Raw genomic sequence first — 54,571 nt, forward strand, 5'->3', positions numbered from 1 at the left:
GTGGAGCACGGAATGCGCGGCGGCCGGCTCACCTGGCTCGCCGACGGGACGGAATTGGACCGTGTGATGCCATGAGCTGCGGTCAGTAATCTCTCATCAGGCGATGACAACGGTCACGCCTACCAAGCCGTGCATAGAGCGTTGATCTTCAGGCTGAATCGTGCGGGGTTCTGTCATGTCAAAGTTGGGCCGAGCTTCATCGCGGTCGGGCGGGAGTGGAAGGGTAAGAAGGGTGCGTTGTCGATTTGGACGCTACTCCCATTAAGTAGGGAAGGTCATTGTCGCTTCTGACAGTAGAGGCGCTGGCTGATGTCGTGCGAGCGCAGTGCGAACGTCTGCCTGAGAAGTGACTCCTTCCAACAACGGGCAGTGCTAAGAAATCGCATCAATCCGGAGTGTCCAACATGATACATAATTGGTTGCCGGGGACATGGCGTCGCCCCGTTGGAGAGCCGATGTACCCCGTTAGTATCCGTGCCGCTATCCTGGCGGTGGCCCTGTCGCTTGGCGCGATGCCAGCCGTCGGCGAGCAGCGCATTGCCGTACGTGAGGTGTTGCCCGCCAACCCGGCCTCCGAACTGGTTGCCAAACAGATTCAGCATCTGGTCGGCTCCGAACTCGTTATGCTGGTCGAGAAAGCGCAGGCCGAAGGAAGCTGCGAGGCCGTCATCGTCGATATCGGCAGCACGATAACCGAGGCTCGCGCCACCGAAAAGAAGCTCATGGATGAAGGTTATGCCCCAAAGAACCTCGTGATCGAGGAGCTGCGCGTCGGTACGTTCATCGACGGGGTGGTCGGCATCGGTGACGGCGACGTGACCTGGATCATGCAGGTCACCGATGACGACGGGAAATTGATTGCCGACGACAAGGGATTTCTCGGCGAGGACAAGGTGGCGGAGGCGGCCGAGGCAATCGCCAGGAGTCTGTTCGACAAGCTCTGCAAGAAGAAGGCCTATCGAGCGAAGGGCGGATACAATGATCTGACCATCGATCACACAGTGTGCGACCTGACCAAACCATTCGAATTGCCAGGCACCGGGGCATCGGCGGGGATCCTCTTTTCGCTAGCTCCCCAAGGCGACGGCGGCAGTTTCACGGTTGGCGGCATGGCCGCCGGCGTGCCCTGGTCGGGTGCCGGCAACTACACGGTCTCGCTCGATAGTGGCGGAGGCGCGATGGCGCTCACCGGGGCGTGGAAGATCACCACGCCGGTTGGCGCGTTCGGCGATAGCGGCACGATCAAGCTGACGCTGACGAAGGCCGAGGGTTGCGGCACTGAAGAGAAGAAGGCAGCGCCGGCTGCCAAGACACCGCCAGAACAAAAGAAAAGGAAGGGGTGAAGTACCCCCCGGCCAGTGGACGACCTCGCGACCTTCCCACCAGGGCCGCAATATGAAACGGCCGCAGCCACGAGGTCACCGGGCCCCTCTTGGCTAAGCTCCACTGCGAGGCGCTCGCACGGGCAGGCGTCGACCACAAGGAGTTGGACGAGGTGATCATGGCCAGGTGCTGACGGCGGGGAAGGGGCAGCGTCGATGGGCCAGATCCGCTTAGGGCCCATATGTCGTCGTCGGGCGACTCTAATGCGTGAACGGCAACTATGCTCCACCTCATTCCCGAAAGCCGCCCGCCAGCTGACGGCCCCGTCCGTCTGCTAGCAGCCGCAAGGCCGTCCTCGGAAAGGCGCCCCATTCCGCCAGCAGAGGCCAACATTCCCTTCATCCAAGAGCGGATGTTGGAGCATCCATCTTCCTGGCTCGTCGATCGGCCGCGAAATAGCGGCACCAGCCGCACCAGCCTACCCAGACGTGACCGGCCACGAGGTGGTCGCCGGCGCCTTGACGAAGATTGCAAATAGTTCGCGCTGAGAGGATATGCGCATCTTGGCATAGATATTCTTGCGGTGGATGCGGACCGTCCCGGCTGAGATGCCCAGCAGGTTGGCGATCGACTCGGAGGAGTGACCTTCAAGAACGAGGCCGACGACCTGCAGTTCTCGTGGGGTCAGCGGCGGCATGCCGCGTGCCTCCAATGCATCCTGCACGGTGCGCCGCATCACTGCCTTGTCGTCTTCGACCGGCGTCGCGGTCTTGAGCCTTTCGTCGGTGCGCCAGTGCATCTCAACGATGCGCCGGACCAAGGGCTCGACGATACGCAGCGTGCGCAGGTCGTGCGCGGTGAAATTCTGGCGGCTGGGCGCGCGCATCAGCGACGTCGCTACGATCCACCCGTCCTTGCCGGGGGAGAAAAAGGCGATCTCGTCGACCGGTCCGGTCTGCACATAATAGGACTTGTAGTATTCGCTCTTGTAGAACTGGTCGGGCGCAAGGTCGGACAGCCGGTAAACTCCCGACCGCGTGCCGTTCGCCGTCGCCTTATAGAACGGATCGAGTAGGTAAGGCCCGATCTCGTATTCCCGAACGTGGATGTCGAACTGCTTCGGGGCGAAGGTGTGGTGCACGCACAGCGGCTTGCCCGGGCCGCTATAGGCGAAACTCACCGTGTAGTCGAATGGTGCGAGACGATGGATGGTTTTGGCGAATGCGTCGGGGAACTGGTGCGATCCCACCTGCGCGAGCAGTTCGCCAAGGGCGTCAAACCATTCGGGATGCGACAGCAGGCGCCTGCCTGACGCTGCTGCAGAGGCTTCGTCCCTCACCGTCGCTCCTATCCCCAAATGCATATGCGTTTTGGATTACACTGTAAGGGAAATATCCCATGATCGGCATGCTCTTATAGGCTTTGACAAGTTTGTGGAATATGCCTTCTTCGTACCAAGAGCTACGCAGGCAGGCGTCGATAGCATATACTGACACCCTGAGGCCTTGCGGACCTGAGGCCTCGCGGACAAGTCGGGCGATTCCGCGCGCAGTGGTGGAGGACTTGAATGGCGGATCGCCGCCAACACGCCATAGATCTCACGGGCGGCCCGGGCACGGCCCGATCCCCCGGCGGACCAGCATTCAAGCCCAGCCAAGTTGGACAGCACCGCAACGACAATTAACCAAAGGGGAATCTCGATGTTTGGAGACAGTTCACGCCTACGCATGCTGATAACGGCACCGGCGCTCGCGGCATTCGCGACGCTCGGCATTGCCGGACAGGCCGGTGCCTGGACGCTGGAGGAAGCGGCGGCGCCGTACAAGGGAACCACGATCCGCACTATTGGCGAGGCGCTGCCGCCGCTCGAGGCGATGAAAAAGCTGGCGCCCGAGTTCGAGAAGCGCACCGGCATCACGGTCGAGATCGAGATGTATGAGGCGTCCGAGACCGCCAGCAAGGTGATGCTCGACCTCAACTCAAAGCGCGGCCGCTACGACTTCATCCTCCAGCAGCACCGCAATGTCGGCAAGTTTGTCACCAACGGCCATGTCGAGCCGATCGAGCAGTTTATGACCTCGGCGACCCTGCGCGACCCCGAGTTCAAGCCGGAGGAACAGCTGTACCAGGGTCTCTGGAAGGAAATCTCTTGGTACGGGGGCAAGGCCTATGGCTTCCCGTTCACCGCGCTCACAATGTACGCTTGGTATCGGTCCGATCTCCTGACCGACACCAAGGAGATGGACGGCTTTAAGGCCAAGTACGGCTACGACCTCGGCCCGGCGCAGGACTGGAAGCAGTATCGCGACATCGCCGAATGGTTCAACCGCCCTGACCAGGGTCTCTACGGCACCGCACTGCAGGGCAAGCGCCACGAAGCGCTGTGGTACGAGTGGCTGAACTTCCTCTACTCCTTCGGCGGCGACATGCTGGAGGTGAAGTCGGGCTCCGAATGCGGCCCGGTCATCGTCAACAGCCCCCAGGCCATTGCCGCGACCGAATACTACAAGAGCCTGATGGCCTTCTCGCCACCGGACACGCTCAACTACTTCTGGGACGACGTCATGGCGTTGATGCAGCAGGGCAAGGTCGCCGAGCTCATCATGTGGAACGACGCGACCTACGCCGTCGCCGTCGATGAGAATGTGTCGACGGTCGTCGGCAAGATGGGTTTCGACATCGTGCCGCAGGGTGAAGGCGGCAAGGTCGCTCAGGTGGAGGGCTGGTCATACCTCATTCCAACGGCGTCCAAGAACAAGGAGGCCGCATACCTGTTCATCCAGTGGATGCTGGAGTACGAACAACAGCTCAACCAGCATCTGAATGGCGGCGCTTCCGCAAGGCCAGATGTTTATGCATCCGCCGAGGTGCAGAAGCTGCCGTATGCCAAGGCATCGATGGCGTCCAATGAGGTGGCCAAGCCGAAGCCTACGATCCCGCAGGCGAGCGAGATGACCGACATCCTAGTGCGCGAATTGTCCTCCTATCTCGCCGGCGAGAAGGAAGCAAAGGCGGCGCTCGATGAGTCGGCCAAGGAGATCTCGGCGCTGCTCGGGGCCTGCGCACCGATGAAATATCCGGTGCAGTGAGGGCTGCTATCCTAATCCCGTGGGGACAACCCCCGGGAGAACGCCGGGCATATCATGACCAAAGGCACTCGACCTTCGCGCGGACAGTTCCTGCTCGACCGCGGCGCATCTATGCCCCTGATCCTGCCGGCGGCGCTGCTCGTCCTCGTCTTCCTCGTGGGGCCTTTTTATTACATGGTCTACACGGCGATGACCGACTTGAGTTTCGCCAATCCGGACCAGAAGGGCGTATTCATCGGCTTCGACAATTTTCGCAGGCTGGTGCGTGAGGATGCAATCTTCTGGGGGTCCTTCTGGCGTACTATCCGCTTCGTCCTGGTCGCGGTGTCGATCGAGTTCCTGCTCGGCTTCGCGCTGGCATGGCTGATCTGGCGCTACATCGAGCGGCAGCGCCTGCTGACGACGCTGCTGCTGGTGCCGATGATGCTAGCTCCTGTCGCTGTAGGGCTGATCTGGCGCCTGCTGCTGCAGGGCGACTTCGGCATGGCGACGCACTATCTGCGGGCCGTTGGCCTGCTGTCGCAATCCAGCGCCGTCTTCTCGTCGCCCAGCCTCGTCATGCCCACCATCATCGCCATCGACGTCTGGCAGTGGACGCCTTTCGTGACGCTGATCATCCTGGCCGGGCTGATGAGCTTGCCGCGCTCGCCCTTCGAGGCAGCGACAATGGACGGTGCCGGGCCGTGGCGGCAGTTCACCGACATCCTGTTGCCGCTGATGCGCCCGATCATCGCGCTGGTGCTTCTGCTGCGCGGCATCGACGCCTTCAAAGAGTTCGACAAGGTCTTCATCATGACCGGCGGCGGCCCCGGTACCGTCTCGGAACTGCTCTCGATCTACGCCTACCGCGTCAACTTCAAGACCTGGAATCTCGGCTACGGCGCCGCGGTCTCGTTCATGGTCTACCTCGTCGTGCTGATCATGTGCTCGGTCTTTTACAAGGCCGTGTACTGGAAGTCGGCGGACCAAGGGGCTAAGCCATGAGCAAATCCTGGAAGATCCTCGCGATCGGAATCCTCGCCTGCGTCCTGGTGCTTGCGCTCACGCCGTACGTCTGGATCTTGCTGACGTCCTTCAAGGGCCGCCTCGATATCCTCTCGACGCAGCCGACCTGGTTCTTCATGCCGACCTTCGCCAATTATCCGGCGGTTTTCATCGATAAGGAATATCTCCCCCTCGTCTTCAATTCGCTGGTCATCTCGCTGGGATCGACTGCGCTGTCGATCCTGATCGGCGCGCCTGCCGCCTATGTGTTCGCGCGCACGGATTTCGCCGGCAAGGAAGACCTGTTTTTCTTCTTCCTGACGACGCGCATGGCGCCGCCGATCGCGATCGCGGTGCCGCTCTTCCTGTTCTTCACGACAATCGGCCTGACCGACACGATCTACGCCGTGGTGATTGCCCATACGAGCTTCAATCTGTCGCTGGTCGTCTGGATGATGCGCGGCTTCTTCGCCGAGATACCGAAGGAGATCGACGAGGCGGCGATGATGGACGGGCGCTCGAAGCTCGGAGCATTCGTGCGCGTCATCGTGCCGCTGGCCGCGCCCGGACTCGCGGCAACGGCGGTGCTCTGCTTCATCATGTCGTGGAACGAGTTCCTCTACGCCTTCATCCTCGTGGCGTTCGAGGGGCGGCCGCTGACGGTCGGCATTCCCGGCCTGATCACGCCACACGGCACCCTGTGGGGGCAAGTCGCCGCGGTGGCAGTGGTCGCCACCCTGCCGATCATCGTCTTCACATTTCTCGTCCAGAGGCACCTCGTGCGCGGCCTGACCTTCGGCGCGGTGAAGGGCTAAGGACCAGCGGAGCATCCAATGGCAGTCTCGTTCAAGGAAGTGACGAAGCGGTTTGCGGACGGCACCGTCGCGCTCGATCGGCTCGATCTCGACTTCGATCTCGGCGCATTCATCGTGCTGCTTGGGCCCTCGGGCTCTGGCAAAACAACTGCGTGCCGCCTGCTCGCCGGGCTGGAGCAGCCGTCGAGCGGCCGCATCGAGATCGAAGGTAGGGACGTGACCAACGTGCCGCCGCGCTTCCGCGGCATCGGCATGGTGTTCCAGAACTACGCACTCTACAGCCACAAGACCGTCTTCGAGAACATCGCCTATCCCCTGCGTATCCGCAAAGTGGCCGCCGCGGAAATCGAGCGTTCGGTGAAGGACATGGCCGAGCTTCTGCGCATCGCCCACTATCTGCAGCGCAAGCCGGCGCAGCTCTCCGGCGGCCAGGCGCAACGTGTCGCCGTAGCGCGCGCGCTGGTCTGGCAACCGGCGATCTGCCTCATGGACGAACCGCTTTCCAACTTGGACGCGCTGCTGCGCCTGCATATGCGCACCGAGCTCAACCGCCTGCATCGCAAGCTCGACAAAACCTTCGTCTTCGTCACGCACGACCAGGAGGAGGCGATGACACTGGCGACGCGCATCGCCGTGCTGAAGGAGGGCCGGCTGGTGCAGTTCGACGAGCCGAAGACGATCTACCGCCGGCCCGCCAACCGCTTCGTCGCCGAGTTCATGGGCCGCCCGGCGATGAACACGATCGACGGAGTGGTCAAAGGCGGCATATTCAAGGCTGGCGCGGTGGCTTGCTCGGTCGATCGCCCCGACGGGCCGGTCACGCTCGGCATCCGGCCGGAGCAGATCGAATTCATGGCGTCGAATGCACCGGCAGCCATGACGCTCACCGTGGACGTGAAAGAAGCGATCGAACCCGACACGCTGCTGATCTTCCAAAACGCGGGCGGGCAGGCAATCACGCTGCGGACGCAGACGAATTGCGATGCGATCGAGCCGGGACAGCCGGTGAGCGTCTCCTTCCCGAAGCAGGCGCTGCACTATTTCGACGCTGCCACGGGAAAGAGGGTCGAGTGACCGCCGCCAGCTTTGTCCCGCTCATCCTGGCAGCGATCGTCTGGCTCGGCTTCTGGCGCGTCAACCGCATGAAGCGCTGGTTCACGATCGGCGAGGTGATCTTTTGGGACGTGATCGTGCTAATCCTCATCCAGCTTGTGTGGCTGCGATGGTTCTGAGCGCTCGACATATGGGAGGGACTCAATGACTTCGCCCCCGCGCTGGCGCCGCTTCGACGAATGGGACACGCGGCCGCTGCGGCACGACCGCTTTGCCGCGGAGGATCCGGAAGCGGGCTTTGCCACCTTTCACAGCCCGTGGGACCCCGCGCCGTCGGCGCGAGTCGAGAACGGACGCGTGGTCGAGATCGACGGTAAGCCGGAAGCCGACTTCGACATCCTCGATTCCTTCATCGCCGCACATCATCTCGATCTCGACGTGATCGACGAGGCGATGGCGATGGATTCGGGCGAAGTCGCCCGCATGCTGGTCGACATCAACGTGCCGCGCGAAAGGCTCGAGCGGCTGGCTCGCGGCATGACGCCGGCGAAGCTGGCTTCCGTCGTGTCGCACTTGTCGTCACTGGAGATCACCTTCGCCTATTCCAAAATGCGGCAGCGCCGCACGCCGGGAAACCAGGCGCACGTCACCAACGCTAAGGATGATCCTCTGCAGCTTGCAGCAGACGCCGCCGTTGCCGTGGCGCTCGGCTTCGACGAGATCGAGACGACGATGCGCGTTGCGTCGAACTCCTGGGCCAACGCCGTCGCCTGCGCCGTCGGCGCGTCGGTTGGGCGTGGCGGCGTGCTGTTCCAGTGCTCGATCGAGGAAGCGGAAGAGCTGCGCATCGGCATGGCTGGCTTCACGTCCTATGCCGAGACAGTATCGGTTTATGGCACGGAAGCTGCGTTCGTCGATGGCGACGACACACCCTGGTCCAAGGCTTTCCTCACCGCCGCCTACGCCTCGCGCGGCATCAAGGCACGCTGCACGTCTGGCGCATCCTCCGAGCTGCTGATGGGTTTTCACGAACATCAGTCCGTTCTCTACCTGGAAGCCCGTTGCCTCTGCCTGCAGCGCGCCATGGGCGTACAGGGAACGCAGAACGGCGGCATCGACGGCGCGCCGTTGACCGTCTCGATGGCGGGGGGCATGCGCGAGCTCATGGCCGAAAACCTCATCGCCGTCTGGCTCGGCCTTGAATGCGCCTCCGGCAACGACACCCGCGTCAGCGAGTCCGAGATCCGGGTTGGCGCCAAGATCACGCCCTTCCTCATGGCAGGCTCCGACCTGTTGTGTTCCGGCATGGGATCGATCCGCAAATACGACAATTCGTTCAACCCATCCCTGTTCAACGGCGAGGACGTCGAGGACTTCCTCGCTCTGCAGCGTGACCTCGAGGCGGATGGTGGGCTGACGCCCATAGAGGAGAGCAATATCCGCGAGCTCCGCATGCAAGCGATCAAGGCGCTGGCCGCCGTCTTCCAGGAGCTTGGCCTCGCCGAAGTGCCGGAAGCCTGGATGCTCTCCGTCGCCGCCGCCTCGGGCTCGCTCGATACCGAAACCTTCTCGACAGGCGAGGTCACGCGCATCAGCGAAGCCATTCGCGATCGCGGACTAACGGCGGTGGATGTGGTGCGGGCGTTGCACAAACGGGGCTTCGGGCGCGAGGCCGAGAACCTATTGCTGATGCTTCGCCAGCGCATCTCCGGCGACTATCTGCAGACGTCGGCCATCCTGCGCGACGGCAAGGTCATCAGCGCGCTCAACGATCCCAACGACTACCGGGGGCCGGGCAGCGGATATCGGATGTCCGAAGCTAGATGGGAAGCGGTCCGAGGCGTGCGCGATGTTCAGACACGCGAGAAGGTGCTGGAGAGCGAGCGTCGCGTCGACCCGACCTCGGAGCCATGGCTGATTCCAGGCGGCGAGGCCGGCAAAGGCACGGATCCGCGCGAGGTGGTGATTGGCCTCAGCCCCGCATTCGGCAACGAGCTCACGCAAACGACAGCCGGCCACGACTTGATCGACGTGGTGCTGGCCCTGACCGATGGTGTGAGCGAGGGCGGCGGCGTGCCGCGCCTCGTCCGCATCCGACATACCGCCGACACGTCCTTCCTCGGCCTCACCGCGGCGCGCCTCTCCGGCTCGGGTTATGCCATCGGCATCCAGGCCAAGGGCACCGCAGTCATCCACCGCGCCGACCGGCTGCCGCACATGAACATCGAACTGTTCTCGAATGCACCGATCACGACGCTCGACCACTACCGCGCAATGGGCCGCAACGCCGCGCTCCACGCGCTGGGGCTCGCGCCGGAACCCGTCATCGTGCCGACCGAAGGTCAGGCCCTTGGCGCCCGCTACCATGTGCGCGTCGCCATGCTCTACGCGATAGAGACCGGGCTGGTAGTGCCGGATGGCCGGCCGCTCGATGTCGCGTTTGCAATCGGACAAGGAGGGCTTCGTCCGTGACATCCCCTCTCGACCTCTATCCCATCTCCGAGAACGCGCCCGATCAGGCGGTGTCGGCGTCGGGCATGCCGCTTGCCGATTTGACGCTCGACGCAGTGATTTCGGAACGGATCGGTGCCGAAGACATCCGGATTTCGGCCGACGTGCTCAGACTTCAGGCATCGATCGCCCGCGATGCGGGCCGCGACCGGCTTGCGCTCAATCTCGAACGCGCCGCCGACCTCGTCTCCGTCCCGCAAGACCTCATTCTGGACACCTATGAAATGTTGCGGCCGGGCCGGATTCCCGAAGCCCATCTGCTCAAAGAGCGCGCCGAGCTGCTGCGTCGCGAATACGGCGCGCACACCATCGCGGCGCTGATCGACGAAGCGGTCGCCGTTTACGAGCGCCGCAATCTGTTTCGCCGCCGGTACTAGGGGAAAATCGAATGATACTTCAGGGGCGGATCGCCATCGTCACCGGTGCCGGCTCCGGCATCGGTCAGGCCGGATCGGAAGCCATGGCGCGCGAGGGCGCGACGGTCATCGTCACTGACCGCGATCTCGATGCCGCGCGTGGCACGGTCGACTCCATCGCCGCCGCCGGCGGGCGCGGCGAGGCCATCCGAGTCGACGTCACCGACGATGCAGCCGTCGTCGGCGTCATCCAGGACGTGGCCGATCGACATGGGCGCATCGACATCTTGCACAATCATGCCGGTGTGCAGGTCGCGGGCAGCGTCGAGGAGATCGACGGCGCCGGTTTCGATCACTCTTGGGCGGTTAACGTGCATGCCCAGTTCGTCGCCTGCCAAGCAGTCCTACCGGTCATGAAGAGACAGCGCGGCGGCGTCATCCTCAATACGTCGTCGAACTCCGGCGTCTTCCTCGACAGAGCGATGACCGCCTACATCACCAGCAAGGCCGCATCGATCACCATGACCCGCCAGATCGCACTGGATGTCGCGCGTTACGGCATCCGCATCAATTCGCTCTGCCCCGGCTGGGTCGATACGCCGTTCAACGATCCCTACACGGACCAACTCGGCGGCCGCAAAGCGCTGGAGCACGCGATCGCCAACATCGTCCCGATGGGCCGCTTCGCAACGACCGACGAGATCGCCGAGGTCATTCTGTTCATGGTGTCCGATAAGTCGTCCTACATGACCGGCCATGCACTGGTCGCTGACGGAGGCGAGTCTCTCGCGGGTGGGACGAACCAATCTATCACCCGTTGAGCCTATGCAGCGGGCCTGGCGCGATCGCGGGACGGGTTTCGGTCAAGCCGGCAAGGATCGCAGTCCGGTCGGAGGGCTGGTCTCAGGCACCGGCGCCGGGGCAAGCTGCCTGGCCATGTCGATGAGCGGCAGCCTGATGACCGCGCGAAGGCCGTTGCTCCGGTTTTCCAGCACGATGTCGCCGCCGTGGTGGCGGGCGATGGCGCGGGCAATTGACAGGCCGAGCCCGACGCCGCCGGTCTCCCGGTTGCGTGACTGCTCCAGGCGAAAGAATGGCGCGAACACCTGCTCCATGTCGGCTTGCGGAATGCCGGGCCCGGCGTCCTCGACTACGATGTCCAGGCTGTCGGCACGCCTGACCAGGCTCACCTTGGCCTGCTCGCCGTAGCGGACGGCATTTTCGACGAGGTTGCGGATCGCCCGGCGCAGCGAGTCCGGCCGGCAGCGGTACAGCACCTTTGGCCCGTCACTGACGGTGACGTTTTGGCCCAGCTCCTCGAGGTCGTCGCAGAGGCTGCCGACCAGCGCCGAAAGATCGACGGTTCGCGTCTCCTCCACCGCGGCGTCCTCGCGCGCGAAGGCGAGCGCCGCTTCCGTCATCGTCTGGATTTCCTCGATGGTCTTCAGCATCTTTTCCTGAAGATCGTGATCCTGGACGAACTCGGCGCGCAGCCGGAGCGAGGTCAGCGGCGTGCGCAGGTCGTGGCTGATCGCCGCCAGCATGCGCGTGCGGTCCTCGACGAAGCGCTGCAGGCGCTCCTGCATGCGGTTGAACGCCTCGGCGGTCTGGCGGATGTCGTCCGGCCCTGATTCCGGCAGCCGCGGCACGGCCTCGCCGCGGCCGAACAGTTCTGCGGCATTGGCGAGCCGTCGCAGCGGACGCGCGATTGCCTGCGCCCCGAAAATCGCTATGGCGGACAGGATGAGTGCGGTGAGCGCCAGCGATATCGCCGATTGCGCGGTCCAGAAGGCGCTCGGCATCACCTTGGCGTAGGCGGCATTCAGCCAGGTGCTGTCGTCAAGGCGGACGGAAAGCCCCATGCCGTTTGGGGCGCCGTCCAGATAAAGAAACTTGGCAGGTCGCGTGAACGGGCTGCCACTGCCGGACAGGTCCAGCATGCGCGGCGGCACCGAAGGATCGGCGGCTGCGACCGCATTCGAGGCCTGCCCGTTCATGTAGGCGGCATATTTGGCGGCAATGCCGGGCAGCGGTTTGGCGAGTTGCGTCAGCGCCTCCTGTTGCCAGGCGAGGGGATTGCTCGGCCCGTCATGCGAGGTCCAGAAGCGCGTATAGGCCGTGCCGCTGACGGTGAGGATGTCGGGTCGAAGCGAGGGCGGCGTCGTGTCAAGCAAAATGGCAAGCGAGGACGTGCGGCTGACGAACTCGCCCTTGGCCGCCGCGTGCAGGGCTTGTCCGCGCTCGTCCCACGAGATCAGGAAGGTGATCGCCTGCGACAGGGCGAGCGCAAGCAGCACCAGCATGAGGAAGCGGGCCGCCAGGCTGCGTCTCCATAACAGCATCATGCCTGGGCCACCTCGGCGGTGAAGCAGTAGCCGCCGCCCCAGTGCGTCTTGATCAGCATCGGATTCTTCGGGTCCGCCTCGATCTTCTTGCGCAGCCGGCTCACCTGGTTGTCGACGGCCCGGTCGAAACCGTCGGCCGAGCGCCCGACGGTGAGGTCGAGCAACTGATCCCGGCTGAGCACGATCCCGACATGCTCGATAAAAGCGGTAAGAAGGCGGAATTCGGCCGTGCTGAGCGCGACCGCCACGCCGTCGAGCCCGACCAGCTCGCGGCGGCCGACATTCAGCGTCCAGCGGTCGAAGCGCAGCGCGTTCGACTTGAGCCGACCGCGCTGCGGCGGCAGGCTGTGGACACGCCTGAGCACAGCCTTGATCCGCGCCAGCAATTCCCGCGGATTGAACGGCTTCGTCAGGTAGTCGTCTGCCCCGATCTCGAGGCCAACGATCCGGTCGACCTCCTCGGCCATGGCGGTAAGGAAGATGATCGGAACGTCGACCGTTCCGCGCACGTGCCGACAGGCGGCAATGCCGTCCTCGCCAGGCATCATGACGTCGAGGACGATAAGATCGGGCAGGCTGCGGTCGAGCAGCCGCTTGAGCGCGGCCGTGCTGTCGGCGACGCTGACGCGATAACCCTGCTGCGTGAGGTATTTCCCCACGAGATCGCGGATGTCCCTGTGGTCGTCGACGACCGCGATGTGCTGCGCCACTTCCATGCAATGCTCCAAGGCCGCCGCTGAATAGTCGGTCAGTATCGACGATATCTAGTCTGCGTCTACACGGATGATCACCTTCCGCGCCATGGCGGCAATCTCGCCCGACATCAACAAAGCGTGAGAAGTGTAACGAAATGTATCAGAGCGCGGCGCCCGCGACAACTTGCGATGAACTGCCGGTGTTCGGGACAAGGTTCTGCGACAGCTCCCGCCTAACCTGGCCTCGTCGCTAGCCGGGCATCCGGTCTTTGTCGCCAGGGGCGGCATCCAGACTCGGTCCTCGCCAGCCTTTGATCGAAAGGATTGCACAATGGCCAGATTGATCATCAACGGCATGCCACGTGACATCGAGGTCGATCCGGACACGCCGCTGCTGTGGGTGATCCGCGAGCAGATCGGGCTTACCGGAACGAAGTACGGTTGCGGCGTTGCCGCCTGCGGCGCCTGCACCATCCATATAGACGGGGTCGCCACGCGCTCCTGCGCGCTTCCGGTGAGCGCGGTCGAGCCCGACCAGCAAATCACCACCATCGAGGGGCTTTCGCCGGACAGCTCGCATCCGGTCCAGCAGGCCTGGCTGGCGCTCGACGTGCCGCAATGCGGCTACTGCCAGGCCGGCATGATCATGGCTGCGGCGGGTCTGCTCATGCAGAACCCGAACCCTGCGGACGAGGACATCAACGCCGAGATCACCAACATCTGCCGCTGCGGCACCTACAACCGGGTGCGCGCCGCGATCAAGCTGGCCGCCAAAGCCGGCGAAGCCACGCAACGCGGTTGAGGAGAACAGTCATGAACGCCACAATTTCCCTCTCCCGCCGCAGCTTCATCATCGGCGTGGCCGCCACGGCCGGCGGCTTGTCCCTCGGATTCAACGTGCCGTTCATCAAGCCGGCACGCGCCGAGGGCGGCGAGGCGGCGCCGGAGATCAATGCCTGGGTGGTGATCAGGCCCGACGATACGGTGGTCATCCGCATCGCCCGCTCCGAGATGGGGCAGGGGACACTGACCGGCCTGGCGCAACTCGTCGCCGAGGAGCTGAACTGCGACTGGTCCAAGGTCACGACCGAATATCCGTCGCCGGCCCAGAACCTGGCGCGCGACCGCGTGTGGGGCAATTTCTCGACCGGCGGCAGCCGCGGCATCCGCGAGTCGCACGAGTATGTGCGCATTGGCGGCGCCGTTGCGCGCGAGATGCTGATTGCCGCCGCGGCCGCCGAATGGGGTGTGCCGGCCAGCGAATGCACAGCAAGGATGGGCATGGTCACCCATGCAGCATCGGATCGCGCCACCTTTTATGGACAGTTGGCTGCCGCCGCCGCGCGAATGACGCCGCCCGCCAATGTCACGCTCAAGGACCCGAAGGATTGGACCATAGCCGGCAAGCCGCTGCCGCGGCTCGACACGGCCGACAAGCTTAACGGCAGCCAGGTCTACGGCGCCGATCTCAAGCTGCCGAACATGCTCAACGCGGCGATCCGGGCCTGCCCGTATTTCGGCGGCAAGGTGGAGAGTTTCGACGCGGCGGCGGTGGCGGGCATGCCGGGCGTGCGCACTGTCGTTCAGGTCGACGAGACCGCCGTTGCGGTTGTCGCCGACACCTGGTGGCGGGCGAAGACCGCTCTCGATGCCTTGCCGATCGTCTGGGACGAAGGCCCCAACAGGCAGGTCACCAGCGCCTCGATCGCGGCGATGCTCGAAGAGGGGCTCGCCGCAAATGACGCCTTCATCGGCGCCAGGCAAGGTGACGCCGGTGCTGTCCTGTCCGCCGCCGGCCGGACGGTCACGGCGACCTATGCCTTCCCCTACCAGAACCACGCGACCATGGAGCCGATGAACGCGACGGCGCTCTACACGCCGGAGCGCTGCGAGGTATGGGTGCCGACCCAGAATGGCGAGGCGAGCCTTGCTGCAGCGGCCGAGGCCGCCGGCCTGCCGGTGCAGCAATGCGAGGTGCACAAGATCCATCTCGGCGGCGGCTTCGGCCGGCGCGGCAACTTCCAGGACTATGTGCGCCAGGCGGTCAGCATTGCCAGGCAGGTGCCGGGAACGCCGGTAAAGCTCATGTGGTCGCGCGAAGAGGATATGCTGCACGGCGCCTATCACCCGACCACCCGATGCCGGCTGACGGGCGCGCTCGACGCGGACGGCAATTTGACCGCTCTGCACATGCGCATATCCGGCCAGTCGATCCTTGCCGCGGTGCGGCCGCAGGGCATGCAGAACGGCATGGACCCGGTGGTCTTCCAAGGGCTCGTCCTCAGCGGCACGGAAGGCACACTGGGATATACGGTCGACAATCTGCTTGTCGACCATGCGATGCGCAACCCGCCGATCCCGCCAGGCTTCTGGCGCGGCGTCAACCTCAACCAGAACGCGCTCTACGTCGAGTGTTTCATGGACGAACTCGCCCATGCGGCCGGCGTCGACCCGCTCGCCTTCCGCCGCAAGCTGATGGCCAAACATCCAAAACATCTCGCCGTGCTGGAGGCGGTCGCCGAACTGATCGGCTGGGACACCCCGCCCGCGGCCGGCGTTCACCGCGGCCTGGCGCAGATCATGGGCTTCGGCAGTTATGTGGCGGCGGCAGCGGAGGTTTCGGTCACCGATGGGCAGCTCAGGATCCATCGCATCGTGGCGGCCACCGATCCGGGTCATGTCGTCAACCCGGCACAGGTGGAGCGGCAGGTCGAGGGCTCCTTCGTCTATGGCCTTTCCGCCTGCATCTACGGCGAATGCACCGTCAATGGCGGGCGCATGGAGCAGGAAAACTTCGACAGCTACGAGGTCCTGCGCATGGCCGAAATGCCTGATGTGGAGACGATCATCCTGCCGTCCGGCGGCTTCTGGGGCGGCGTCGGCGAGCCGACCATCGCGGTCGCCGCGCCGGCCGTCCTCAATGCGATCTTCGCCGCCACCGGAAAACGCATCCGCACGCTGCCGCTGAAGAACCATGACCTCGCCTGATATGAGGCGCGCGAAGAACAGGCCTGGCGGACGGGCGCTCGCGCCTGTCCTGCTTGCGGCGCCTGTCCTGCTTGCGGCGCTTGCGGCCAGCGCGCCGGAATGGGCCGACGCGGCGCCTGGTGCTACGGCATGCACCGGCTGTCACGGGCCGGCGGCACTCGGCTCAGCCATCCCTTCGCTCGACGGCCACGCGGCAGACGACATCGTCGCCCAGATGCAAGCCTTCCGTTCCGGTGAGCGCAAGGCAACGGTCATGGACCGCATCGCCAGGGGATTTACCGAGGCGGAGACGCGCGCCATCGCCGAATGGCTCGCCAAGCCGGAGGCCGTACGCCATGCCCAGCCGTAGAGCCCTGATCGGCGGCGTGGCGGCTAGCGTCGCCGCGGCCGTCCTTGCCGCGCCGCAGCTGCGCGCACAGACGCAGCCCGGCGTGGTCATTGTCGGCGGCGGCTTTGCCGGGGCAAGCTGCGCCCGCGCGCTGAAACGGCTGGATCGCGATCTTGCGGTGACGCTGATCGAGCCAGAGCCCGCCTATCTGGCCTGCCCGTTCAGCAATGCCGTGATTGCCGGGCTGCGTGGCATCGAGGCGCAGACTTTCAGCTATGACCAGTTCGGCGACATCGCGCTGATCCGCAAGCGGGCTGTCGCCGTCGATGCCGAGCGCCGGCGTGTTCGCCTGGAGGATGGCACGGACATCGACTACGACAGGCTGGTGCTGGCGCCCGGCATCGACCTGCGCTTCGACGCCTTGCCGGGCTACGACGAGGCGGCGGCGGCGATCATGCCGCATGCGTGGAAGGCTGGCGCGCAGACGCTGCTGCTGCGCGACCAGCTCGCGGCGATGCCGGACGGTGGGGTCGTCATCCTCGCCGCGCCAGCCAATCCGTTTCGCTGCCCGCCCGGTCCCTACGAGCGGGCAAGCCTGATCGCGCATTATCTCAAGACCAGCAAACCCAGATCCAAACTGATCATCCTCGACACCAAGGACGCCTTTTCGAAGCAGCGGCTGTTCGAAGCGGCCTGGAAAGAACTCTATCCCGGCTTGATCGAATGGGTGCCGCTGTCGTCGGGGGGCAGGGTGACGGAAGTCGACCCGGCGACAAGGACGCTGGTGACCGAGTTCGGCAATCACACTGCCGATGTCGCCAACGTGATCCCGCCGCAGCGTGCGGGCGCGATTGCGCAGTCGGCCGGCGTTGCCGACCAGACGGGCTGGTGCCCGATCGACCCGGTCACCTTCGAGTCCCGCCTGCAGCCGGCGATCCACGTCATCGGCGACGCGGCGATCGGCGGGGCGATGCCGAAATCCGCCTTCAGCGCCAACGCCCAGGCAAAAGCTTGCGCCGCGGCGGTCGCCGCCCTGGTCAGGGAGCGGCAGCCGGCGCAGCCGAAGCTCATCAACACCTGCTACAGCCTGGTCGCGCCCGGTTACGGCATTTCGATCGCCGGCGTCTACCAGCCACGTGACGGGCTGCTTGCCGAGGTGGAGGGTGCGGGCGGCACCAGCCCGCTCGAAGCGCCGCTTTCCGTCCGCGAACTGGAAGCGGCCTATGCGCAGGACTGGTTCCGAACGATCACCAGTGAAGTGTTCGCATGATGAGGGTGGCTTTTCTGGCTCTGATGGGATTGCAGCTTGCGGCCTCGCCCGGTGCCGGCGAGGAGACGGGGTCTTATGTCGTGACCGGCGATGCGATCATGCAACCTCTGATTGTCGACAAGGGTGATCCGACGCGCGGCGCCGCGCTGATCGCGGACCGGCAGCGCAGCCTCTGCACGCTCTGCCACAGCGGGCCGTTTCCCGACGCGCATCTGCACGGCACGCTGGCGCCCGACCTGACCGGCGTCGGGGCAAGACTTTCGGAAGGCCAGATCCGGCTGCGCGTCGTCGACATGAAGCGGCTGGTGCCGAACACGATCATGCCTTCCTACTATCGGGTCGCGGATGAGCAAGGCCAGCGTGTTGCCACCGTCTGGCGCAGCAAGCCGATCCTGGGCGGCGCCGATATCGAGGATATCGTCGCTTATCTCAAGACGCTGAAGGGGGATCATGCACGAAGACCCGCTTCGAGTTTACGCAGGCATGGTCGGACGGCGGCAGTTTCTTCGGGCCGGCATGACCGGCCTGCTGGCGATCAGCCTGCCGCGCTGGGCCGTTGCCCGTCCGAGCCTCGAGGAAGCGATCCGGACCTTCACCGGGGGCGCCAACGTTCTCGATGGCCGCGTCCGGCTCGACCTGCCGCCTCTGGTAGAAAACGGCAACGCGGTCGGGATCACAGTCGTCGCCGAGAGCCCGATGACCGAAGACGACCATGTCCGGCGCATCGCGGTCTTCAACGAGAAAAACCCGGAGGCGAATGTCGCGGTTTTCCACCTCGGGGCGCGCTCCGGCCGCGCCATGGTCTCGACGCGGATCCGGCTCGCGACCTCGCAGGTCGTTGTCGCGGTCGCTGAGATGAGCGACGGCAGCTTCTGGTCGAGCCGGGCGAGCGCCATCGTCACGCTGGCCGCCTGTATCGAGGACCTTTCATAATGGCGCGCGCGCTCGTCAATGTGCCGAAAGTGGCTAGGCAGGGCGAAGTCGTCGAGATCAAGGCGATGATCGCCCATCCCATGGAAACCGGCTATCGTATCGGCCCGAACGGCTCCAATATCCCCCGCGACATTATCCGCCGTTTCACCTGCACCTACAATGGCGAGGAGGTGTTTTCGGCCGATCTCTTTCCAGCGGTATCGGCCAATCCGTTCATTGCCTTCACGCTCGTTGCCACAACGAGCGGCACGATCGACTTCACCTGGACCGACGATGCCGGGAAGACCCAAACGGCGTCGGCGACGATCACGGTGAGCTGATGCGCGCCCTCGGGGGCCTGGTGGGGATTATCGCGGCGGTCGTCTGCGGCATTGCCATCGCCGCCGACATCGAAGACGTCGAGAAGCGCTCCGGCTTCGACTTCATGACGCCGCAGACGCAGGCGCTGCAGGCCGACGACATGAGCAATCCCGGCATGCTGTGGGTGCTGCAGGGCGAACAGCTCTGGCAACAGGCGCAGGGCAGGGCGGATGTCGCCTGCTCCGGCTGCCATGACGATGCCCGCCAGACGATGCGCGGCGCTGCCGCGCGCTACCCGGCCTTTGACGCGGCGACCGGCCGGCCGATCGACCTTGCCGGGCGCATCAACTCCTGTCGAGCGGAGCGGCAGCAGGCCGAGCCGCTGGCGCCGGAGTCCGACGCTTTGCTCGCCCTGACGGCCTATGTGACGCATCAGTCGCGCGGCATGCCAATCACGCCGGCGACCGACGCCCGGCTCGCGCCGTTTCGCGACAACGGCCGGCGTCTGTTCCAGAGCCGCATCGGACAGCTCGAGCTCTCCTGCGCCTCCTGCCACGACGACAATTGGGGCAAACGGCTCGGCGGCAGTGTCATCCCGCAGGCGCATCCGACCGGCTATCCGCTCTACCGACTGGAGTGGCAGACGGTCGGTTCGCTGCAGCGGCGCCTGCGCAACTGCATGATCGGGGTCAGAGCCGAGCCCTTCGCGATCGGCGCACCCGAACTCGTCGACCTGGAGCTCCATCTGACGGAGCGGGCCCGCGGCCTTCTGGTCGAGACGCCGGCCGTGCGGCCGTGATGCCGGGCTGTGGCCGTCGTTTCCTGCCTAGAACAAAGCGGCTATCACCGCGATCAGGGCGACTGCAAGCGCGACAAGGCTTGGAACCATCACCGCAACGCCGGACACAGTCGCCAGCCCCGCTATCCAGTCAAATTTTCTGTCGGCAGTTTCGCCCATTGTCGCTTCCCTTAGAGATCAACGCCTGTTCGGTGATGGCTGTTCCATATCCGGCAGCGGGGTGTCGGCCGCCTCGTTGAGAAGCACCCGCTCCGCTGCTCCGTCCAGGTCCTCGAGCTGGCCGCTTTTCATCGACCAGAGGAAGGCGAGAAGCCCAACCAGGCCCATGCCGAGTGCTATGGGGACCAGCCAGGCGAGCAGGCTCATGCAGCCTCCGCGAGATGAGTGGACGTCACGCCACCTTGTATTCCTTGCGGATCTCGGCTCGGACCCGAAAGACGAAGCGCATTGGCAACCACCAGGATGGATGATGTGGACATCGCCACCGCCGCGACCAGCGGCGTAACGTGGCCTGTAACCGCGAGCGGGAGGGCCAGCGCATTGTAAAGGATGGAGAGCCCAATGTTCTGGGTGACGAGCTGCCTGGCCTTGCGGGCAATGGTGATCGCTTTCGGAACGCTGTCCAGGCTGGAGCCCAGGAACACGAGATCGGCCGCGTTGCGCCCGACGTCCGCGGCCGAGGAGGGCGCCATCGACACGTGAGCCGTTCCCAATGCGGGCGCGTCGTTGAGGCCGTCACCGACCATCAGCACCTTGCGTCCCTGCGCGCGCAGGACTTCCAACCGCGCGACTTTGTCGCGAGGAAGCATCCCGGCAGTGGCTGCTGCTACGCCGAGCATGCCTGCCACCTTCCTTACCTCCGTTTCCACGTCTCCGGACAGGATCTCGACGCCGAGGCCGAGACTGCGCAGGCGCTTTGTAGCGGCGGCGGCTCCGAGACGGAGGCTGTCGGAAATCCGGAACGCGCCGAGGACGCGGCCGTCAGCCGACAACCAGGCTTCGGCCGAGGCGGAACCGGCAGTGGAGCGGGCGTCGACCCAAGATTGGCGGCCGAGCCTGTAAACGCGGCCGCCGACCGTGCCTTCGATGCCGTTTCCGGGCTCCTCCCGAATCTGCTCGACGGCAGCCTGCCCGGCCGGATGCAGCGCCGCCACCGCTCGCGAGGCAGGATGCCGAGAGAACCGGGCAAGCGCGGAGGCCGCTTCGATCTCGTCGTCCGGCACAGTGAAAGACGCCACTTTTGTCAGGCCTGAGGTGAGCGTACCCGTCTTGTCCAGTGCGACGTGATCGACTTCGGCCAGCCGTTCCAAAGCCGCGCCGTCCTTGAGGGTCACACCGAGAGCGAAGAGACGCCGCGCAGCGACGGCCTGGACCATCGGCACGGCCAAGCCCAACGCGCATGGGCAGGTGATGATGAGGACGGCGATCGCCACCGTCAGTGATCGGTGCAGGTCTCCGGTGGTGATCATCCACCCTGCAAAGGTGGCGAAGGCAAGCAGATGGACCACCGGCGAATAAAGCGAGGCGGCCCGATCGGCGATGCGCCGATAACGGGCGCGGCCGCCTTCGGCAGCCTCCATCAACCGCATCATGTCAGCAAGGAAGGACTCTTTCTGAGGTCGGTCGACACGCAACGTCAGCGGCCCGTCGAGGTTGAGCGATCCCGACAGCACGCTGGCCCCCGGTCGGACCGACTCCGGGGCGGACTCGCCCGTCACAACCGACAGGTCGAGCGAGGCGTTTCCGGAAATTACGGTGCCATCGGCCGGCACGCGCTCTCCCGCGAGAACAAGGACAGTCTCGCCGCTGCGGATAGCGGATACGTCGCGATATTCGCGTTCGCCATCAGGCGTGAGCACCGTGGCGCCTCGCGGCATCATCCGCGCGAGCGACCTGACCGCTTCGCGAGCGCGTCCGCGCATCGCCTGGTCCACAGCGCGTCCAGCCAGCAGGAAGAACAGCAAGGATGTCACCGCATCGAAGTAAGCATGGGCTCCGCCCGTCACCGTATCGTATGCGCTGAGGCCGAATGCGAGCAGCACGCCGACGCTGATCGGCACGTCCATGTTCGTCCGGCCGCCGCGCAGGGCGCTCCACGCGGAAGCGAAGAAAATCCGGCCCGAATAGGCCAGCGTCGGCAACGCGAGGGCCGTGGAGATCAGGTGGAATGCGTGCCTCGTGCCGGCGTCCGCTCCCGACCAGACCGAGACGGAAAGAAGCATGATATTCATGGCGGCGAAGCCGGCAACGGCCGTGGCGCGCAGCAAGCGGCCCATCTCCGGATCGCCGTCTCCGTTCTCAGGCTCGGCGAGTGTTGCTTCGTAACCGGCTTTTCGAAGCGTTTCGATCATCGGCGGCACGGCGCCGTCCCGCCGCCACTTCACTACGACACGTTTTGCGGTCAGGTTCACCCGCGCGGAAACGATGCCCTCGACTTGGCTGAGCAAGCCTTCGATCGCGCCGATGCAGCCTGCGCAATGCACCTGAGGGACGGAAAAGTCCGTCTGAATCGTACCATCGCCGAGATCTCGGCTCGCAAAGACCACCTCTTGCGGGACGATCTCGCGCCGCCCGGGCCCAATCATCAGGGCCGCCTCGGATCCCGGCGCGCAGCAACTCATCGATCAGGCCTCCGGCCGGGCCACTGCCCGGTAGGCCTGCCATGTCGCGTGTCCGAGCAGCGGGAAGATGACGATCATGCCGATAAGGCCAGTGGCGACGCAGATGCCGAAAAGCACGAGCACCATGGCACCCCAGGCGATCATCGGCGGCAGGTTGTTCCACACCAGTTTCATGCTCGTGGCCATCGCGGTCAGAGCATCGACGCGCCGGTCAAGCAGCATAGGAACGGCGAACACGCTGATCGAAAACGCGAAGGATGCGAACAGACCGCCGATCGCCGCTCCTATGATCAACATCGCCCATCCCGATGGCGTGCCAATCAGTATCCCGATCACATTGTCGAGGCCCGGAAATGCCGTCACGCCAAAAAACAGCGCCCACAGGAGAACCGCCGCCCGCATCCAGAGCAGCATCAGGAGACAGAGAAGCAGGCCCGTGAAGAAGATCTGCGCGCCCGCTCTCGGTCGCACATGAAGCATCGAAGCAAGCCCGATTTCGCGGCCTTCGCCGATCGCGCGGCTCTTCTCGTAAAGCCCGATCGCCAGGAACGGAGCGACGATCAGGAAGCCGGCAAGCGATGGAAACAGGATATAGTCGCGACCGAACTCGACGAGGGTCCACACGAACGCCACCGAAAGCACGAAAACGCCGACACCGTAAGCGAGGCTGGAGGCGGGGTGGGTCCAGAAATCGCGCCAGCCCGCAGCGAGCCAACGCAATCCTTCCAGGACGGGAAGGTTGCGTTGAAGCTTGGTATCCCGGGTCTCACCGATGCCGGATGTCTCGCTCAGCAGCCAGTAGGATTCGTCGGCTTCGCCCATGACTTTCTCCTTCAGCAGGCTGGCTTGGCGGCGCGATAGCCGCCGCCGTCGCTGGTATCCTTCACGTGCGCCACGCAGTCCGGCTGCGATTGGAACGCCACGTAGACAAGATGCGCGTTGGCGCCGGCGAAGAGCAGCAGCCCCGCCGGGACGAGCAACCAGAGGATCCATCCGCCGGGAAGGCGAGTGCTTCTGCGGGGGGTCATGGCTGGCGCGTCCCCAGGTCATGGACAAAAAGCGCAAGTGTCCGAATTTCCGCGGTGGTCAGCCGCTCGTCCCAGGTCGGCATGTGGCCTTGCCGGCCTCCGTGGACGGAAGCGATGATGGTGTCCATGCTTCCGCCGTAGATCCAGTACGCGTCGGTCAGGTTCGGCGCTCCGACCTCGCGATTGCCTTGCGCGTTCTCGCCATGACAGGCCGCGCATGTCGTCACGAAGACTTCCTTGCCGGCGTTGATGCGGCCGAGGTTCTGCGGTGTCGAGGTGTCGGGATTTGTCAGCGAGTAGACATAGGCGGCAACGTCGCGCACCTGGTTCCGGTCGAGCATGTCGTCGCGGCCGAAAGCAGGCATCTGCCCGATACGGCTTTCGGGATGGGCGGTGTTGATGCCGACGCGCATCGTCTGCTCGATCAGCTGGGGACCGCCGCCCCACAGCCAGTCGTCGTCCGTGAGATCGGGATAGTTCGCGCCGCCCTTGCCGTCGCGTCCGTGGCAGGCGGCGCAGTTGTCGCCGAACAGCTGCTGCCCGGTGTGACGGACGGTCTGCATCAGAGCTTCGTCCGCCATGATGGCGTCGTAAGGTTCGGATTCGAGCCGGGCCGTCCAGGCGGCGCGCTCGCGCTGGCCTTCAATCACCCGGGCTTCAACCGTCGTCTGCTGATCAACGCCTAGAAGCCCTTTGGTGTATGTCGTTCCCAACGGCCATGCCGGCACAAGGAACCACCATGCGAGCGCCCAGATATGCGTGACGATCAGGAACATCAGGACCCCGCGCGGGACCGGCGTGTCCAATTCCTTGATGCCGTTCCACTCGTGGCCAGTCGTTTCGCGGCCGGTAGCGGGATCGCGTTCGCTTACTTCCATGGCTTGTCGTCCCGATCGAGGATGCTGGTCTTGGCCCTGTCGAAACGTTTTCGGTTGGACGGCCAGAAGGCGTAGACAACGACACAGAGGAAGAAGCCCATCAGGTAGAAAAGGCCCCAGCTCTTGGACAGGGCAACGAGCGTGTCGTGGTCGAAATCCATCATCGGTCCTCCCGTCAGCTTTCCGGGTCCGGCTTCTTTTCCGGCGCCGCCGTATCCTCGTACGCGGCTCCCGTCAGCCTGCCCAGCACCTGCAGGTAGGCCACCAGCGCGTCCATCTCGGTGACGTGTGTGGTGACGCCGTCGAATGCGCTCACCTGGGTTTTGTCACCATACCGCTCAGTCACCCCGCTTGAGAAATCAGTGTCGGGGGTCGCCTGCCCGTAGGCGTCGCGGGCAGCGTTTTCCACCATCGCCTCGGTATAGGGTACGCCGAGTGCCCGCTGGGCCGCCAGATGCTGCGGCAGGTCGTCCGTCTTCAGCGTCGTGCGGGCAAGCCAGGTATAGGCGGGCATGTTCGATTCCGGCACGACGTCGCGTGGATTCGTCAGATGTGCGACATGCCAGAAATCCGAATATTTTCCCCCAACACGCGCAAGGTCGGGTCCGGTCCGCTTCGACCCCCAGAGCATCGGCCGGTCGTATTGGGATTCCACGGCGAGCGAATACGGACCGTAGCGCTCGACCTCGTCGCGCAGGGTGCGGATCATCTGACTGTGACAGGCGTAACAGCCTTCACGGACATAGATGTTGCGGCCCGCGAGCTCCAGCGGGGTGTAAACCCGCATGTCGGGCGCCTGCTCGACGGTTTCGTCGATGGTGAACAGGGGAGCAATCTCCACGATGCCGCCAACGCTGGCCGCAGCTATTATTCCAAGTACGAAGAGGATCGCGGACCGCTCGATCTTGCGGTGGAAAAGTTCAGGCATCCGTCATTCTCCCGGTACTGCGGCGGGGATGACGGGTGCGTCTGTCTCACGGGCTGCCGCGAGCGGCACCATACGGACCGTCATCCAGATGTTGTAGCAGCCGACCAGTGCGCCCAGCAGGAACAGCAGTCCGCCGATGGCGCGGGCAATATAGTATGGATACATTGCCACCAGTGAATCGACGAACGAATAGGCGAGAGAGCCTTCCTCGGTATAGGTTCGCCACATCAGACCCTGGATGATGCCGGAATTCCACATCGCGAAGACGTAGATCAGCGTTCCGGCGATCGCGAGCCAGAAATGGACCTCGACGAGCGCGGCCGAATACATCCGCTCGCGCTTCCAGAGCGCCGGGACGAGCGTGTAGACGGAGCCGAAGGTGATGAGCGCGACCCATCCCAACGCTCCGGCATGGACGTGGCCGACTGTCCAATCAGTGTAGTGCGAGAGAGAGTTCACCGGTCTGATCGCCATGAACGAGCCCTCGAAGGTGGAGAGCCCATAGAAGACTGCCGCGGCCATCATGAATCGCAGGGTCGCATCGTTACGGACCCGGTGCCAGGCGCCGTTGAGGGTCAGCAGCGCGTTACCCGCGGATGCCCACGAAGGCACGAGAAGCATCACGGAAAAGGTCATGCCGAGCGTTTGCACCCAGTGGGGGAGCGCGGTGTAGTGCAGGTGGTGGGAACCCGCCCACATGTAGAAGAAGGTGATGCCCCAGAAGCTCAGGATCGAGAGACGGTAGGAGAAGATCGGTCGCTGCGCCCGGACCGGCAGGTAGTAGTAGAGCATGCCGAGAAAACCTGCGGTGAGGAAGAACGCAACCGCGTTGTGGCCGTACCACCACTGGACCATCGCATCCTGGACGCCCGGCCAGATCGTGTAGCTCTTGGCGTGCCCCCAGGACACCGGCAGCGCGAGGTTGTTGACGATGTGCAGGATGGCCACGACCAGGATAAAGGCCATGAAGTACCAGTTGGCGACGTAGATGTGAGGCTCTTTCCGACGCGCGATCGTGGCGATGTAAAGAATGAAGTAGGTCACCCAGACGATCACCAGCCACAAGTCGGCGTACCACTCGGCTTCCGCGTACTCCTTCGACTGGGTGGTACCGAGCAGATATCCGGAAATGGCCAGAACACAGAACAGGTTGAAGCCGAGAAGCACGAACCAAGGGCTTATCTGGCCGGCTAGCCGCGCGCGAGACGTGCGCTGCACGACGTGGAAGGATGTGGCAATGAGTGCGTTGCCGCCGAACCCGAAGATGACGCCGGACGTATGCGTTGGCCGCAGCCGCCCGAAGCTGGACCAGGCCGCATCGAAGGCGAGGTCTGGCCAGGCGAGCTGCGCGGCCACCCACACGCCCATGAACATGCCGAAGACAGCCCAGGCCATCGACAGCACGATCCCGACCTTGATGGGATCGTCGTAATAGGAGACTGCTCGGTCTTCGGTCGGTTCGGCGCCGTAGAACGACGACATGAGGAGGTAGATTACGACGCCCGCGAAAAGCATGACGATGACGCCGTGCACCCCGAGAGTGTCCGAGCGTCCGAGGGCGGCCATGGCGAGTCCCGCGAGCGCTACTGCCACCGCGATGAGCAAGGCGTACTGCCGTTCAGAGGATTTGAGGTTCGATATCATGCATTCCCTCCAGGTACGGCATTCGCTCAGGCAACTTCCCCAGAAACTCTGTGCATTTCAAGCAACTCCACCAGTTCGGATCTGTTTGCGGCTATGTCAGCCAGAGTATAGCCATCGAAGACAGCGAGAAACGCCTGCAGCGCCTTGACGACGACGCCCTCGAGCCGGCAGGCAGGGGATATGACGCACAAGCCGCCATCCCTGCGCATACACTCCGTCAGAGCGAAGTCGTCTTCCATGTGCCGCACGACCTCACCCAAGTTGATGTCCTCCGGCCGCCGGGCGAGCGCTATGCCGCCGGTGCGCCCCCGAGCCGTGGTGAGGTAACCCAGTCGCCCGAGCCTGAAAGCCACTTTCAGGAGGTGATTGCGTGATATCCCGTATGCCGCGGCCACGTCGGTTACTCGGCACGGTCTTTCCCGGTGGACCGCCAGGTAGATCAGCATCCTGAGCGCATAGTCCGTCTGAAAGGTGAGACGCATCCCGCGGATTCCTGGTTCTCATCGCAGAAAGAACCCACCCTAGCAGGCTGTCAGCTAGACGAAAATGCGACGTCAGCGCGAGCATGCCCGCCCACGCTACGAAAGCCGTCGTCTCGGCGGGAAAAGCCTGCCCTTCCGCGTTTATCATCCCGCCGCCCCCGCGGTCGGGCGATCAAGCCGGAAAAACATGGCGACCTTCAGGCTCCGCGCGATCCTTTCGGCGCGGTCGACGAACACTTCGGCTACCTCAGGCGGGCATCGCTCTTCGACGGTTTTGCGGAAATGACCGAGCCATATGTCGAAATCCTCCTCGCGCACCTGCTTCAGCTTAAGGTGCGCAGGCACGGGGCGGCCGCTGTACGCGCCATTCTTCAGAATGACCGAACACCAGAAGTCGGTCATCTTCTCCAGATGCGGTTCCCAGTCGCCGTGGATTTCCGCAGCGAAGATGGGTCCGAGGCGAGTATCCGACCTGACGCGGACGTAGAAATCGCGGACAAGCGCGGCAATGAACCCGCGGTCGACCAACGGGTGGGACAGCGGCATTTCCGCCTGCGGGCGGGCGCGATCGTAAACAGCAGAATTCATCGCAGCACACAAAGTGGTATCGTGCCTGCTACTTTTAGGTGCCTGACTTCCGCACGGCAAGCGCGCAATTCGTCCCAGCCCGCTCGTTCCGCCATTTGTTTGCGCCTGCGCAAAGTTCCGGGCGAGGCGGACGGTTTAGATGGCCTTCTTTGGAGACGACTATCGTGAACCAACCTGAAACCATCGATCCCGATATGATGGTCGACGAGATCATGCGGCGATGGCCGGCAACCATAAGGGTGATGATCCGCAACAGAATGCTCTGCATCGGCTGTCCGATCGGAATCTTCCATACGGTCGCCGACGCATGCCACGCCCATCGGGTCGACCTGGAATCCTTCTCCCAGGAACTTCTCGAGGCGATAAGCAGCGATCCGCTTGCGAACGCGCCGTCGGCCTTCCTCGGTGATGGCGTCGCGGCGCTCTGAACCGCATGCGCCGCATGCGGCACGCTCCACCCGGAGAGGCAGTTGGCAAAATAGCGGATCCGTCACCGAGATCATTGGAATTCCAAACGTTTGGCTGATGTCGATTACCGCTCGCGGCTGAATGCGACTTGATCCAGATCAAATTTTGCGCGACGCGACCCGGAATTGGCCAACATTCACCTCGCCCTTTTCGAAGAAGTCGGCTTCCGACGAGAATCGACGGTAGGAACTTATCGGAACCCCCGATTGCTCCCATTCTACAAAGCTCGTATTGAACGCGCCCGTTTATGCCAGCGACGTGACGGCGGCGCTATGCAGCCGGCCCCTTGCGCCTGTTCTCAGACACCAGCATGAGCGCATGCGGGTCAGTCACGGTGACCTTCTGGCGCCCGCTCCTTACAATACCCTGGTCTTCCCAGGCGCTGAGCAGCCTGCTGACCGTATGCAGCGTCGTTCCGGTCATCTCCGCGATGTCCTGACGCGTAATTGGAAAGTCGATCTCGATCCCTTCTGGCGTCTTTCGTCCGGACTGGCTGACGATACGCAGCAACGCGTGGGCGATGCGCTGCTCGACCTGCTGGGTCGACATCTCCATGACCTGTGCCTGGGTTTCCTGGAGGCGGGAACCGATCGTGCGGTAGGCACTGGCCCCGAACGTCGGGAAACGCGATTGCAGTTCTGCCCACGCGGAATTGGGCCAGGCGAGGACGACGCAATCAACCGCCGCGACCGCGGACGCCGGATAGGTCGTCCTGCCCATTGCGATGGCGATGCCGAAGAGTTCACCCTCGGTGATATATCGAGCGATCACTTGATGCCCTTCGGGCGAGGTGCGGACGACGCGGATATGACCCGACAGGAGCAGGAAGAAGGACGTGGCCTCCTCCTCTTGTCCGAAAACCTCCAAATCCTTGGGAAAGCGGGAGGACCGCGCCCGAGAGAGAATAGCATCGAGGTCTTTGCCGTCGAGGCCGGCAAACGCGGGCAATCCCGAAATCAGGGACCTGTCGAGAGGCATTGTCTTCGCTTCCAGTCTGGGGCGCTGTTCCTGTGGGGCGCTGCTCCTGTGGGGCGCCGCTCCTGTTCGATTTCTAGCGGCTATTTGCGCCAGCGCAAACTGCCTGTTGGCGACACGCACTAATAAAGCCTTCAACGGCATTGGAGCCGCATACCAGGAAAGGACCAGGAAAATGAAGAAGCTCATCGCAGCGCTGGCGCTAGGCGCGGCCGTCGCGATCGCAGGCGCGGCTGGCGCGGCCGAAATCGAGGTCACGATGCTGAACAAGGGCGAGAAGGGTGCGATGGTGTTCCAACCCGACTTCGTCAGCGCCGCCCCCGGCGATACCATTCGCTTCGTGCCGACCGACAAGGGCCACAACGTGGAAACGATCAAAGGCATGCTCCCGGAAGGCGCCGAGGCCTTCAAGAGCAAGTTCAACGAGGTCTTCACGGTAACGCTCGATAAGGAAGGCGTCTACGGCGTCAAGTGTGCGCCGCACTACGGAATGGGCATGGTCGCCCTGATCGAGGTGGGCCAGCCGGTCAACCTCGACGCAGCGAAGGCCGTCAAGCAGACCGGCAAGGCCAAAGCCGTGTTCGCCGAACTCTTCGGCCAGGCCGTGGCGGCCAGGTAGCGCGGGCCAACAGACGCGAAATGGCGCGGACGGCGGGGGCCGCGTCAAGGAGGCGGAAGTGATGGACCGAGCGGACAGGCAGGCTTGGTGCCAAGGCGCGCCGAACCACGATCCCGCGATCAGGAAGGAAACATCGCGGCGATATGGCCGCTGCCACCCGGGCCACAGCTTCGCCAACCTCGTCCGTCGGTCTTCCTTTTCCAAGGAGGACCGGCGGCTCTTGGAAAACTGACTGGGAGCCGGAGGCCGCGCCAAGCCTCGTTGCTGATCCCTTGCGAAGGTGACCATCCGCGAAGCTTCACATCCAGGACGTTGGGCCACCTTCCCAGCGCAGGTTACAAGCGCCACCACCGCCGCACGTGATCCAGAGAGAACCGTTCACGCGGGGGCCGTGACGGACTGCTATTGAGTTGAACGCTTCCCGTTTTGGTTTCGTGGCAGCTGCCGCGCCGGATGACGCTGCTTGTCTTGATCTGACAGTGCGTCTGGCGCCAAATGCACTGGCGGCCGTCAGGAAAGCGTTCGCCCTGCTGGTCGAGTAGCTGCTTGGACGCTCGACGTCGACGCGCATCCGCCGCTTTGCCTCATTTCTCATGGGCCTCCCGCCCGGACATCCGCTCGACATGGATTCGAAAGAAGACGTGCGAAGCATGGTCGACGAGCGGTGCAACGACGGGCTTCAGCGCGCCGGGTTCCCACCAGTTGGCGTGCTGGCTAAGCAGAGACCAGGCCCGGTCGCGCTCTCGTTTGATGTCAATGCGGTCGGGCAACTCCTCGAAGCGGCCTTCGGCGACGACGCTCTTCCAAGAACGGGCCTCACCTTTTTCTTCGACCAGAAGCGCCACTTGAGGGTTGCCCCGCATGGTGTCCAGCTTTCGGCCCGGCATAGTCAAGGAATAGGTGCATCTATCGTCGTAGGCGTAGTAGATTGGCACAAGGTAGGGCTGGTTACCGGACGAGCAGGCGAGCCGCGCGAGCCGGTTCTCAGAAATCAGGGCGGTGCATTGGGCGAGGGATAGTTGTCGAATTATCATGGCGGAACTCCTCATCGAAGTCTCACAATGCGCGCGTCGCACACAATCGTCGTTGTCTCAGATCAATGTCCCTCGTTGACAACTCCCGACCAAACGTCGCTTCGAAGTGTCAATCAGCGTGGCTGCCCGGTAGTGTCTCAGATCGAATTTCTGTTATGGCTGGGAAGCAAATCGCCCGCGACGTCACCAACTCCGAACGTCTAAGGGGCGCAACGGGTTGATGGCCCTCTCGCCATCGGTCCTCTTGTCTTGAAGGAGGAGCGCCAGGATGAGCACCGACCGGGATACCGTGCGGGCCTATGATACGGTCGCGGCGGAGTACGCTGCCGAGGCCGCGGCGATGCCAGAATGGGTCGCGACAGAGATCGATGCGTTCGTGACCGAGCTGGGTGGCTCTGGCAGGGTGCTGGAGATCGGAAGCGGTGGCGGGCGAGATGCACTTGAGCTTGAGAAGCGGGGGATCAGCGTCCGGCGCACCGACATTTCGAAGGGCTTCGTCGAACTGCTTCGCGAGAGTGGCTTCGAGGCCGACCTGTTGGACCCGCTGACCGAAGACCTGGCCGACCCGCAGCGTCCCGGCACGCCGTATGACGGGATCTGGGCCTGTGCCTGCCTGATTCACGTCGCGCGCGAGGATTTCGGCACGCTGCTTGCACGGCTTGCCGAGGCGACCCGGCCCGGTGGCCAACTGCACGCCTCGGTTAGAGAGGGCGATGGCGAGAATGTGTCCACACACGGCAGCGCTGCAGCGCCTCGGCGCTACGTCGAGACGTACTGGCGCGAGTCTGCCCTGCGGTCCGCACTCACAGACGCCGGCTGGATCGTCAGCGAGGTACGTCGGTGCATCGGAAAGCCCAATGATCGGTGGCTGAGCGTTCGGGCGAGGCGCACGTGACACCCACAGAGTTCTAGCCCCGGATGGAGCGGTGTACCGCCACCCGATCATCTGGAAGGCGCGCCGTCGTCCAAGCTCCACATCATTCCGTGCGGGGACCGCGCAGTCCTTTCCAGGCGATCGAATACAGAAGCCGCCGGCAGTTCCTCTCCCTCAAATTCGGGGGGAACTTTCCAGCCGGGATCGACGCCTTCCATGTTCGGCAGCTCGTGGGCTATGCCTTTGTGGCAGTCGATGCAGGTAGCCTCGCCAGACAGGAGGTAGCGTGTGTGGATCGTTGCCGCGCGTTCGGTTTGCTTGGACAAGTCCATCGCCACCGAGGAATGACAGTTGCGGCATTCGAGACTGTCGTTCGCTTTCAGTCGGGCCCATTCGTGCTCAGCCAGTTCACGCCTGTATTCGAGGAACTTCCTGCGGGTGTTGATGGTGCCGAAGATCTTGCCCCAGACCTCTTTGGAAGCCTGCATTTTCCTGGCGATCTTGTCGGTCCATTCGTGCGGGACGTGACAGTCCGGGCACGAGGCCCTCACTCCTGAACGGTTCGAGAAGTGGACGGTGCGCGTGAGCTCCTCGTAAACGTTCGTCTCCATCTCATGGCAGGAGATGCAAAACTGCTCGGTGTTGGTCAGTTCCAGGGCGGTGTTGAACGCACCCCAGAACATCACACCGCCGACAAAGCCGCCGAGCGTCAGGAAGCCCAGGCTGAGCGTCGCGGCGGGCGTCGCCAATATGCGCCAGGCCCATAAGGCGGCGGCCTTGAGCCGTGACCACATGCTACTCATCTCCCGCGTGGCCGACGCCCAGCTTGCTCATGTCGGTGAACGTGTTGCCGACGAGCGGTGCGGTGTTGGCCTGCGGCACATGACAGGCGGTGCAGAAATAGCGTCGGGGTGAGACGTCGGCCAACATCTGGCCCTCGCGGGTGATGTAATGCGTGACGCTGATCATCGGTGCGCCCGACCCTTGCGTGAACTCGCGCTTGTGGCACGACAGGCAGCGGTTCGTGTTGACCGAAAGCTGGTAGCCCTCGATCGAGTGCGGGATGACGGGCGGCTGGTCGGGATAGGCGCGCATCTTTCTGATATCGTCGACTGTCCACTTGGGCGCCGGATCAGCCGGAAGTTCGTCCATGGGCTGCGCTGCCCCGGTAAGCGGCGGGACGATCTCGGCCGACATTTGCGCCAACGCCGCAGTGCCGACGGCGAGCAGGCCTGCGGCGACAAGTGCGACGCGCGCGCGGCGCGTCAGACGGGCATGACCTTGACCGCGCATTTCTTGAAATCCGTCTGTTTGGAGATGGGATCAGTGGCGTCGAGCGTCACCTTGTTGATGAGCTTGCTGGCGTCGAACCAGGGCACGAACACCACGCCGCGCGGCATGCGGTTACGCCCCCGGGTTTCGACCCTGAGCCTGATCTCGCCACGCCGTGAAACGACCCGGACCTCGGCTCCCTGGTTGATGCCGCGCCGTCGCGCGTCGTCGGCGTTCATGAAGCAGACCGCGCCGGGAAACGCCCTGTAGAGCTCCGGCACCCGCATCGTCATCGATCCCGAATGCCAATGCTCGAGGACGCGTCCAGTTACCAGCCAGACGTCGTATTCCTCGTCAGGGGATTCCGCCGGAGGCTCGTAAGGCACAGCGAGGATCACTGCCTTGCCGTCTGGTCTGCCATAGAATTTTACGCCTTCGCCCGGCTTCACATAGGGGTCGAGGCCTTCGCGATAGCGCCACTTCGTCTCCTTGCCGTCGACGACGGGCCAGCGCAGGCCACGCACCTCGTGATAGACGTCGTAAGGCGCGAGATCGTGGCCATGACCGCGGCCGAATTCGGCATACTCCTCGAACAAGCCCTTCTGCAGGTAGAAGCCGAATTCGCGCGATTCCCTGTTTTCATACTCGGCGTCGAGTTCTCCTAATGGGAAGCGGTCGACCATGCCGTTCCTGAACAGCACGTCGAACAGCGTCTTGCCCTTGTAGTCAGGATTGGCATTCAGGAGGTCGGCCGGCCAGACGTCTTCGGTGGTAAAACGTTTCGAGAATTCGACCAACTGCCAAAGATCGGAGCGCGCCTCGCCGGGCGCATCCACGAGTTGGTGCCAGACATGAGTGCGGCGCTCGGCATTGCCGTATGCTCCTTCCTTTTCCACCCACATCGCCGCCGGCAGGATCACGTCCGCCGAGAGCGCGGTAACGGTCGGATAGGCATCGGACACGACAATGAAGTTGTCAGGGTTGCGGTAGCCCGGATAGGTCTCGTTCGAATTGTTCGGTGCGGCCTGAACGTTGTTGTTGACCTGGACCCAGTAGAAGTTGAGCTTGCCGTCCTTCAGCATGCGGTCTTGCTGGACGGCATGGAAGCCGGGCTTCTCCGGCAGGAGGCCGTGCGGCAGACGCCATATCTCCTCGGCGTGCTTTCGGTGCTCGGGGTTGGTCACAACCATGTCGGCGGGGAGGCGGTGGGCGAAGGTGCCGACCTCGCGCGCGGTGCCGCAGGCCGACGGTTGGCCGGTGAGCGAAAACGGGCTGTTGCCAGGCTCCGAGATTTTGCCAGTCAACAGGTGGATATTGTAGACCATCTGGTTGGCCCACACGCCGCGGACGTGCTGGTTGAAGCCCATGGTCCACAGCGACATCACCTTCACGTCGGGGTTGGCATAGAGCTCCGCCAGTTCCTCGAGGAACTCGGGCTCGACGCCCGACAGTTCCGAGACCATCTCGAGCGTGTAGTCCGAGATCATCGTCTTGAACGCGTCGAAGTCGATTGGCTCCGTTTTTCCGGGATCCGCCGCACCCTTGGCAGCCATCTCTACGGGATTGTCCGGCCGCAGCCCGTAGCCGATGTCGGTGGCCCCGCTCATGAACACAGTGTGGTCGCGCACGAACGTTTCGTTGACCCGCCCGGACAGGATGATGTGGTTGGCGATGTAATTCAGGATCGCCAGATCCGTGCCCGGCTTGAACACAATCGGGATGTCAGCAAGGTCCATCGACCGGTGCGTGAAGGTCGACAAAACCGCGCAGCGCACATGGGGATGGCCGAGCCGGCGGTCCGCCACCCGTGTCCACAGGATTGGGTGCATCTCGGCCATGTTCGAGCCCCACAGCACGAAGGCGTCGGCGTGCTCGAAATCGTCGTAGCAGCCCATCGGCTCGTCCATGCCGAATGTGCGCATGAAGGCGACGGCGGCCGAGGCCATGCAATGTCGGGCGTTGGGATCGAGATTGTTCGAACGGAAGCCGGCGCGCATCAGCTTGGTTGCGGCGTAACCCTCGAAGACGGTCCATTGGCCGGAGCCGAACATGCCGACCGCTTCGGGACCTTTCTCCCGGAGCACGGCCTTGCACTTCTGCGCCATCAGGTCGAGGGCCTCGTCCCAGGAGACGGGCTCGAACTCGCCGTCCTTGTCGTAGGCGCCGCCGCGCCTGCGCATCAGCGGCCTTGTCAGGCGATCCTCGCCATACATGATCTTGGAAAGAAAATAGCCCTTGACGCAGTTCAGGCCGCGGTTGACCTCGGCCTGCATGTCACCGTGTGTCGCGACAACACGTCCGTCTTTCACGCCGACCATCACGCCGCACCCGGTGCCGCAGAAGCGGCAGGGAGCCTTGGACCACTTGATCTCCAGTGCTTCGACGCCACCGGGAACGGGCTGCGCCGCGGCCGGGAGAACGATCCCGGCCGACGCTGCCGCGAGCGACGCCGCGTGCGCCTTCAGCAGATCACGACGGTTGATGGATGACGTCATTTGCTTTCGTCCTCCCGTCCCTCGATATGCTCGAAGACCATGTTGGCGGCGATCACGCCGTCCATCATCGAGATAGTGGTCAGGGTCTCGCCGAGCATGCCGCTGCCTGGACCCTCGATCGTGACGACGATCCGGCTGCCTTCGCCAGCGTGAATCTCCACGCCAGGCATTTCCGCCAGTCGCCTGCTCAATTCTTCCCTTCGCGCCGGCAGCACGACGACGACGGCGCTCGAAATATGATGCCGAGCCTGAAATCCACCCTTGAGAAGGGATCTGCGGGTGATAGCAGGATTTTCGCGCATTGCTTCACCCTCCCGGAGGGCCGGGCGGCCCGAACACGATCTGATACATCCAGACCAGGAAGCCGTAGCCACCGACGACGCCGACAGCGACGATGGGCCAGATGCCGAAAGCAAGTGCGAGAAAGGCCAGCAACTCTCGTCGCCTCGTCTTCGAACGCGAAGGTCCAGGGTCGGAAAGGGCCTGCGGGCTGTCCTGGGTCATGACCACTCCATGTGCCTTGGACTTGGCCAGATACTGTGAAGCGTCAGACCGCTGAACAGGCTATCGTCTTAAGTGGCTTTTTCAATACCTTTTTTCTGAGGCTCCAACGTCTCGAACTATGCCGGCCGAAGGCTCGGAGTATCCGCCCATCTCAAGCGCTGGCCCTGCGCCCCCACAGGACAGGCGCATAGCGAATGGCGAACAGCAGGAAGGCGGCACTCCACAGCGCACCGCCGCAGATCAGTAAGTGCGCGTGCCAGTCTCCTGCCAACGGCGCCGCGACCCGCAGGACAGCTCCCAATGTAACCGCTATGTAGGCTGCGAGAACGGTCCGGTCCGCGACGATCTCCCGTCCAGTGTGGCCGAGGCTGGCGCGGGTCATTACGGCGAGCGTCATCGTGCCGATCGCGCCGGCTGTCAGCGCGTGCAGAGCGGCGCTTTCCGGTAGCCCTGAAAACAGCACGGAGCCACCGAGCAGCAATAGTGCGAAGCCGAGCCAGGCGTAGCCGATATGGAGGATCAGCACGATTGGCTCGCGCGTGGTGTGCTGGCCTTGCCAACGCGCCAGACGCGCGGCCAGAAGCACACCGGAGAGACCGAGCATGCCTCCTGCGGCAGTTGAATCCGGAACGGCCACCCAGGCGGCCGCGCCAGCGGCGGTCGTCGCCAGCGCCGCCTTGTCCAAGGCGCCGAAGCTTGCCGGAAGGCGCGTCCCGCCATTCTTGACAAGCCAGTTCCGGGTGAAACTTGGAACGATGCGGCCACCGACAAGGGCAAGCAGCATAGCGATCGCGCCCAGTGCCAGCCGCACGCCCAAGCCATGCGGAACGAACCCGAAATTGGCCGCGTGGTCCAGTGCGTTGGCCAGCCCGAACAGCGTGATCATGACAGCCACGGGCGCGTTCTTCCAGTTGCGCCCCGCCACCACCTCGCGCCAGACCGCGAAGCCAAGCATGACCGGGAACGAAATATCAACGACGACGGCAGCGACCGGGCCGGGGGCGGCGGCACAAGCTATGCGCCCGGCCAGCCACAGTGTCACCAGGCCCGCGAGGGGCCAGCCGCTCAGCGGTAACCGGCCCGTCCAGTTCGGGATTGCGGTGAGCACGAAGCCGGCCAGGACGGCCTGCAGATAGCCGAACAGCATTTCGTGGGCGTGCCAGTGCAGGCCGGGGAAGGGGCCGGGCAAAGCATGGCCGGAAAAATAGATCCAAAGCCAGGCCGGGATCGCCGCGCCGGCGTGGAGCGCGGCGAGGAAGAAGAACGGCCTGAATCCATACTGGAGGATCGGCGGCATGGAGGACACCCGCCCCCGGCCGTCACGGGAAACGTAGCCGGACTTGCGCAGCGAGCGCAGCACGGACCTGTCGGTTAGCGTGGTAGCGGCGGACATCAGCTGTTTCCTCCGCCTGCCGCCTGTCTTGCGGCCTCCATCCCGAACGCCGCGAATTCAGAGACGTCTTGAAACAGATCCGCGATCTCGTGGAACGCGGAGCGATCAGGCTCGTCGGGCATGAGTTCGTCCAGTTCCCCGAGAAGCGCGAGGACGAGCACGATGGCGTCTCGCATCCTTCTGGCGTCCGCGAGCCCGCCAGCGCGCTGGACCAGATCGCCTTCCAAGCCGACATAATCTGGCATGCCGTTCGCGGCCTTGGCGCATTGACGTTCGAGCGCTGCGCCGGCTACTCCCTGACGAATGCGTTCGACCAGCGACGGCCGCGTCAGGGATTCGATCGGGAGCGTCGGTCGTCGCGCAGTATCGGTACCCATTGGTGTAGTCTCCTTGGGGCGACGGCGTTTCTTCATTCCTCAATCGCCTTCCTGACCGCACTCTCTCCAAGCGCCGCGATCTCGGAGATCTCGCGGAATATCTCTGCGATGTCGCTCGCGACGGCCTGCTTGGGCTCGCGAGGCGCCAACTCGAATATCTCATCGAGGAGCGCCAATGCGACGTCGATCGCGTCGCGCATCCGCTTCGCTTCAGCGAAGTTTTTGGCGGGACTCGACGCATGATCCACCGTTCCCGTTCGATCGGACGCGGTGTCGTCGACTTCAACGGCAATACCTTCACGCCCCACCTCGGCGAGGCGGCGCAGCAACTCCGCGGCAAAGGAATTTTCGCCCCTGTTGGCAAGTTCCAGCAACCGCGACGAGGCTGCCGCAAGCATTCTCGACGCGTCTGATTTCTGTGTCACGATTGGGAACTTTCGCTGGAGAAGAGCGCGCTGATCCAGCATGCAGGCCCGCAAAAGGGCTCATCGCGAACAAGTCGAAATCCCAGTTTCTCCGGCGGCGTGCCGACGGCGCATCCGCCACTCCTGCCGTCGCGAACGAAATTGGACATGTAGGCCCGGTGCCGTCCCTCGAGCACGTGCACGCCGCAGTTCTCGACGACGGTCTCGGGCTGGCCGCTCTTGGCATCGAGCGTGACGCGGCTGTAGCAGCTCGAAGTCCATTCCCAGACGTTGCCGCCGAAATCCTCGATGCCGAGAGTGTTGGGCCCGTAGTGGCCGCCGGGCTTCGGCTCTGGATCCGCGGGGTGCCTGGCCGCGGCTTCCTCCTTGTATCGCCGTATCCAGCGCACCGCGGGATTTTGGGGGTCGTCCGCCGTTGCGGAGAAGGATTCGCCACCAAAACGTTCGCCGGCCGCCGCGGCTGCCTCGAGCGCGGTCGGAAGCCGCCAGGATTCGCCAGTGGCCTCGGAATACCAGCGAGCATATGTGTCGGCATCCGTCCAGTTGACCCCGGTGACCGGAACGTCTGCCTGAGAAGCGCGCGCGTCGGGCCATGCAGGCGCCTGCCGCAACGCAGAGATCGTACTCGGCGAGGCTGACCTGCCGCGTCATCATCCGGAAGCCGGCGACCATTATAGGCTTCGATGGCGCCGCTGCAGGAACACCGCCCGACAGGAATTCGCCCGGTGCCGGAAAGTCCACGATCCTTTCCCCGATCTCGACGGTTGCCGCGACCGGAACCGACCGTCCTGGCGGCGCATGCAATCCGACGGCGAGCGCCGGCACGACCAGCGCGGCGACGGTGCCGAAAGCTGCTTCCAGCATGGTGACGGGCATCGAAATACTCCATGGGAACGTGGCCCGGATCCCCCTTGGTCCGGGCCGCCAGCCTGATCGGTCAGTGAGTCGGGATCGGTCCGGGAGCCGCGACCTGCTTCATCAGGTCGTCGCTCCATTCGCCCTCGACGACGAAGTGGGCCGTCGCTCCGAGTTCGACCGCTTCGATCAGGTTGTGGTTGACGTAGGCGTAGACGCCCGGCTGGAGGAAGGTGTAGAGCGCGGCTCCCGCCGATCCGCCGCGGATGAACCAGGTCTCCAGGTCCTTGGCGGGCGGGTTGGCGAATTTGCCCTCTTCCCAGACGTAGTCGCCATGGCCGCCGATCAGGTGGGGCCGGGTGTCGCGGTTGGCCTGCGAGTGGACGATCAGGACCGTCTCGCCGACCTTTGTCTTCATGGCGTTGTCGCCCGTCAGGGCGCCCTTGGCGCCGTTGAAAACGACATGGGACGGGACGAGACGTTTCATCACCTCCAGCGTGTCGGCGTAGCTGTCGCCGTGGCTCTCGTAGGACTTGAAGTTGCCGTCCTCGTCGCGCGGAACGTAAAAATCGTTCTCGCCGATGTAGAAGACCTTGTCGTAGGTGAGCGGCTCGCCCTTCTCGTTCTTCAGGCCGTTGCGGGGCAAGATCATGATCGTCCCGCTCATGCCGGACACGACGTGCCACGGGATCATCGGGCCTTCGGGCGCGCAGTGGTAGACGAAGGTTCCGGTTCGGGTTGCCTTGAAACGCAGCTTCACCTGTTCCCCGGGATTGATGAGCGTGAGGGCTCCGCCGCCGAGCGCGCCGGTGGCGGCGTGGAAGTCGATGTTGTGGGGCATCGAGTTGCTGCCGGGGTTGACCAGGTTCAACTCGACGTAATCGCCTTCATGGACGACCATCATCGGGCCGGGGATCGAGCCGTTGAAGGTCATGCCCTGCAGCACGGTGCCTTCGTCATCGATAGTGACGGGCTTTTCCTCGATGGTCATCGTGAACTCGACCACCTTCGGACCGCTCTTGGCCACCTGTTCGTGCGCATGCACGAAGGGCGGTGCGACGAGTGTGACCTGCTCGCGCGGCAGCGCGGCGATCTCGGTCTCGTTCGCGAAAGCGGTCATTGAAGGCATCGCGGCCAGCATGGCGGCGGCCGCTGCTCCCATCAGTGCCTGGCGACGCGTGAACATCTCGGTTCTCCTTGTGATCCATCGTTGTCGATGAGCGACTTCTACGCCCGCCATGACAGAGGAGTTTGTCCTGGAACAAACTCCCGATGGATTTTCGGGGGAGCGACCTGAAGGCGTATCTGCGGAGTTTGCTGCAGCGCAAATAGCTGACGGCCAACGCGGCTATGCAGTGGCTCCATAAGCGTGCGGAACAACCCGTCGCGCAACTCGAGTGTCATTCGACCTGGAGAGGTCATTCGACCTGGAGAAGAAAGGAGACAGTCAGATGTACAGGCCTCTTATAGTTGCGGCGGTCGCTGCGATCGTGGCCGGACCGGCCCATGCGCATGTTTCGTTCGAAAACGCCCAGGCTGCCGTCGGCACGACCTACAAGGCGGTTCTAAGGATTCCGCACGGTTGCGACGGCAAGGCCACGGACGAGGTCCGGGTCCGGATCCCGGAAGGCGTTATCGCGGTCAAGCCGATGCCCAAGGCCGGATGGACGATCGAAAAGACGGTGACGGGGTACAAGGCAGAGTACGATCTGCACGGCAAGAAGGTGGCCGAAGGCGTTACCGAGCTATCCTGGAGCGGCGGAAGCGTGGCGGACGACGAGTACGATGATGAGTTCGTCTTCAGGGCGACTCTCGACGCAAGCCTCCCGGCGGGCGAAACGATCTATTTCCCGGTGATCCAGGTCTGCGGCACGGACAGGGCAGAATGGACCCAGGCTGCGGCCGAGGGCCAGACAGCTCATGACCTGGAGCGACCGGCGCCCGGTCTGGAACTGCTTCACGGCGAACACGCGGGGCACTGAAACGCCTGAACGCGGGAAATCTGGGGCCGAGTGGCTCAGGAGTCCGGAACATCACCGGAGGGCACGCAGGGCGTTGAGGATCACCGCTACGTCTATGCCCTCCTGCACGAGTGCGCCAGCCACAGGCGGGAGATAGCCGAGCGCAGCCACAGCCATCCCGACGACGGAGAGGCCGAGGCCGGCGACCACGCTTTGCGTTGCGATTTGGCGGGTCCGATGCGCGACCTCTACCGCGGACGCCAGGCTGTCGATGCGGTCGACGAGAATGACGACTCCGGCGCTTTCCGACGAGGCGGCGGAGCCGCGCGCGCCCAACGCCACGCCCACGTCGGCGCTCGCCAACGCGGGAGCGTCATTCACGCCGTCTCCAGCCATGAGCACGGGAGCGCGCATGCGTTCCCTGGTCACGACTTCGACCTTCTGCGCCGGATCCAGTTCGCCATCCGCCTTGGCTATCCCGAGCCGGGCAGCCACGGCGTCGACCACATCCTGGCGATCGCCGGAGGCGATCACGACGCGGTCGATCCCAGCCTTCTCCAGCGCCCGGAGCATGGCGGGCGCCTCCGGCCTGATCGCGTCAGCCATGGCGATGATCCCGGCCAGGACGCCGTCTACGCCGACGGCCACCACGGCGCTTCCCCAGGGAAGACCTTCCCGCAACCCATGGGGATCGCCCTGCGTGATCGCGTCCCTGACGAAGCGGCTGCCGCCGATAACCAGCCTGCGTCTTTCGACAATCCCTTTGATTCCGGTTCCGGCGACCTCGCTGACGTCCGTCGGCGCAGAGAGCGGGAGCCCCTTCCGGCGTGCGTCCGCCACCAGCGCCGCTGCCGTGACGTGGCCGGACGCCTGGTCGAGCGAGGCGGCGAGCCGCAGGACCTCGTCAGGTAACCAGGTCCCGACGGTGCGTACGTCGACCACCTCGGCTTGACCGAACGTCAGGGTTCCGGTTTTGTCGAGGATAACCGTCTTGACCTTCGCAAGGGTCTCGAGAGCCCCGCCGTCCTTGACGAGAACGCCGAGCTTGGCGGCGCGCGACATGCCGGAGATGATGGCGACGGGCAGGGCGAGGATGAGCGGGCACGGCGTTGCGACCACCAACACAGCCAGCACTCTGACAGGGTCGCCGGAGATGGCCCAGGCAGTTCCTGCCGCCAAGACCGTCAGCAGCAGGAACCAGACCGCGTAGCGATCCGCCGCACGCACGCTGGGAGGCTTGCCTTCCTGTGCCTTGGTTACAAGCCGGACGATGTTGGCGTAGGTGCTTTCGGCCGCGGGTCTGTCCGCAAGGAGATCGAAGGCATCGCCAGCATTGGTTGCTCCGCTCAGGACTTCGTCACCCAGCAACTTCGTGCGTGGCAGGCTCTCTCCGGTCAAGGCGGACTCGTCCAGGACGGCAGAAGGTGACGCAAGGCTGCCGTCGACGGGGATCACTTCGCCGCGGCGAACGAGGAGCCGGTCGCCTGGAACGATAGCCTGGATGAGGACTTCGTCGAGCCCGTCATTGCCGTACCGCATGGCGCTGTGGGCCACGCGACCGAGTAGGGCGGTCATCTCCCTGCGTGCGCGGCCGGCCGCATAGCCTTCGAGAAACTGGCCACCCGCGTACATCAGCGCGACGACGTTGCCCGCTAGCATCTCGCCGAACGCGAGCGCGGCCGACATCGATAGCGCGGCGACCAGGTCAAGCCCGACTTCGCCGCGCGACAGACTGCGGACGATCTCGACGGCGAGGGCCGCCAGCACCAACGCGGTCGCGACGGCCCACGGCCAGGGATGCCAGCCTGCGCCGGACGCCCATCCAGTAATGCCGACCATGAGTCCGCTGAGCGCCACGCCGAGGAGCACTCCTCTCAACGAGAGAATCGGCCACCGCGCATCAGGCAAGGTAAGCATCCATCATCAGCAGGGCGGTCAATGCGAAAGCAGCACTGGCATCCTCAGGTCCGCCAAGACGCCTTCGGTCGCGCCGCCGAGAACGAAATCCCTGAGCCGTGAGTGACCCTAGCCTCCCATCACCAGCAGATCCGAACCTAGGCCGGCAGCGTGGCGCTGCAGGGTTTCTGCAATCGGGCAGTCCTCCGCGCGCACTGCCGAGAAGGTGGCTTTCAGCCCGGCTTCGCGCAGACTTCCCGCGAGCCGCTCCCCCGCATCTGCCTCGTCGATTGACTTTTCGTCTGTGACGGTGACAACCTTGATCTCCACGGCGCGCTCCAGAACAAACCTGGCGTCTGACACGGCGCGGGCTGCGACGCGCGTGCCATCCCATGCGATCGACACCCGGCTAAAACTGGCGGGCGGCGCCTGATCGGGCAGAAGGATCGTCGGGCGGCCGGAGCTGAAGACAACGGCCTCCGCCAAAGCGCGGATACCGGGGTTGTCGGAGTTCCACCCGACAAGCGCCATGTCGAAATAGCGGGCATGGCGAGCGGCCGCCTCGCCAAGCAGCGCGACCTGCGTCCTCTCCACGGAAGTCGTCAGATTCAGGCTTCTGGCTTCCGCCTCAACCCTGGCCGCGGCCAGCAGTTCCGCGCCGTTGCTCGCGCTGAGTTTCTCGGCGTTGCGGATCATTTCCGGCAGATTCATGAGCATGCGGGAGAACGCGTTCGAAACCTCTGGAATGTCAGCTTCTAGCACCAGCGCGTGGAGGTCCGCGCCAAGCAGATCCGTCACCGCCGCAGCATTGGCTACGACTGCCGTCGTGTGGGGTTCCGGATAGGTGAGTAGGGGCACAAGAGCGCGAAGCTTCATTCGATGTAGTCCTTCAGGACAGGAATTTCCTCCATCCCGCTCAGCGTACGACGAGGACTGGAACGGGGCTATGGGCCAGCACTTCCGAGGTCTGGCTGCCCAGCAGCAGGCGCCCGAGGCCGCGCCGGCCGTGCGAGGCCATGACGATCAGGCTGCATTCTTGGGCCTTCGCCGCCTCGACGATAGCTTCCGCTGGCCTCGCGTCGGGCACGTGCAGCACGTCCACGCTGACGCCGATCCTGGCGGCCGATTCCCGCACCGTCGCCAGGAGTTTCTCCGCAGCCTTCTTCTGCCCCTCTTCATACCCCGAGATATCCCCGGGAAGCGGGACCCAGCCGCCGCCGGCCGCGCTCGCATGGAAGGGGAAAGGCTCGGTGACCGTGATGACGGTCACCTTCGCGTCGAGGCTCTTGGCAAGCGAAAGCCCATGGTCGACGCCCCTCTGCGCGACGTCGGAGCCGTCCGTCGAAATCAGGATGTGCTTGTACATCGCCTTCTTGTCCTCTGTTGCCTGTTCCGCCCAAGGAACGCTCGCGCTTGGCGCGTCCAGTCCACAGACACGCCGGGACGCGGCCTTGGCCTGAACTCTACCTTTGGGCCTTCTTTTCAGCTTGATCGAGATCAAAGCGGCCCAATCTGCGCAGAAGCGTAGGTGTCGCATATCGGCGCGTATAGCAGACCCGAATAACAATACTCGTGTTCAACGCTGGCCGTGAGCCCCTCAAAATCGGGTTCTCCGGATCGATGGGAAGATCAACGCGTTCATACGATCGTTTCGCGACGGGCGTTGCGACTACCGCCTCCACCACGGCACGCCGGACGAGTGCGGGATGGCAGGCTGCGGCGATATCGGTGATGCGCTCGAGTAGAACCGGAGGTGCTCAAGCGGTTGAGCTTGGCCGCCTGCCAGAGGACAGCCGCTTTCGACGAGCCGTTTTATCGCGTTGCTGCCTTGGCAGGCGAGGGTTCAAGAATTACGCTTCTCGCTATCGAGGCGTCTGACGCCGGCCGGGCTTCGTGCTTTTTTGTCGATTTCGTGAAGCAACGGCGCAGACATGAACCAGCTTGAGGGCGCGAGGGCGCGCCAGATAGACGTCCGCTGATACTCGAAATCAGATCCCCATGGGGCACACCGTGGACCGCGTCAGGAACCGTCTCTCGCGGCCGTTATCGAGTGAGAACATGCCACCGCGTCCGGGCACAGCATCGATGACGAGGTTGGTGTGCTTCCACGCGTCGTATTGCGCCGCGCCGATGTAAAACGGCGCGCCGCCGATCTCGCCGAGCAATATGTCGCTGTCCCCCAGAGCGAAATCACCCACGGGGTAGCACATTGGCGAGGAACCGTCGCAGCAGCCGCCCGACTGGTGGAACAGCACCGGCCCATGCTCGGCGATGATCATAGCCAGGAGCTCCAGCGCCGCTGGCGTGGCGCTCACCTTGTCGTGCATTCCATCCTCCCTCCGGAACGCGAAGCGCGGGAACGTCCCGCGCCCCGTGAGGCAGTCCTCAGAAGAAGCCGAGCTTCTTCGGGCTGTAGCTGACCAGCATGTTCTTGGTCTGCTGGTAGTGGTCGAGCATCATCTTGTGGGTCTCGCGGCCGATGCCGGACTGCTTGTAGCCGCCAAACGCCGCGTGCGCCGGGTAGGCGTGGTAGCAGTTGGTCCAGACGCGGCCCGCCTGGATCGCCCGCCCGAAGCGGTAGAGCCGGTTGGCGTCGCGACTCCAGATGCCGGCGCCGAGGCCGTAGAGCGTGTCGTTGGCGATCGACAACGCCTCGTCGTCGTCCTTGAAGGTTGTCACCGAAACCACCGGCCCGAAGATCTCCTCCTGGAAGATGCGCATTTTGTTGTGGCCCTTGAACACTGTCGGCTTGACATAATAGCCGCCGGCGAGATCGCCCGGCAGCTCGTTGCGCGCGCCGCCGGTGAGTACTTCGGCGCCCTCCTGCTTGCCGATGTCGATGTAGGACAGGATCTTCTCGAGCTGCTCGGACGAGGCCTGCGCGCCGATCATCGTCGCCGGATCCAGCGGGTCGCCCTGGACGATCGCCTCGACGCGCTTCAGCGCCCGCTCCATGAAGCGGTCGTAGATCTTTTCGTGGATCAGCGCCCGGCTCGGGCAGGTACAAACCTCGCCCTGGTTGAGTGCGAACATGACGAAACCCTCGATCGCCTTGTCGAAGAAATCGTCGTCCTCGGCGGTGACGTCCTGGAAGAAGATGTTGGGCGACTTGCCGCCGAGTTCGAGCGTTACCGGGATAAGGTTCTGGCTGGCGTACTGCATGATCAGCCGGCCAGTGGTCGTCTCGCCTGTGAAAGCGATCTTGGCGATCCGGTTGGAGGAGGCGAGCGGCTTGCCTGCCTCGAGGCCGAAGCCGTTGACGATGTTGAGCACGCCCGGCGGCAGCAGGTCGCCGATGAGGTCCGCCCAGAGCATGATCGCCGCCGGGGTCTGCTCTGCGGGTTTCAGAACCACGCAGTTGCCGGCCGCGATCGCGGGGGCCAGTTTCCATACCGCCATGAGCAGCGGGAAGTTCCACGGGATGATCTGGCCGACGACGCCCAACGGTTCGTGGAAGTGATAGGCAACGGTGTCGTGGTCGATCTCGGAGAGGCTGCCCTCCTGGGCGCGGATCGCGCCGGCGAAGTAGCGGAAGTGATCGATGGCCAGCGGCAGGTCGGCGGCGGTCGTCTCACGGATCGGCTTGCCGTTGTCCCAGGTCTCGGCGCGCGCGAGGAGATCGAGGTTCTCCTCCATGCGATCAGCAATGCGATTGAGAATCAAGGCGCGCTCGGCCGGGCTGGTGCGGCCCCATGCGTCCTTGGCCGCATGGGCCGCGTCGAGCGCGGCCTCGATGTCCCTGGAGTCGGAACGGGTGACTTCGCAGAGAAGCTGACCGTTTACCGGCGAGAAGTTCTCGAAATACTTGCCGGAAAGCGGCTCGGTCCATTTGCCGCCAATGAAATTGCCATAACGCTTGTCGAAGGGCGCCTTGACGGAGCGTGAGAATTCAACCTTGTTCATGATATACCTCCCGAAACAACGCCGCGGGATGCGGCGCTTCGGTGGAAAGTCTTGCCGCATCTGCCCGCTCGCTGTCACGAGGGTGAGAACAGTGGACCCGCAGGAGGTGTCGCAGAACTGCGACAGTCGTGCCGGGATTCGAAAAGATCAGTGCGATCTATGGAGATCGAGGCGGTTGAGCTTCCGGTGGAGCGTCGCACGGCTGATCCCAAGCGCCGCGGCCGCGGCCGAGATATTTCCATCTGTCCGGGCCAGCACCCGTTGCAGAGCCCCGCGCTCCGCCTCGGCGAGGACTTCGGTGACCTTCCTCGCCCCGCCAAGCAGATCGGCCGCGGGGAGCGGCTTCCGAAGGCTCTTTTGCGTGATCCCCAGCGCCAATCGCGCTAAGCGGGTCGCGCCGACCACAAGGTCGTCCGCATCGACCGCGATCAGTCCGCCCGAACCTTTGTGGGTTATTGGCGCGAGCAGAATGCGCGCCTTCGGGAATGCCATCTTGAAGTTCTCCGCCTCGATGCGTCGTGCGGCGTCGACCACAGCCACCGAAATAAGATTGGCGAAGGCTTCGGTTAGATCTGCCCGGCAGGAAGACACGTCGAGGGCGGCGACTAGGTCTCCTTCGTGATCGTAGATGGGCGCGGTGATGCAGCTCAGCGCAGTGTTGCGCGTGTGAAAATGCTGGTCGCGATGGATCGTCAGCACGCGCTGCTCGACAAGACAGGTGCCGATGCCGTTGGTGCCCTCGCTCTCCTCGTTCCAGACCGAGCCTGTCCACAACCCCCAGTTGTGAAACGTCTCGTCATCCGCAGGTGCACCGCGTCGTTCGATTGGCACGCCCTCTTGGTCGGCGAGAAGCACGCAGCATCCAACACCTCCCACCGCCAGGTAGAGTCTGTCGAGGCTTGATTGGGCAGCTCGGATCAGCGGTTCGATCCGTTGCCTGGCGTCGATAAATTCGGCCTGGGTCAGGTATCGCGGCGGTTTGGGATCGGTTGGATCGAGCTTATGCAAATTGGATGAGCGTCGCCATGAAGCGACCAGCGCCGACTTCGCCGCGGCATCTGAAATGATTGCGGCCTGTATCCGATCGGCATGATGACCGGCTAGAGCCTCGCCCATGCTATCCTCCCAAATCCCGACTCTTTCCTTTCAGTTCCTGGATCAGGCCTTTCAGTTCCTGGATCAGGTACGTGTTACGTCGGGGTTGCGTTGGCAGCGCTATCTCCGCTTCGATCGAACCCTCTGTCAATTGCCCAGAAGAACCAGGCGCCTCCCTTGCGCCAGCGTTATCCGGCAACGGCCGGAGCTCTCTTGACATGGATCAAACGTGCGGACGCGTTTCTGGATCGGCTGCGTCTGCGGCAATATGCGAACCTTGTGTACGCGACGCTGGCATTCGGCGCCGGAGTGTCCGATATTCCCGACAGAGCCATGGACACGAACCGCAAGGACATACACAACTCCGATATTCCTGTGCTTTGCCGGAGCTGCGAGGCTCGGCACAAGGGAATGTGCGGCGTGCTCGATTCGGCCGAGCTTGTTGCGCTTTCTCGTCACACGCGCCTGGCGCGGCATTCTGCCGGAGAGGAACTCGCCGCGGAGGGCATGCCCGTCGAGTCCTATGCGAATGTAATGCGGGGCGTGGTCAAGCTGACCAAGGTGCTGGAAGACGGCCGCCAGCAGATCGTCGGCCTGCAGTTCGCCCCGGATTTCCTCGGGCGACTTTTCGCGCCGGACAGTGCCGTAACTGCCGAAGCTGCGTCCGCCATCGATCTCTGCCGCGTGTCGAAGAGTGGTCTGGAACGGTTGATTGCGGCGAATCCCAAGCTGGAGCGTCGGCTAATGGAGCAGACGCTCAGGGAACTCGATGAAGCCCGCGAATGGATGGTCACGCTGGGGAGAAAGACAGCTGCCGAGAAGGTCGCCAGCTTCCTTTATCTCATCGCCAAGCACCTCGATCCCTCAGCGGACAGCGAACAGAAGGGCCGCAAGTTTCTTCTGCCTCTCACGCGCGGTGACATTGCCGATTTCCTCGGGCTGACGATCGAGACCGTCTCGCGTCAATTGTCCAGGCTCCGTGCGGAGAAAGTCATTGCAATCAGCGCAGTGACCCAGGTCGATGTGCCCGATCTCGAGCGGCTCAGGAAACGTTGTGGCTGAACGGATGGACCAGCGCCAGAAGCGGAACGAGGATTTCCTTTTCGAACGCCACGTGGACGTTCTCGCCTCATGATGAAAAACCAAGGCCTGTTCGGCTCATGAGTTTCGATGACCTCGACCTGAATTTGCTGCGCGTGTTCGACGTGATGATGCGCGAAAGAAGCGTCACGCGTACGGCATGCGAATTGGGAAGAACGCAATCTGCGATCAGCCATTCCTTATCCAGGCTGCGGCACCTTTTCGGCGACAGGCTGTTCACGCGCGATGGAGGCGCTATGAGGCCGACCCCGCGGGCGGTCGAGCTTCTGCCAGACATTTCGGCCGGATTGGCAACGATTCGAGCCTCGATTGATCGCCATCAAACTTTCGATCCCGCAACCACTCGGCGGAACTTTCGTGTCGGGCTCACCGACTACCATGCGATGATAATCATACCACGTCTTCTGCGGGAGTTTTCCAGGCAGGCGCGCGGTGCCACGTTGAATATTATTCCAGCGAACGGGCTCGATATCCCGTCCTCGGTTCATCTTCGACAGATCGACTGTGCATTGACTGGAGCAGTGATCAAGGATGACCCAAGCCTTTTGAAGATCGAACTGGGCCAGGATCGTCTCTTCTGCGCAGTTTGGAGCGGCAGCCAAATCGCAAGTTCGGCGATGTCATTGGAGACATACCTGTCAGCGTCTCACTTGCAGGTTTCCGCCGATGGTGTTTCCAGCGGACTTGCGGATGCCGCGCTCAAGGAGCTTGGTTTGCGGCGGAACGTGGTCGCGACGATATCGAATTATCTGGCACTTCCGTGGGTCTTGCGAGGCACCGAACTTGTTGCTCATTGTGGTGACGGAATCCTCCAAATCCTTGATAAAGCGAGTGAAGTGACTCTCCTTTCGCCGCCGCTGCCGATCCCGAATGTGAGCGCGTGGTTGCTCCTTCATCCGCAAATGGCCACGGACCCAGGGACGATCTGGCTCAAAGAAGTTCTCTCAAACATCTACTCTGAGTCACAGATTAAAAAGAGAGAAATTGTTTCTGAGAGAGAACAGAAGAAATAAACAGGAGACACACGGCTGAAACCATTACGAGTGCAGCCACTGTATGAGTAGACCTCATAGTCATCATGACGAGAATGAATTTGACCAATAATGAGGCCTGCGCAACCTTGGTGCTCCACAAAAAAATAAGGGAACCAAGATGCAAGCAATTCTCAAGGGTCTGGTCGGAGCAGCGGTAGGGCTCGTTGTATCCAACGCGTCCGCCGCGACGATCGAAAACGTCAAGAAGAACGGAGTTCTGACCTGCGGAACCAACTCAGCGACGGCCGGATTTAGCCTTCCAGACAATGAGGGCAAATGGACCGGGTTCGTGGTCGACTATTGTCGCGCTGTTGCAGCAGCGGTTCTGGGCGATGCGCAGAAGGTAAGGTTCATTCCGCTTACGCCGAAGGACCGGTTCACCGCGCTTCAGTCGGGCGAGATCGATATACTCGCACATAACGCAACCTGGACGTCATCCCGCGACACGTCTCTCGGAATACTTTTTGCGGGCACGTATTTCTACGATGGCCAGGGCTTCATGGTCCGCAAATCGGAGAACATCGGTTCGGCCAAAGATCTGGATGGCGCGTCCATCTGCGTCACTCAGGGCACGACGACCGAGTTGAATCTCGCCGATTACTTCCGCTCGCATTCGATGACATACTCGACCGTCGGGTTTGCCGACGAAGAAGCCGTGGTAAAGGCCTACGACGAAGGTCGCTGCGACGTCCTCTCGGCCGACACGTCCACCTTGAATGCGTCGCGCCAGCGCATGGCGAAGGCCGACGACAGCGTCGTGCTTCCCGAACTTATCTCCAAGGAGCCACTTGGGCCTGCCGTGCGGCAGGGCGATGATCATTGGCTCAACGTGGCCAAATGGGCGCTCCTTGTCATGGTCGCTGCCGAAGAATTGGGAGTAACCTCGCAGAATGTCGATGAAATGAAGTCATCGGACAACCCGAACATTCGCCGGCTGCTTGGAGCGGAGGGCAGCCTCGGAGAGGATCTCGGGCTTGGCGATACCTGGTCCGTGGACGTTATCAAGCAGGTCGGCAACTATGGCGAAGTGTTCGATCGCAATATCGGCAAGGCCTCGCCGCTCAAGATGGAGCGCGGCCTGAACGCTCTTTGGAATCAGGGCGGTCTCCAGTACGCCCCGCCGATCCGCTAGGCCGGGTCGGTCACAAGCCGCCGGCGATTGCGCCGGCGTCTTAAAGCGCGTCGGGGTTGAATGGAGTCATGCGACACGCTTTAAGTTCTTGTTTATGCATGTCGTTATCGCAAAACCGCTGCGCACTTTTGCGCGACATGCATTAGTTCTGCACCAACACAGGAACAGGGTCATGTCCGATGTGCTGCTCGCCGCGCCCTCGCGCAGGAGCTTGTCCCTGCACGACGCCAAGGTCCGGGGCATCATCTATCAACTTTTGCTAGCGGGCAGCCTGCTGGCATTGGCCGTGGGCATTGCCGTTCAGACTGCGTCGAACATGAGGGCACGCGGGATTCCGCTGTCTTTCGGCTTCTGGAACGAGGCCGCCGGCTTCGACATCAATCAGACGCTGATCCCCTACGACACGCTCTCTACCTACGGCCAAGCGTTCTGGGTGGGTGTGGTCAACACCCTCTATGTGAGCTTGCTTGGGATCGTGTTGGCCACAGTCTTGGGCTTTGTCGTCGGCATTGCCCGTCTGTCACCGAACTGGATCGTTTCAAAGGTCGCGGCTTCGTATGTCGAGATCATACGCAACATCCCGTTATTGCTGCAGCTTTTGTTCTGGTACAATGCAGTCCTGAAAGCGCTGCCTGCGCCGAGGGCGTCGATCGAACTCCCCGGCCGCATCTATCTGAACAATCGCGGTCTCATCATTCCGGAAATCCAGCTCTACGCAGGAGCAGGTACCGTGGGACTCGCGTTCCTGGCGGCCAGCATCTTCTGCGTCGCTTTTTGGTCCTATGCCAGGCGCGCACAGAACCGCACCGGAAAGCAGCTGCCCGTGCTTTGGGTCAGCCTCGCTGCCTTGATCGGACTGCCTCTGATCGTCTTCCTCCTGGTCGGTTCGCCGGTGTCGTTCGTGACGCCAGAGTTGAAAGGGTTCAATTACCGGGGTGGACACCAGCTTTATCCGGAGTTCGCGGCTCTTCTGATCGGTCTGTCCGTCTACACCGCTTCCTTTATCGCGGAAATTGTCCGCAGCGGGATCCAGGCTGTGCCGAAAGGCCAGACCGAAGCCGCCCATGCGCTCGGGCTTGCGCCGGGCAAAACGCTTCGCCTGGTCATTGTTCCGCAGGCACTGCGCATCATCATACCGCCCCTGACCAGCCAGTACCTGAATCTCACGAAGAATTCCTCACTCGCCGTGTTTATCGGCTACCCCGATCTCGTTCAGATTTTCGCGGGAACGGTGCTCAACCAGACTGGCGCCGCCGTCCAGGTGATGGCGATTACGCTGTCGGTCTACCTCGCGATCTCCCTCGTCATGTCGATGACCATGAACGCGTTCAATCAACGTTTCGCGATCGTCGAGAGGTGATGCATGAGCGGCCAGTCCCTGCATCCGCACCTCGTTAGCGCTCCGCTTCTGCCGCCTATGGCGCCGCCTTGTGGAATCCGGCCGAGCCCGGCGACCTGGATCAGAAAGAACCTGTTCTCGACGCCGTTCTCCGGCGTGCTGACGATCTGCTTCACAGTTCTCGCCGCATGGCTTTTGTATCAGTTCGCGAGTTTTGCAGTCTTGGATGCAGTCTGGGCCGGCGGACAGGAAGAATGCCGCGCCAACCCTGAGGGCGCGTGTTGGCCGTTCATCGTGGAGAAATTCGACTATCTCCGTTACGGGGCATATCCGGTTTCCGAGCGCTGGCGGGTGGACCTGACGCTGGCGATCGGCGCCGTGCTGATCGCCTGGCTGCTGTGGAAACGGGCGCCGCGGCGCAACGTGGCGGCGTTGCTGTTCTTTGTTGCCTACCCGGTCGTCGCCTTCGCGTTGTTGCGCGGTGTCGCGTCGCTCGATCTGCCGGTCATCGATACCGTCTTGTGGGGAGGTCTGCTTATCACGCTGCTCATGTCGATCGTGGGCATCGTCTTCTCGCTGCCGCTCGGTGTGCTTCTCGCGCTTGGCCGACGATCGGAGCTTCCCTTCGTCAGGGCAGTGTGTGTGATCTTCATCGAGGTCGTCAGGGGCGTGCCGTTCATCACGGTGCTGTTCATGGCGAATTTCATGATGCCGCTCTTCGTCCCCGACTATCTGACGCCCGATCGGCTGCTGCGTCCGCTGATTGCGATAGCGCTGTTCTCGTCCGCCTACATGGCCGAGGTGGTGCGCGCCGGCCTTCAAGCGATCCCCAAGGGGCAATATGAGGCGGCAAAGGCGCTCGGCGTCAGCTACTTCACCATGAGCCGTCTGATCATCCTGCCGCAGGCGCTCACTATCGTTATCCCAGGCATCGTCTCTACCTTCATCGGGCTGTTCAAGGACACGACGCTGGTAGCGATCGTCGGCATTGCGGACTTCCTGAGAGCCGTCGAAACGGCGCGAGTCGACCCGAACTGGGCTGGGCCGACGATCTCTTCGACCGGCTATCTCTTCGCCGGGCTGGTCTACTGGATCTTCTGCTTCGGAATGTCCCGGTACTCGCACTCGATGGAGCGCGCGTTGGCGCGCGGCCACAAGAGCTAGGAAGCGGAATATGCGACAGGCAGTTTCAGCAGCGAGGCACGTGGCGCAAATTCTCAAATAGCCCGCCAAAAGTTCGAGCAGCCGCGAGCGGCGAAAACCACACCGGAACCAAGCAATGGCTTGTGCAGATGCATCGCAACCGACGGTTGCGGAAAGAAATGTTGGAATGATCGACTTCGACAGGATCTATGATCGCCACCAGTTTGGGTCAGTCAAATGGGCCAATCAGTGGGACGAATTCTCGCCTCGGGTCAAGGGCGAAGATCTGCTTTCGCTGTGGACCGCGGACATGGATTTTCGCGCGCCTGAAACCGTCATCGCGCGGCTGCGGGAAGCGGCGGACCATGGAATCTATGGCTATACCCGCCGCGACCCCCGTCACTACGAGATTGTGCAATCATGGTTCGCGCGTCGGCACGGCTGGTCGCCGGCACTGGAATCGCTGCTGCCGGCGCCTGCGATCATGCCGTCGGTAGCCGCGATGCTTCGGACCTTCACGAAGCCCGGGGACGGGGTGATTGTGCAGTCTCCCATTTACTCGCCCTATTTCGAAGTGATTCAGGGGAACGGCAGGAAGCTGCTGGTCAACAGGCTAAGGTTGCAGGATAACCGATATGAACTCGACCTGGAGAACTTCGCGAAACTGGCAGCCGGCGCCAAGGCCTTCCTGTTGTGTAATCCGCACAATCCAGCTGGA

General features: G+C 63.4%; 58 protein-coding genes and 1 pseudogene (1 of these 59 cut by a window edge). 27 read left to right on the forward strand and 32 right to left on the reverse strand.

Translation table 11 applies throughout. The annotated features are described in order from the left end of the window. The first annotated feature begins 455 nt into the window (after nt 1-455). Nucleotides 456-1,343, forward strand: coding sequence for a hypothetical protein (locus AC0L2C_RS27640; RefSeq protein ID WP_473524913.1), 888 nt, complete (start codon nt 456-458; stop codon nt 1,341-1,343). Between the two features lie 458 nt (nt 1,344-1,801). Here the strand turns inward: AC0L2C_RS27640 and AC0L2C_RS27645 are convergent, their stop codons facing one another. Next, on the reverse strand, nt 1,802-2,662 hold the full coding sequence (locus AC0L2C_RS27645) for a helix-turn-helix transcriptional regulator (RefSeq protein WP_287064528.1): 861 nt from the start codon (nt 2,660-2,662) through the stop codon (nt 1,802-1,804). A gap of 361 nt (nt 2,663-3,023) precedes the next feature. Between AC0L2C_RS27645 and AC0L2C_RS27650 the strand changes: the two genes are divergently transcribed. From AC0L2C_RS27650 to AC0L2C_RS27685, 8 genes are read left to right on the forward strand one after another with little or no spacing between them, the layout of a single operon-like run. Beyond that, on the forward strand, nt 3,024-4,412 hold the full coding sequence (locus AC0L2C_RS27650; RefSeq protein WP_084833675.1) for a sugar ABC transporter substrate-binding protein: 1,389 nt from the start codon (nt 3,024-3,026) through the stop codon (nt 4,410-4,412). A gap of 54 nt (nt 4,413-4,466) precedes the next feature. Continuing rightward, a complete protein-coding gene (locus tag AC0L2C_RS27655; RefSeq protein ID WP_287239557.1) occupies nt 4,467-5,396 on the forward strand; it encodes a carbohydrate ABC transporter permease in 930 nt (309 codons plus the stop codon). Continuing rightward, nucleotides 5,393-6,211, forward strand: a complete 819-nt coding sequence (locus AC0L2C_RS27660; protein ID WP_023798513.1) for a carbohydrate ABC transporter permease — start codon at nt 5,393-5,395, stop codon at nt 6,209-6,211. Before AC0L2C_RS27655 ends, AC0L2C_RS27660 begins: the two co-directional genes overlap by 4 nt. An 18-nt stretch (nt 6,212-6,229) precedes the next feature. After that, nucleotides 6,230-7,285, forward strand: coding sequence for an ABC transporter ATP-binding protein (locus AC0L2C_RS27665; protein ID WP_128168211.1), 1,056 nt, complete (start codon nt 6,230-6,232; stop codon nt 7,283-7,285). Continuing rightward, a complete protein-coding gene (locus tag AC0L2C_RS27670) occupies nt 7,282-7,443 on the forward strand; it encodes a hypothetical protein (RefSeq protein ID WP_023798512.1) in 162 nt (53 codons plus the stop codon). Before AC0L2C_RS27665 ends, AC0L2C_RS27670 begins: the two co-directional genes overlap by 4 nt. A 25-nt stretch (nt 7,444-7,468) precedes the next feature. Further along, a complete protein-coding gene (locus AC0L2C_RS27675) occupies nt 7,469-9,736 on the forward strand; it encodes a propanediol/glycerol family dehydratase large subunit (protein WP_287239555.1) in 2,268 nt (755 codons plus the stop codon). Continuing rightward, nucleotides 9,733-10,152, forward strand: a complete 420-nt coding sequence (locus tag AC0L2C_RS27680) for a diol dehydratase small subunit (RefSeq protein WP_023798510.1) — start codon at nt 9,733-9,735, stop codon at nt 10,150-10,152. The genes AC0L2C_RS27675 and AC0L2C_RS27680 overlap by 4 nt, the downstream gene beginning before the upstream one ends. An 11-nt stretch (nt 10,153-10,163) precedes the next feature. Next, nucleotides 10,164-10,952, forward strand: coding sequence for an SDR family NAD(P)-dependent oxidoreductase (locus tag AC0L2C_RS27685; RefSeq protein WP_287239553.1), 789 nt, complete (start codon nt 10,164-10,166; stop codon nt 10,950-10,952). Between the two features lie 42 nt (nt 10,953-10,994). Here the strand turns inward: AC0L2C_RS27685 and AC0L2C_RS27690 are convergent, their stop codons facing one another. Together AC0L2C_RS27690 and AC0L2C_RS27695 are read right to left on the reverse strand one after the other, a co-directional pair. Further along, a complete protein-coding gene (locus tag AC0L2C_RS27690; protein WP_473524914.1) occupies nt 10,995-12,476 on the reverse strand; it encodes an ATP-binding protein in 1,482 nt (493 codons plus the stop codon). Beyond that, nucleotides 12,473-13,192 (reverse strand): response regulator, encoded by a 720-nt coding sequence (locus AC0L2C_RS27695; protein ID WP_023798507.1) that lies wholly within the window; start codon nt 13,190-13,192, stop codon nt 12,473-12,475. Before AC0L2C_RS27695 ends, AC0L2C_RS27690 begins: the two co-directional genes overlap by 4 nt. Nucleotides 13,193-13,502: 310 nt before the next feature. Here AC0L2C_RS27695 and AC0L2C_RS27700 point away from each other — a divergent pair, with 310 nt between their 5' ends. The 8 genes and pseudogenes from AC0L2C_RS27700 (at nt 13,503) to soxA (ending at nt 19,789) form a co-directional block, all read left to right on the forward strand. Further along, on the forward strand, nt 13,503-13,973 hold the full coding sequence (locus tag AC0L2C_RS27700; protein WP_287239550.1) for a (2Fe-2S)-binding protein: 471 nt from the start codon (nt 13,503-13,505) through the stop codon (nt 13,971-13,973). 11 nt (nt 13,974-13,984) lie between these two features. After that, entirely contained in the window at nt 13,985-16,159 is a 2,175-nt protein-coding gene (locus AC0L2C_RS27705; protein WP_473524915.1) for a xanthine dehydrogenase family protein molybdopterin-binding subunit, read from the forward strand. After that, a complete protein-coding gene (locus tag AC0L2C_RS27710; protein WP_287239548.1) occupies nt 16,146-16,508 on the forward strand; it encodes a c-type cytochrome in 363 nt (120 codons plus the stop codon). Before AC0L2C_RS27705 ends, AC0L2C_RS27710 begins: the two co-directional genes overlap by 14 nt. Further along, nucleotides 16,495-17,757, forward strand: a complete 1,263-nt coding sequence (locus AC0L2C_RS27715) for an NAD(P)/FAD-dependent oxidoreductase (RefSeq protein WP_287239547.1) — start codon at nt 16,495-16,497, stop codon at nt 17,755-17,757. The genes AC0L2C_RS27710 and AC0L2C_RS27715 overlap by 14 nt, the downstream gene beginning before the upstream one ends. Before the next feature lie 98 nt (nt 17,758-17,855). Next, a pseudogene (locus AC0L2C_RS27720) lies at nt 17,856-18,185 on the forward strand (cytochrome c family protein); the annotation flags it as partial. 55 nt (nt 18,186-18,240) lie between these two features. Beyond that, nucleotides 18,241-18,690 carry a SoxY-related AACIE arm protein gene (locus tag AC0L2C_RS27725; RefSeq protein WP_287239656.1) on the forward strand — a complete coding sequence of 150 codons (450 nt, stop codon included), beginning with the start codon at nt 18,241-18,243 and terminating at the stop codon, nt 18,688-18,690. Further along, nucleotides 18,690-19,010 carry a thiosulfate oxidation carrier complex protein SoxZ gene (soxZ, locus tag AC0L2C_RS27730; protein ID WP_023798501.1) on the forward strand — a complete coding sequence of 107 codons (321 nt, stop codon included), beginning with the start codon at nt 18,690-18,692 and terminating at the stop codon, nt 19,008-19,010. The genes AC0L2C_RS27725 and soxZ overlap by 1 nt, the downstream gene beginning before the upstream one ends. Next, a complete protein-coding gene (gene soxA / locus AC0L2C_RS27735) occupies nt 19,010-19,789 on the forward strand; it encodes a sulfur oxidation c-type cytochrome SoxA (protein ID WP_473524916.1) in 780 nt (259 codons plus the stop codon). Before soxZ ends, soxA begins: the two co-directional genes overlap by 1 nt. 27 nt (nt 19,790-19,816) lie before the next feature. On the opposite strand, the gene AC0L2C_RS27740 is transcribed toward soxA, so the two are convergent. From AC0L2C_RS27740 to AC0L2C_RS27790, 11 genes are all read right to left on the reverse strand, one after another. After that, on the reverse strand, nt 19,817-19,948 hold the full coding sequence (locus tag AC0L2C_RS27740; protein ID WP_023798499.1) for a hypothetical protein: 132 nt from the start codon (nt 19,946-19,948) through the stop codon (nt 19,817-19,819). Between the two features lie 18 nt (nt 19,949-19,966). Next, nucleotides 19,967-20,155: a cbb3-type cytochrome oxidase assembly protein CcoS gene (gene ccoS, locus AC0L2C_RS27745; RefSeq protein WP_287239545.1), complete on the reverse strand. Its 189-nt coding sequence runs from the start codon at nt 20,153-20,155 to the stop codon at nt 19,967-19,969. Continuing rightward, nucleotides 20,152-22,410 (reverse strand): heavy metal translocating P-type ATPase, encoded by a 2,259-nt coding sequence (locus tag AC0L2C_RS27750; RefSeq protein WP_287363489.1) that lies wholly within the window; start codon nt 22,408-22,410, stop codon nt 20,152-20,154. Before AC0L2C_RS27750 ends, ccoS begins: the two co-directional genes overlap by 4 nt. Nucleotides 22,411-22,413: 3 nt before the next feature. Next, a complete protein-coding gene (locus AC0L2C_RS27755; RefSeq protein WP_287173627.1) occupies nt 22,414-23,232 on the reverse strand; it encodes a DUF2189 domain-containing protein in 819 nt (272 codons plus the stop codon). 11 nt (nt 23,233-23,243) lie between these two features. Beyond that, nucleotides 23,244-23,390: a hypothetical protein gene (locus AC0L2C_RS27760; RefSeq protein ID WP_306454942.1), complete on the reverse strand. Its 147-nt coding sequence runs from the start codon at nt 23,388-23,390 to the stop codon at nt 23,244-23,246. A gap of 44 nt (nt 23,391-23,434) precedes the next feature. After that, complete coding sequence (gene ccoP, locus AC0L2C_RS27765; RefSeq protein WP_128168224.1) at nt 23,435-24,316, reverse strand: cytochrome-c oxidase, cbb3-type subunit III; 882 nt, start codon at nt 24,314-24,316, stop codon at nt 23,435-23,437. Continuing rightward, a complete protein-coding gene (locus AC0L2C_RS27770; protein ID WP_023798493.1) occupies nt 24,307-24,477 on the reverse strand; it encodes a CcoQ/FixQ family Cbb3-type cytochrome c oxidase assembly chaperone in 171 nt (56 codons plus the stop codon). The genes ccoP and AC0L2C_RS27770 overlap by 10 nt, the downstream gene beginning before the upstream one ends. A 14-nt stretch (nt 24,478-24,491) precedes the next feature. Further along, nucleotides 24,492-25,244: a cytochrome-c oxidase, cbb3-type subunit II gene (gene ccoO / locus AC0L2C_RS27775; RefSeq protein ID WP_023798492.1), complete on the reverse strand. Its 753-nt coding sequence runs from the start codon at nt 25,242-25,244 to the stop codon at nt 24,492-24,494. Nucleotides 25,245-25,247: 3 nt separating this feature from the next. Further along, entirely contained in the window at nt 25,248-26,888 is a 1,641-nt protein-coding gene (gene ccoN, locus AC0L2C_RS27780; protein ID WP_287228107.1) for a cytochrome-c oxidase, cbb3-type subunit I, read from the reverse strand. A gap of 26 nt (nt 26,889-26,914) precedes the next feature. Then, the gene (locus tag AC0L2C_RS27785) at nt 26,915-27,370 is read right to left on the reverse strand and encodes an Rrf2 family transcriptional regulator (RefSeq protein ID WP_128168226.1); all 456 of its coding nucleotides are present in this window, start codon (nt 27,368-27,370) and stop codon (nt 26,915-26,917) included. Between the two features lie 144 nt (nt 27,371-27,514). Beyond that, on the reverse strand, nt 27,515-27,958 hold the full coding sequence (locus AC0L2C_RS27790; RefSeq protein ID WP_128168227.1) for a group III truncated hemoglobin: 444 nt from the start codon (nt 27,956-27,958) through the stop codon (nt 27,515-27,517). Between the two features lie 164 nt (nt 27,959-28,122). On the opposite strand from AC0L2C_RS27790, the gene AC0L2C_RS27795 reads away from it, so the two are divergent. Next, complete coding sequence (locus AC0L2C_RS27795; protein WP_128168228.1) at nt 28,123-28,386, forward strand: DUF1858 domain-containing protein; 264 nt, start codon at nt 28,123-28,125, stop codon at nt 28,384-28,386. Nucleotides 28,387-28,696: 310 nt separating this feature from the next. Here AC0L2C_RS27795 and AC0L2C_RS27800 read toward each other — a convergent pair whose 3' ends face one another. Next, a complete protein-coding gene (locus AC0L2C_RS27800; RefSeq protein ID WP_128168229.1) occupies nt 28,697-29,404 on the reverse strand; it encodes a Crp/Fnr family transcriptional regulator in 708 nt (235 codons plus the stop codon). A 172-nt stretch (nt 29,405-29,576) separates the two neighbouring features. Here AC0L2C_RS27800 and AC0L2C_RS27805 point away from each other — a divergent pair, with 172 nt between their 5' ends. Then, nucleotides 29,577-30,020 (forward strand): pseudoazurin, encoded by a 444-nt coding sequence (locus AC0L2C_RS27805; protein WP_023798487.1) that lies wholly within the window; start codon nt 29,577-29,579, stop codon nt 30,018-30,020. Nucleotides 30,021-30,604: 584 nt separating this feature from the next. Here the strand turns inward: AC0L2C_RS27805 and AC0L2C_RS27810 are convergent. Beyond that, nucleotides 30,605-31,069 (reverse strand): pyridoxamine 5'-phosphate oxidase family protein, encoded by a 465-nt coding sequence (locus AC0L2C_RS27810; protein WP_473524917.1) that lies wholly within the window; start codon nt 31,067-31,069, stop codon nt 30,605-30,607. Nucleotides 31,070-31,322: 253 nt separating this feature from the next. Between AC0L2C_RS27810 and AC0L2C_RS27815 the strand changes: the two genes are divergently transcribed. Further along, nucleotides 31,323-31,949, forward strand: a complete 627-nt coding sequence (locus tag AC0L2C_RS27815) for a class I SAM-dependent methyltransferase (RefSeq protein ID WP_128168230.1) — start codon at nt 31,323-31,325, stop codon at nt 31,947-31,949. A gap of 47 nt (nt 31,950-31,996) precedes the next feature. Here AC0L2C_RS27815 and AC0L2C_RS27820 read toward each other — a convergent pair whose 3' ends face one another. The 10 genes from AC0L2C_RS27820 to nirK all read right to left on the reverse strand — a co-directional run bounded on the left by AC0L2C_RS27820 (nt 31,997) and on the right by nirK (nt 40,435). After that, the gene (locus AC0L2C_RS27820; protein ID WP_023798483.1) at nt 31,997-32,722 is read right to left on the reverse strand and encodes a NapC/NirT family cytochrome c; all 726 of its coding nucleotides are present in this window, start codon (nt 32,720-32,722) and stop codon (nt 31,997-31,999) included. Nucleotide 32,723: 1 nt separating this feature from the next. Beyond that, on the reverse strand, nt 32,724-33,221 hold the full coding sequence (locus tag AC0L2C_RS27825) for a nitrate reductase cytochrome c-type subunit (protein WP_287239543.1): 498 nt from the start codon (nt 33,219-33,221) through the stop codon (nt 32,724-32,726). Beyond that, nucleotides 33,194-35,695, reverse strand: coding sequence for a periplasmic nitrate reductase subunit alpha (gene napA, locus AC0L2C_RS27830; protein ID WP_287228104.1), 2,502 nt, complete (start codon nt 35,693-35,695; stop codon nt 33,194-33,196). Before napA ends, AC0L2C_RS27825 begins: the two co-directional genes overlap by 28 nt. Further along, nucleotides 35,692-35,997, reverse strand: a complete 306-nt coding sequence (locus tag AC0L2C_RS27835; protein ID WP_287239542.1) for a chaperone NapD — start codon at nt 35,995-35,997, stop codon at nt 35,692-35,694. Before AC0L2C_RS27835 ends, napA begins: the two co-directional genes overlap by 4 nt. A 4-nt stretch (nt 35,998-36,001) precedes the next feature. Further along, complete coding sequence (napE, locus tag AC0L2C_RS27840; protein WP_023798480.1) at nt 36,002-36,199, reverse strand: periplasmic nitrate reductase, NapE protein; 198 nt, start codon at nt 36,197-36,199, stop codon at nt 36,002-36,004. Between the two features lie 151 nt (nt 36,200-36,350). Then, entirely contained in the window at nt 36,351-37,592 is a 1,242-nt protein-coding gene (locus AC0L2C_RS27845; protein ID WP_287239541.1) for an NnrS family protein, read from the reverse strand. Continuing rightward, nucleotides 37,592-38,005, reverse strand: coding sequence for a hypothetical protein (locus tag AC0L2C_RS27850; RefSeq protein ID WP_287239540.1), 414 nt, complete (start codon nt 38,003-38,005; stop codon nt 37,592-37,594). The genes AC0L2C_RS27845 and AC0L2C_RS27850 overlap by 1 nt, the downstream gene beginning before the upstream one ends. After that, a complete protein-coding gene (locus tag AC0L2C_RS27855; RefSeq protein WP_287239539.1) occupies nt 38,002-38,367 on the reverse strand; it encodes a hypothetical protein in 366 nt (121 codons plus the stop codon). Before AC0L2C_RS27855 ends, AC0L2C_RS27850 begins: the two co-directional genes overlap by 4 nt. A 23-nt stretch (nt 38,368-38,390) precedes the next feature. Further along, on the reverse strand, nt 38,391-39,005 hold the full coding sequence (locus tag AC0L2C_RS27860; protein ID WP_287239538.1) for an SUMF1/EgtB/PvdO family nonheme iron enzyme: 615 nt from the start codon (nt 39,003-39,005) through the stop codon (nt 38,391-38,393). A 326-nt stretch (nt 39,006-39,331) separates the two neighbouring features. Then, nucleotides 39,332-40,435, reverse strand: coding sequence for a copper-containing nitrite reductase (gene nirK, locus AC0L2C_RS27865; protein WP_287239537.1), 1,104 nt, complete (start codon nt 40,433-40,435; stop codon nt 39,332-39,334). Nucleotides 40,436-40,700: 265 nt separating this feature from the next. Here nirK and AC0L2C_RS27870 point away from each other — a divergent pair, with 265 nt between their 5' ends. Continuing rightward, entirely contained in the window at nt 40,701-41,231 is a 531-nt protein-coding gene (locus AC0L2C_RS27870; protein WP_287239535.1) for a YcnI family protein, read from the forward strand. A 51-nt stretch (nt 41,232-41,282) separates the two neighbouring features. Here AC0L2C_RS27870 and AC0L2C_RS27875 read toward each other — a convergent pair whose 3' ends face one another. From AC0L2C_RS27875 to AC0L2C_RS27900, 6 genes are all read right to left on the reverse strand, one after another. Continuing rightward, nucleotides 41,283-43,067: a heavy metal translocating P-type ATPase gene (locus tag AC0L2C_RS27875; protein WP_245277625.1), complete on the reverse strand. Its 1,785-nt coding sequence runs from the start codon at nt 43,065-43,067 to the stop codon at nt 41,283-41,285. A 168-nt stretch (nt 43,068-43,235) separates the two neighbouring features. Then, a complete protein-coding gene (locus AC0L2C_RS27880) occupies nt 43,236-43,982 on the reverse strand; it encodes a universal stress protein (RefSeq protein ID WP_473524918.1) in 747 nt (248 codons plus the stop codon). Between the two features lie 40 nt (nt 43,983-44,022). Next, the gene (locus AC0L2C_RS27885) at nt 44,023-44,472 is read right to left on the reverse strand and encodes a universal stress protein (RefSeq protein WP_287239534.1); all 450 of its coding nucleotides are present in this window, start codon (nt 44,470-44,472) and stop codon (nt 44,023-44,025) included. A 622-nt stretch (nt 44,473-45,094) separates the two neighbouring features. Continuing rightward, nucleotides 45,095-45,433 carry a DUF779 domain-containing protein gene (locus AC0L2C_RS27890; RefSeq protein WP_473524919.1) on the reverse strand — a complete coding sequence of 113 codons (339 nt, stop codon included), beginning with the start codon at nt 45,431-45,433 and terminating at the stop codon, nt 45,095-45,097. 58 nt (nt 45,434-45,491) lie between these two features. Next, entirely contained in the window at nt 45,492-47,009 is a 1,518-nt protein-coding gene (gene adh / locus AC0L2C_RS27895; protein WP_287228091.1) for an aldehyde dehydrogenase, read from the reverse strand. Nucleotides 47,010-47,156: 147 nt separating this feature from the next. Beyond that, nucleotides 47,157-48,125, reverse strand: coding sequence for a GAF domain-containing protein (locus tag AC0L2C_RS27900; RefSeq protein WP_473524920.1), 969 nt, complete (start codon nt 48,123-48,125; stop codon nt 47,157-47,159). Between the two features lie 192 nt (nt 48,126-48,317). On the opposite strand from AC0L2C_RS27900, the gene AC0L2C_RS27905 reads away from it, so the two are divergent. The 6 genes from AC0L2C_RS27905 to AC0L2C_RS27930 form a co-directional block, all read left to right on the forward strand. Beyond that, nucleotides 48,318-49,166 carry a Crp/Fnr family transcriptional regulator gene (locus AC0L2C_RS27905; RefSeq protein ID WP_473524921.1) on the forward strand — a complete coding sequence of 283 codons (849 nt, stop codon included), beginning with the start codon at nt 48,318-48,320 and terminating at the stop codon, nt 49,164-49,166. Between the two features lie 98 nt (nt 49,167-49,264). After that, complete coding sequence (locus tag AC0L2C_RS27910) at nt 49,265-50,218, forward strand: LysR family transcriptional regulator (protein ID WP_473524922.1); 954 nt, start codon at nt 49,265-49,267, stop codon at nt 50,216-50,218. Between the two features lie 139 nt (nt 50,219-50,357). Continuing rightward, complete coding sequence (locus AC0L2C_RS27915; protein WP_473524923.1) at nt 50,358-51,371, forward strand: amino acid ABC transporter substrate-binding protein; 1,014 nt, start codon at nt 50,358-50,360, stop codon at nt 51,369-51,371. A 172-nt stretch (nt 51,372-51,543) separates the two neighbouring features. Next, nucleotides 51,544-52,731, forward strand: coding sequence for an amino acid ABC transporter permease (locus tag AC0L2C_RS27920; protein ID WP_287239523.1), 1,188 nt, complete (start codon nt 51,544-51,546; stop codon nt 52,729-52,731). A 3-nt stretch (nt 52,732-52,734) separates the two neighbouring features. Further along, entirely contained in the window at nt 52,735-53,874 is a 1,140-nt protein-coding gene (locus tag AC0L2C_RS27925) for an amino acid ABC transporter permease (protein WP_473524924.1), read from the forward strand. Between the two features lie 166 nt (nt 53,875-54,040). Beyond that, a protein-coding gene (locus AC0L2C_RS27930) for a MalY/PatB family protein (protein ID WP_287260365.1) crosses the window boundary here: on the forward strand, nt 54,041-54,571 show its 5' end (the start). It continues 648 nt past the right edge of the window; 531 of the gene's 1,179 nt are visible here — the first part of the coding sequence; it begins with the start codon at nt 54,041-54,043; its stop codon lies beyond the right edge, outside the window.

This window comes from Mesorhizobium sp. WSM4845 (assembly GCF_055811455.1).

Excerpts from the sequence above, each read along its gene's own strand:
- AC0L2C_RS27640 (WP_473524913.1), top strand. The coding sequence starts at position 456 with ATGTACCCCGTTAGTATCCGTGCCGCTATCCTGGCGGTGGCCCTGTCG.
- AC0L2C_RS27650 (WP_084833675.1), top strand. The coding sequence starts at position 3,024 with ATGTTTGGAGACAGTTCACGCCTACGCATGCTGATAACGGCACCGGCG.
- AC0L2C_RS27655 (WP_287239557.1), top strand. The coding sequence starts at position 4,467 with ATGACCAAAGGCACTCGACCTTCGCGCGGACAGTTCCTGCTCGACCGC.
- AC0L2C_RS27660 (WP_023798513.1), top strand. The coding sequence starts at position 5,393 with ATGAGCAAATCCTGGAAGATCCTCGCGATCGGAATCCTCGCCTGCGTC.
- AC0L2C_RS27665 (WP_128168211.1), top strand. The coding sequence starts at position 6,230 with ATGGCAGTCTCGTTCAAGGAAGTGACGAAGCGGTTTGCGGACGGCACC.
- AC0L2C_RS27675 (WP_287239555.1), top strand. The coding sequence starts at position 7,469 with ATGACTTCGCCCCCGCGCTGGCGCCGCTTCGACGAATGGGACACGCGG.
- AC0L2C_RS27685 (WP_287239553.1), top strand. The coding sequence starts at position 10,164 with ATGATACTTCAGGGGCGGATCGCCATCGTCACCGGTGCCGGCTCCGGC.
- AC0L2C_RS27690 (WP_473524914.1), bottom strand. The coding sequence starts at position 12,476 with ATGATGCTGTTATGGAGACGCAGCCTGGCGGCCCGCTTCCTCATGCTG.
- AC0L2C_RS27695 (WP_023798507.1), bottom strand. The coding sequence starts at position 13,192 with ATGGAAGTGGCGCAGCACATCGCGGTCGTCGACGACCACAGGGACATC.
- AC0L2C_RS27700 (WP_287239550.1), top strand. The coding sequence starts at position 13,503 with ATGGCCAGATTGATCATCAACGGCATGCCACGTGACATCGAGGTCGAT.
- AC0L2C_RS27705 (WP_473524915.1), top strand. The coding sequence starts at position 13,985 with ATGAACGCCACAATTTCCCTCTCCCGCCGCAGCTTCATCATCGGCGTG.
- AC0L2C_RS27710 (WP_287239548.1), top strand. The coding sequence starts at position 16,146 with ATGACCTCGCCTGATATGAGGCGCGCGAAGAACAGGCCTGGCGGACGG.
- AC0L2C_RS27715 (WP_287239547.1), top strand. The coding sequence starts at position 16,495 with ATGCCCAGCCGTAGAGCCCTGATCGGCGGCGTGGCGGCTAGCGTCGCC.
- AC0L2C_RS27725 (WP_287239656.1), top strand. The coding sequence starts at position 18,241 with ATGGTCGGACGGCGGCAGTTTCTTCGGGCCGGCATGACCGGCCTGCTG.
- soxZ (WP_023798501.1), top strand. The coding sequence starts at position 18,690 with ATGGCGCGCGCGCTCGTCAATGTGCCGAAAGTGGCTAGGCAGGGCGAA.
- soxA (WP_473524916.1), top strand. The coding sequence starts at position 19,010 with ATGCGCGCCCTCGGGGGCCTGGTGGGGATTATCGCGGCGGTCGTCTGC.
- AC0L2C_RS27740 (WP_023798499.1), bottom strand. The coding sequence starts at position 19,948 with ATGGGCGAAACTGCCGACAGAAAATTTGACTGGATAGCGGGGCTGGCG.
- ccoS (WP_287239545.1), bottom strand. The coding sequence starts at position 20,155 with ATGAGCCTGCTCGCCTGGCTGGTCCCCATAGCACTCGGCATGGGCCTG.
- AC0L2C_RS27750 (WP_287363489.1), bottom strand. The coding sequence starts at position 22,410 with ATGAGTTGCTGCGCGCCGGGATCCGAGGCGGCCCTGATGATTGGGCCC.
- AC0L2C_RS27755 (WP_287173627.1), bottom strand. The coding sequence starts at position 23,232 with ATGGGCGAAGCCGACGAATCCTACTGGCTGCTGAGCGAGACATCCGGC.
- ccoP (WP_128168224.1), bottom strand. The coding sequence starts at position 24,316 with ATGGAAGTAAGCGAACGCGATCCCGCTACCGGCCGCGAAACGACTGGC.
- AC0L2C_RS27770 (WP_023798493.1), bottom strand. The coding sequence starts at position 24,477 with ATGGATTTCGACCACGACACGCTCGTTGCCCTGTCCAAGAGCTGGGGC.
- ccoO (WP_023798492.1), bottom strand. The coding sequence starts at position 25,244 with ATGCCTGAACTTTTCCACCGCAAGATCGAGCGGTCCGCGATCCTCTTC.
- ccoN (WP_287228107.1), bottom strand. The coding sequence starts at position 26,888 with ATGATATCGAACCTCAAATCCTCTGAACGGCAGTACGCCTTGCTCATC.
- AC0L2C_RS27785 (WP_128168226.1), bottom strand. The coding sequence starts at position 27,370 with ATGCGTCTCACCTTTCAGACGGACTATGCGCTCAGGATGCTGATCTAC.
- AC0L2C_RS27790 (WP_128168227.1), bottom strand. The coding sequence starts at position 27,958 with ATGAATTCTGCTGTTTACGATCGCGCCCGCCCGCAGGCGGAAATGCCG.
- AC0L2C_RS27800 (WP_128168229.1), bottom strand. The coding sequence starts at position 29,404 with ATGCCTCTCGACAGGTCCCTGATTTCGGGATTGCCCGCGTTTGCCGGC.
- AC0L2C_RS27805 (WP_023798487.1), top strand. The coding sequence starts at position 29,577 with ATGAAGAAGCTCATCGCAGCGCTGGCGCTAGGCGCGGCCGTCGCGATC.
- AC0L2C_RS27810 (WP_473524917.1), bottom strand. The coding sequence starts at position 31,069 with ATGAGGAGTTCCGCCATGATAATTCGACAACTATCCCTCGCCCAATGC.
- AC0L2C_RS27815 (WP_128168230.1), top strand. The coding sequence starts at position 31,323 with ATGAGCACCGACCGGGATACCGTGCGGGCCTATGATACGGTCGCGGCG.
- AC0L2C_RS27820 (WP_023798483.1), bottom strand. The coding sequence starts at position 32,722 with ATGTGGTCACGGCTCAAGGCCGCCGCCTTATGGGCCTGGCGCATATTG.
- AC0L2C_RS27825 (WP_287239543.1), bottom strand. The coding sequence starts at position 33,221 with ATGCGCGGTCAAGGTCATGCCCGTCTGACGCGCCGCGCGCGCGTCGCA.
- napA (WP_287228104.1), bottom strand. The coding sequence starts at position 35,695 with ATGACGTCATCCATCAACCGTCGTGATCTGCTGAAGGCGCACGCGGCG.
- AC0L2C_RS27835 (WP_287239542.1), bottom strand. The coding sequence starts at position 35,997 with ATGCGCGAAAATCCTGCTATCACCCGCAGATCCCTTCTCAAGGGTGGA.
- napE (WP_023798480.1), bottom strand. The coding sequence starts at position 36,199 with ATGACCCAGGACAGCCCGCAGGCCCTTTCCGACCCTGGACCTTCGCGT.
- AC0L2C_RS27845 (WP_287239541.1), bottom strand. The coding sequence starts at position 37,592 with ATGTCCGCCGCTACCACGCTAACCGACAGGTCCGTGCTGCGCTCGCTG.
- AC0L2C_RS27850 (WP_287239540.1), bottom strand. The coding sequence starts at position 38,005 with ATGAAGAAACGCCGTCGCCCCAAGGAGACTACACCAATGGGTACCGAT.
- AC0L2C_RS27855 (WP_287239539.1), bottom strand. The coding sequence starts at position 38,367 with ATGCTTGCGGCAGCCTCGTCGCGGTTGCTGGAACTTGCCAACAGGGGC.
- nirK (WP_287239537.1), bottom strand. The coding sequence starts at position 40,435 with ATGTTCACGCGTCGCCAGGCACTGATGGGAGCAGCGGCCGCCGCCATG.
- AC0L2C_RS27870 (WP_287239535.1), top strand. The coding sequence starts at position 40,701 with ATGTACAGGCCTCTTATAGTTGCGGCGGTCGCTGCGATCGTGGCCGGA.
- AC0L2C_RS27880 (WP_473524918.1), bottom strand. The coding sequence starts at position 43,982 with ATGAAGCTTCGCGCTCTTGTGCCCCTACTCACCTATCCGGAACCCCAC.
- AC0L2C_RS27885 (WP_287239534.1), bottom strand. The coding sequence starts at position 44,472 with ATGTACAAGCACATCCTGATTTCGACGGACGGCTCCGACGTCGCGCAG.
- AC0L2C_RS27890 (WP_473524919.1), bottom strand. The coding sequence starts at position 45,433 with ATGCACGACAAGGTGAGCGCCACGCCAGCGGCGCTGGAGCTCCTGGCT.
- adh (WP_287228091.1), bottom strand. The coding sequence starts at position 47,009 with ATGAACAAGGTTGAATTCTCACGCTCCGTCAAGGCGCCCTTCGACAAG.
- AC0L2C_RS27900 (WP_473524920.1), bottom strand. The coding sequence starts at position 48,125 with ATGGGCGAGGCTCTAGCCGGTCATCATGCCGATCGGATACAGGCCGCA.
- AC0L2C_RS27910 (WP_473524922.1), top strand. The coding sequence starts at position 49,265 with ATGAGTTTCGATGACCTCGACCTGAATTTGCTGCGCGTGTTCGACGTG.
- AC0L2C_RS27915 (WP_473524923.1), top strand. The coding sequence starts at position 50,358 with ATGCAAGCAATTCTCAAGGGTCTGGTCGGAGCAGCGGTAGGGCTCGTT.
- AC0L2C_RS27920 (WP_287239523.1), top strand. The coding sequence starts at position 51,544 with ATGTCCGATGTGCTGCTCGCCGCGCCCTCGCGCAGGAGCTTGTCCCTG.
- AC0L2C_RS27925 (WP_473524924.1), top strand. The coding sequence starts at position 52,735 with ATGAGCGGCCAGTCCCTGCATCCGCACCTCGTTAGCGCTCCGCTTCTG.